Source organism: Mogibacterium kristiansenii (assembly GCF_009695905.1).
Classification (GTDB): domain Bacteria; phylum Bacillota; class Clostridia; order Peptostreptococcales; family Anaerovoracaceae; genus Mogibacterium_A; species Mogibacterium_A kristiansenii.
In genome coordinates this window covers 1-57,671 of sequence record NZ_VUNA01000009.1, presented here as the reverse complement: position 1 = coordinate 57,671, position 57,671 = coordinate 1, and the positions used below count along the sequence as shown (strand labels likewise).

General features: G+C 49.8%; 54 protein-coding genes and 1 tRNA gene (1 of these 55 running past the window's edge). 41 read left to right on the top strand and 14 right to left on the bottom strand.

Features of this window, described 5'->3' with window-relative positions; all coding sequences use genetic code 11:
- From recF to dnaA, 3 genes are all read right to left on the bottom strand, one after another.
- Nucleotides 1-530: the 5' end (the start) of a DNA replication/repair protein RecF gene (gene recF / locus FYJ65_RS05745; protein ID WP_154554398.1), read on the bottom strand. 565 nt of this gene lie to the left of the window's left edge; only the first 530 of its 1,095 coding nucleotides appear in the window; its start codon is at nucleotides 528-530; its stop codon lies off the left edge, out of view.
- Nucleotides 531-539: 9 nt separating this feature from the next.
- Complete coding sequence (gene dnaN, locus FYJ65_RS05740; protein WP_154554397.1) at nucleotides 540-1,646, bottom strand: DNA polymerase III subunit beta; 1,107 nt, start codon at nucleotides 1,644-1,646, stop codon at nucleotides 540-542.
- A 195-nt stretch (nucleotides 1,647-1,841) separates the two neighbouring features.
- Entirely contained in the window at nucleotides 1,842-3,191 is a 1,350-nt protein-coding gene (gene dnaA / locus FYJ65_RS05735; RefSeq protein ID WP_206157321.1) for a chromosomal replication initiator protein DnaA, read from the bottom strand.
- A 348-nt stretch (nucleotides 3,192-3,539) separates the two neighbouring features.
- On the opposite strand from dnaA, the gene rpmH reads away from it, so the two are divergent.
- From rpmH to FYJ65_RS05590, 29 genes are all read left to right on the top strand, one after another.
- Nucleotides 3,540-3,674, top strand: coding sequence for a 50S ribosomal protein L34 (rpmH, locus tag FYJ65_RS05730; RefSeq protein ID WP_154554395.1), 135 nt, complete (start codon nucleotides 3,540-3,542; stop codon nucleotides 3,672-3,674).
- A 37-nt stretch (nucleotides 3,675-3,711) separates the two neighbouring features.
- Complete coding sequence (rnpA, locus tag FYJ65_RS05725) at nucleotides 3,712-4,056, top strand: ribonuclease P protein component (protein ID WP_154554394.1); 345 nt, start codon at nucleotides 3,712-3,714, stop codon at nucleotides 4,054-4,056.
- An 8-nt stretch (nucleotides 4,057-4,064) separates the two neighbouring features.
- The gene (yidD, locus tag FYJ65_RS05720; protein WP_154554393.1) at nucleotides 4,065-4,295 is read left to right on the top strand and encodes a membrane protein insertion efficiency factor YidD; all 231 of its coding nucleotides are present in this window, start codon (nucleotides 4,065-4,067) and stop codon (nucleotides 4,293-4,295) included.
- A 14-nt stretch (nucleotides 4,296-4,309) separates the two neighbouring features.
- Nucleotides 4,310-5,071 (top strand): YidC/Oxa1 family membrane protein insertase, encoded by a 762-nt coding sequence (locus FYJ65_RS05715; RefSeq protein WP_154554392.1) that lies wholly within the window; start codon nucleotides 4,310-4,312, stop codon nucleotides 5,069-5,071.
- A gap of 3 nt (nucleotides 5,072-5,074) precedes the next feature.
- Nucleotides 5,075-5,962: an RNA-binding cell elongation regulator Jag/EloR gene (gene jag / locus FYJ65_RS05710; protein ID WP_154554391.1), complete on the top strand. Its 888-nt coding sequence runs from the start codon at nucleotides 5,075-5,077 to the stop codon at nucleotides 5,960-5,962.
- Nucleotides 5,963-6,019: 57 nt separating this feature from the next.
- Entirely contained in the window at nucleotides 6,020-7,387 is a 1,368-nt protein-coding gene (gene mnmE, locus FYJ65_RS05705; protein ID WP_206157320.1) for a tRNA uridine-5-carboxymethylaminomethyl(34) synthesis GTPase MnmE, read from the top strand.
- Nucleotides 7,388-7,399: 12 nt separating this feature from the next.
- Nucleotides 7,400-9,322 (top strand): tRNA uridine-5-carboxymethylaminomethyl(34) synthesis enzyme MnmG, encoded by a 1,923-nt coding sequence (gene mnmG, locus FYJ65_RS05700; RefSeq protein ID WP_235898210.1) that lies wholly within the window; start codon nucleotides 7,400-7,402, stop codon nucleotides 9,320-9,322.
- Nucleotides 9,315-10,016, top strand: a complete 702-nt coding sequence (gene rsmG, locus FYJ65_RS05695) for a 16S rRNA (guanine(527)-N(7))-methyltransferase RsmG (RefSeq protein WP_154554389.1) — start codon at nucleotides 9,315-9,317, stop codon at nucleotides 10,014-10,016. The genes mnmG and rsmG overlap by 8 nt, the downstream gene beginning before the upstream one ends.
- Nucleotides 10,017-10,229: 213 nt before the next feature.
- Nucleotides 10,230-10,595 (top strand): helix-turn-helix domain-containing protein, encoded by a 366-nt coding sequence (locus FYJ65_RS05690; RefSeq protein ID WP_154554388.1) that lies wholly within the window; start codon nucleotides 10,230-10,232, stop codon nucleotides 10,593-10,595.
- Between the two features lies 1 nt (nucleotide 10,596).
- Nucleotides 10,597-11,136: an ImmA/IrrE family metallo-endopeptidase gene (locus FYJ65_RS05685; protein WP_154554387.1), complete on the top strand. Its 540-nt coding sequence runs from the start codon at nucleotides 10,597-10,599 to the stop codon at nucleotides 11,134-11,136.
- A 199-nt stretch (nucleotides 11,137-11,335) separates the two neighbouring features.
- Complete coding sequence (locus tag FYJ65_RS05680; protein WP_154554386.1) at nucleotides 11,336-12,001, top strand: DUF4417 domain-containing protein; 666 nt, start codon at nucleotides 11,336-11,338, stop codon at nucleotides 11,999-12,001.
- On the top strand, nucleotides 12,001-12,414 hold the full coding sequence (locus tag FYJ65_RS05675; RefSeq protein WP_154554385.1) for a DUF6883 domain-containing protein: 414 nt from the start codon (nucleotides 12,001-12,003) through the stop codon (nucleotides 12,412-12,414). Before FYJ65_RS05680 ends, FYJ65_RS05675 begins: the two co-directional genes overlap by 1 nt.
- A gap of 3 nt (nucleotides 12,415-12,417) precedes the next feature.
- Nucleotides 12,418-12,603, top strand: coding sequence for a DUF4926 domain-containing protein (locus tag FYJ65_RS05670; protein ID WP_154554384.1), 186 nt, complete (start codon nucleotides 12,418-12,420; stop codon nucleotides 12,601-12,603).
- 506 nt (nucleotides 12,604-13,109) lie between these two features.
- Nucleotides 13,110-13,880: a ParA family protein gene (locus FYJ65_RS05665; protein WP_154554383.1), complete on the top strand. Its 771-nt coding sequence runs from the start codon at nucleotides 13,110-13,112 to the stop codon at nucleotides 13,878-13,880.
- 3 nt (nucleotides 13,881-13,883) lie between these two features.
- Complete coding sequence (locus tag FYJ65_RS05660) at nucleotides 13,884-14,804, top strand: ParB/RepB/Spo0J family partition protein (protein WP_154554382.1); 921 nt, start codon at nucleotides 13,884-13,886, stop codon at nucleotides 14,802-14,804.
- 44 nt (nucleotides 14,805-14,848) lie between these two features.
- Complete coding sequence (locus tag FYJ65_RS05655) at nucleotides 14,849-16,648, top strand: GGDEF domain-containing protein (RefSeq protein ID WP_154554381.1); 1,800 nt, start codon at nucleotides 14,849-14,851, stop codon at nucleotides 16,646-16,648.
- A 3-nt stretch (nucleotides 16,649-16,651) separates the two neighbouring features.
- Nucleotides 16,652-17,098: a 50S ribosomal protein L9 gene (gene rplI / locus FYJ65_RS05650; RefSeq protein WP_154554380.1), complete on the top strand. Its 447-nt coding sequence runs from the start codon at nucleotides 16,652-16,654 to the stop codon at nucleotides 17,096-17,098.
- 55 nt (nucleotides 17,099-17,153) lie between these two features.
- Nucleotides 17,154-18,518: a replicative DNA helicase gene (gene dnaB, locus FYJ65_RS05645; RefSeq protein WP_154554379.1), complete on the top strand. Its 1,365-nt coding sequence runs from the start codon at nucleotides 17,154-17,156 to the stop codon at nucleotides 18,516-18,518.
- 31 nt (nucleotides 18,519-18,549) lie between these two features.
- On the top strand, nucleotides 18,550-19,932 hold the full coding sequence (locus FYJ65_RS05640; protein ID WP_154554378.1) for a DnaD domain protein: 1,383 nt from the start codon (nucleotides 18,550-18,552) through the stop codon (nucleotides 19,930-19,932).
- A complete protein-coding gene (locus tag FYJ65_RS05635) occupies nucleotides 19,908-21,782 on the top strand; it encodes a peptidoglycan DD-metalloendopeptidase family protein (RefSeq protein WP_154554377.1) in 1,875 nt (624 codons plus the stop codon). The genes FYJ65_RS05640 and FYJ65_RS05635 overlap by 25 nt, the downstream gene beginning before the upstream one ends.
- A gap of 15 nt (nucleotides 21,783-21,797) precedes the next feature.
- Nucleotides 21,798-22,217 (top strand): FtsB family cell division protein, encoded by a 420-nt coding sequence (locus FYJ65_RS05630; RefSeq protein ID WP_154554376.1) that lies wholly within the window; start codon nucleotides 21,798-21,800, stop codon nucleotides 22,215-22,217.
- A gap of 1 nt (nucleotide 22,218) precedes the next feature.
- Nucleotides 22,219-22,776: a ribonuclease M5 gene (gene rnmV / locus FYJ65_RS05625; protein WP_154554375.1), complete on the top strand. Its 558-nt coding sequence runs from the start codon at nucleotides 22,219-22,221 to the stop codon at nucleotides 22,774-22,776.
- Nucleotides 22,769-23,632, top strand: coding sequence for a 16S rRNA (adenine(1518)-N(6)/adenine(1519)-N(6))-dimethyltransferase RsmA (gene rsmA / locus FYJ65_RS05620; protein ID WP_154554374.1), 864 nt, complete (start codon nucleotides 22,769-22,771; stop codon nucleotides 23,630-23,632). Before rnmV ends, rsmA begins: the two co-directional genes overlap by 8 nt.
- A complete protein-coding gene (locus tag FYJ65_RS05615) occupies nucleotides 23,633-25,753 on the top strand; it encodes an LTA synthase family protein (RefSeq protein WP_154554373.1) in 2,121 nt (706 codons plus the stop codon). It begins immediately after the preceding gene.
- 20 nt (nucleotides 25,754-25,773) lie between these two features.
- Nucleotides 25,774-26,991 carry a transcription termination factor Rho gene (rho, locus tag FYJ65_RS05610; protein ID WP_154554372.1) on the top strand — a complete coding sequence of 406 codons (1,218 nt, stop codon included), beginning with the start codon at nucleotides 25,774-25,776 and terminating at the stop codon, nucleotides 26,989-26,991.
- Nucleotides 26,992-27,026: 35 nt separating this feature from the next.
- Nucleotides 27,027-29,051 carry a peptide chain release factor N(5)-glutamine methyltransferase gene (gene prmC / locus FYJ65_RS05605; RefSeq protein WP_154554371.1) on the top strand — a complete coding sequence of 675 codons (2,025 nt, stop codon included), beginning with the start codon at nucleotides 27,027-27,029 and terminating at the stop codon, nucleotides 29,049-29,051.
- A complete protein-coding gene (locus FYJ65_RS05600) occupies nucleotides 29,048-30,121 on the top strand; it encodes a D-alanine--D-alanine ligase family protein (protein WP_154554370.1) in 1,074 nt (357 codons plus the stop codon). Before prmC ends, FYJ65_RS05600 begins: the two co-directional genes overlap by 4 nt.
- 96 nt (nucleotides 30,122-30,217) lie before the next feature.
- The gene (locus FYJ65_RS05595) at nucleotides 30,218-31,153 is read left to right on the top strand and encodes a PHP domain-containing protein (protein ID WP_154554369.1); all 936 of its coding nucleotides are present in this window, start codon (nucleotides 30,218-30,220) and stop codon (nucleotides 31,151-31,153) included.
- A gap of 11 nt (nucleotides 31,154-31,164) precedes the next feature.
- Nucleotides 31,165-32,211 (top strand): Fic family protein, encoded by a 1,047-nt coding sequence (locus FYJ65_RS05590; RefSeq protein ID WP_330636973.1) that lies wholly within the window; start codon nucleotides 31,165-31,167, stop codon nucleotides 32,209-32,211.
- A 95-nt stretch (nucleotides 32,212-32,306) separates the two neighbouring features.
- Here FYJ65_RS05590 and folK read toward each other — a convergent pair whose 3' ends face one another.
- From folK to FYJ65_RS05565, 5 genes are read right to left on the bottom strand one after another with little or no spacing between them, the layout of a single operon-like run.
- Nucleotides 32,307-33,113, bottom strand: a complete 807-nt coding sequence (folK, locus tag FYJ65_RS05585) for a 2-amino-4-hydroxy-6-hydroxymethyldihydropteridine diphosphokinase (protein WP_154554367.1) — start codon at nucleotides 33,111-33,113, stop codon at nucleotides 32,307-32,309.
- 1 nt (nucleotide 33,114) lies between these two features.
- A complete protein-coding gene (gene folP, locus FYJ65_RS05580) occupies nucleotides 33,115-33,924 on the bottom strand; it encodes a dihydropteroate synthase (protein ID WP_154554366.1) in 810 nt (269 codons plus the stop codon).
- Nucleotides 33,921-34,391, bottom strand: coding sequence for an HD domain-containing protein (locus tag FYJ65_RS05575; RefSeq protein ID WP_154554365.1), 471 nt, complete (start codon nucleotides 34,389-34,391; stop codon nucleotides 33,921-33,923). The genes folP and FYJ65_RS05575 overlap by 4 nt, the downstream gene beginning before the upstream one ends.
- A gap of 9 nt (nucleotides 34,392-34,400) precedes the next feature.
- Nucleotides 34,401-34,958 carry a GTP cyclohydrolase I FolE gene (folE, locus tag FYJ65_RS05570; protein ID WP_277672157.1) on the bottom strand — a complete coding sequence of 186 codons (558 nt, stop codon included), beginning with the start codon at nucleotides 34,956-34,958 and terminating at the stop codon, nucleotides 34,401-34,403.
- A gap of 42 nt (nucleotides 34,959-35,000) precedes the next feature.
- Nucleotides 35,001-36,269 carry a bifunctional folylpolyglutamate synthase/dihydrofolate synthase gene (locus FYJ65_RS05565; protein WP_154554364.1) on the bottom strand — a complete coding sequence of 423 codons (1,269 nt, stop codon included), beginning with the start codon at nucleotides 36,267-36,269 and terminating at the stop codon, nucleotides 35,001-35,003.
- Nucleotides 36,270-36,512: 243 nt separating this feature from the next.
- Between FYJ65_RS05565 and FYJ65_RS05560 the strand changes: the two genes are divergently transcribed.
- The gene (locus FYJ65_RS05560; RefSeq protein WP_154554363.1) at nucleotides 36,513-37,442 is read left to right on the top strand and encodes a DMT family transporter; all 930 of its coding nucleotides are present in this window, start codon (nucleotides 36,513-36,515) and stop codon (nucleotides 37,440-37,442) included.
- Nucleotides 37,443-37,502: 60 nt separating this feature from the next.
- On the opposite strand, the gene FYJ65_RS05555 is transcribed toward FYJ65_RS05560, so the two are convergent.
- Complete coding sequence (locus tag FYJ65_RS05555) at nucleotides 37,503-37,871, bottom strand: desulfoferrodoxin family protein (RefSeq protein ID WP_154554362.1); 369 nt, start codon at nucleotides 37,869-37,871, stop codon at nucleotides 37,503-37,505.
- 430 nt (nucleotides 37,872-38,301) lie between these two features.
- On the opposite strand from FYJ65_RS05555, the gene FYJ65_RS09680 reads away from it, so the two are divergent.
- Entirely contained in the window at nucleotides 38,302-38,445 is a 144-nt protein-coding gene (locus FYJ65_RS09680; protein WP_235898209.1) for an iron hydrogenase small subunit, read from the top strand.
- Here FYJ65_RS09680 and proC read toward each other — a convergent pair.
- The gene (gene proC / locus FYJ65_RS05545; protein WP_154554361.1) at nucleotides 38,418-39,206 is read right to left on the bottom strand and encodes a pyrroline-5-carboxylate reductase; all 789 of its coding nucleotides are present in this window, start codon (nucleotides 39,204-39,206) and stop codon (nucleotides 38,418-38,420) included. The genes FYJ65_RS09680 and proC overlap by 28 nt on opposite strands.
- A gap of 41 nt (nucleotides 39,207-39,247) precedes the next feature.
- Nucleotides 39,248-39,466, bottom strand: a complete 219-nt coding sequence (locus FYJ65_RS05540; protein ID WP_154554360.1) for a hypothetical protein — start codon at nucleotides 39,464-39,466, stop codon at nucleotides 39,248-39,250.
- Between the two features lie 250 nt (nucleotides 39,467-39,716).
- Here FYJ65_RS05540 and aroD point away from each other — a divergent pair, with 250 nt between their 5' ends.
- On the top strand, nucleotides 39,717-40,478 hold the full coding sequence (gene aroD / locus FYJ65_RS05535) for a type I 3-dehydroquinate dehydratase (RefSeq protein ID WP_154554359.1): 762 nt from the start codon (nucleotides 39,717-39,719) through the stop codon (nucleotides 40,476-40,478).
- A 204-nt stretch (nucleotides 40,479-40,682) separates the two neighbouring features.
- Nucleotides 40,683-41,897 carry an ATP-binding protein gene (locus FYJ65_RS05530; RefSeq protein WP_154554358.1) on the top strand — a complete coding sequence of 405 codons (1,215 nt, stop codon included), beginning with the start codon at nucleotides 40,683-40,685 and terminating at the stop codon, nucleotides 41,895-41,897.
- Nucleotides 41,898-41,971: 74 nt separating this feature from the next.
- On the opposite strand, the gene FYJ65_RS05525 is transcribed toward FYJ65_RS05530, so the two are convergent.
- Nucleotides 41,972-42,047: transfer RNA gene (locus FYJ65_RS05525), tRNA-Arg, on the bottom strand.
- A gap of 56 nt (nucleotides 42,048-42,103) precedes the next feature.
- Complete coding sequence (locus tag FYJ65_RS05520) at nucleotides 42,104-42,979, bottom strand: phosphoribosylaminoimidazolesuccinocarboxamide synthase (protein WP_330636975.1); 876 nt, start codon at nucleotides 42,977-42,979, stop codon at nucleotides 42,104-42,106.
- Between the two features lie 235 nt (nucleotides 42,980-43,214).
- Here FYJ65_RS05520 and FYJ65_RS05515 point away from each other — a divergent pair, with 235 nt between their 5' ends.
- The 7 genes from FYJ65_RS05515 (at nucleotide 43,215) to FYJ65_RS05485 (ending at nucleotide 55,200) form a co-directional block, all read left to right on the top strand.
- Nucleotides 43,215-46,181, top strand: a complete 2,967-nt coding sequence (locus FYJ65_RS05515) for a glycosyl hydrolase 53 family protein (protein WP_206157318.1) — start codon at nucleotides 43,215-43,217, stop codon at nucleotides 46,179-46,181.
- Between the two features lie 229 nt (nucleotides 46,182-46,410).
- The gene (locus tag FYJ65_RS05510) at nucleotides 46,411-47,688 is read left to right on the top strand and encodes an adenylosuccinate synthase (protein ID WP_154554356.1); all 1,278 of its coding nucleotides are present in this window, start codon (nucleotides 46,411-46,413) and stop codon (nucleotides 47,686-47,688) included.
- A gap of 151 nt (nucleotides 47,689-47,839) precedes the next feature.
- Nucleotides 47,840-48,385, top strand: a complete 546-nt coding sequence (locus FYJ65_RS05505; RefSeq protein WP_154554355.1) for a phosphatase PAP2 family protein — start codon at nucleotides 47,840-47,842, stop codon at nucleotides 48,383-48,385.
- Nucleotides 48,379-49,077 (top strand): uracil-DNA glycosylase, encoded by a 699-nt coding sequence (locus tag FYJ65_RS05500; RefSeq protein WP_154554354.1) that lies wholly within the window; start codon nucleotides 48,379-48,381, stop codon nucleotides 49,075-49,077. The genes FYJ65_RS05505 and FYJ65_RS05500 overlap by 7 nt, the downstream gene beginning before the upstream one ends.
- Nucleotides 49,078-49,092: 15 nt before the next feature.
- Nucleotides 49,093-49,485, top strand: a complete 393-nt coding sequence (locus FYJ65_RS05495) for a GNAT family N-acetyltransferase (RefSeq protein ID WP_154554353.1) — start codon at nucleotides 49,093-49,095, stop codon at nucleotides 49,483-49,485.
- 2 nt (nucleotides 49,486-49,487) lie between these two features.
- Nucleotides 49,488-50,834 (top strand): glutathionylspermidine synthase family protein, encoded by a 1,347-nt coding sequence (locus FYJ65_RS05490; protein ID WP_154554352.1) that lies wholly within the window; start codon nucleotides 49,488-49,490, stop codon nucleotides 50,832-50,834.
- A gap of 226 nt (nucleotides 50,835-51,060) precedes the next feature.
- Nucleotides 51,061-55,200 (top strand): S8 family serine peptidase, encoded by a 4,140-nt coding sequence (locus FYJ65_RS05485; RefSeq protein ID WP_206157317.1) that lies wholly within the window; start codon nucleotides 51,061-51,063, stop codon nucleotides 55,198-55,200.
- 323 nt (nucleotides 55,201-55,523) lie between these two features.
- Here the strand turns inward: FYJ65_RS05485 and FYJ65_RS05480 are convergent, their stop codons facing one another.
- Nucleotides 55,524-55,724 (bottom strand): DUF1858 domain-containing protein, encoded by a 201-nt coding sequence (locus FYJ65_RS05480; protein ID WP_154554350.1) that lies wholly within the window; start codon nucleotides 55,722-55,724, stop codon nucleotides 55,524-55,526.
- Between the two features lie 188 nt (nucleotides 55,725-55,912).
- Between FYJ65_RS05480 and FYJ65_RS05475 the strand changes: the two genes are divergently transcribed.
- Nucleotides 55,913-57,352, top strand: coding sequence for a hypothetical protein (locus FYJ65_RS05475; RefSeq protein ID WP_154554349.1), 1,440 nt, complete (start codon nucleotides 55,913-55,915; stop codon nucleotides 57,350-57,352).
- The last annotated feature ends 319 nt before the right edge of the window (nucleotides 57,353-57,671 follow it).

Below are 57,671 nucleotides of genomic sequence, written 5' to 3'. Positions count from 1 at the left end.
TTTTCGTCGATTTTCGAATTCTTCAGATTGTCCTTCAGCATGCTGTTCTTTTGGCGAAGGGCTTCGTTGTAAAGGCGAAGGCATTCGTAATAGCGGGGCCGAATTTGGGACAGCTCCTTATTGATGAAGTTTCTCCGCTTCTCCGGACTGTCTTTGATGATGCGAAGATCTTCCGGAGAAAAAACCATCACCACCAGATTGTTCAGCAGCTCTGCGGTTTTGCGGATGACTTTGCCGTCTTTTTTAATCATCTTTTTGCCGGTACGGTCCAGGATCACGGAAATGCTTTTATCCATATCCTCGCTCACCAGGTCCACCGTCACGCTGGCCCGCGGTCGATCCAGCATAACCATGTTGGCGGAATTCTGGGTGCGGAAAGATCGGGCGAAAGCGCAGAGATAGATGCCTTCGATGAGATTGGTTTTTCCCTGCGCATTCTCCCCAATAAAAACATTTCTAGAGCTGTCAAAAGACAGCTCTAGATTTTCGTAATTTCTGAAGTTGTGGAGTTCTACTTTTTTGACTATCATAAATTCTCACTAGTTGATTCGAATCGGCAGTGCCAGGTACAAATAACGCTCTCCCTGAAGAGGGCGGAAGATGCATGGGCTCACATTATCTCTCATGTAAAGAACCACTTCTTCATCATCGATGCTTCGGAGGATCTCCATCATGTAGCGGGAGTTGAATCCGATTTTCAGATCCTCTCCCTTCTGGATAATCTCAATCTTTTCATTCATATTGCCCTGATTGTCCAACGCCGAGATTTCAAGGAGATCGTCCTGTATATCGAACTTAATCATATTGTTGTTTTCCTTTTGAGTCAGGATGGATGCACGGTCAATGCTTCGAATCAGTTCATCTTTCTGAATTCGAACCTCGGTGGTGCTGTCTACCTTGATGATTCGTTTGTAATCGATGTATCTTCCGTTCATGGTATTCAGTGTTACCTTGGTTCCGTCAAAGAAAAATACCGCTTTTTCGTCTACCAGCTCCATGCGGATGGTTTCATCTCCGTCATCAGAAATGATTTTTGACATTTTGTTAAGCTGTTTTGCGGGAATGACCACCTTAAACGCATCGATGGAATCCTCCAGCGGTTCGTTGTAGATTGCCATTCGGAAGGCATCCACCGCAACCATGCGGAAATTGCCGTCGCCGATTTCGCAGAGGACGCCGGTAAGAATTCCATTGATTTCATCTGCGCTGGCAGAGAAGGCGGTTTTCCGAATCAGCTTTCGAACGGATTCTTTATTCAATGTGATGCTCTTCTGCGGTTCCTTCATCTGAACTTTCGGAAACTCCGTGGAATCGAAGCAGATGACTTCCGACCGGTAACGTCCGCTCTGAATCGATAGAACTTTTTTTACGGAATCGTATTCCATCATCACATCTTCTGACGGAAGTTTGCCGATGATATTCGCAAAGAGTGCGGCCGGTGCCACGAAATCCGCAATGCCGTCGCATTTTGCGGATAATTTGGATTCCACCACCATGAAGGTGTCGGTACCGGTGATGATCATTTCATCTTCTTTTGTTTCAATCAGTACGCCTTCCAGAATTTTTGAAGTGGACCGGGACGGAACCGCCTGGATGGCGTTGTTCAGAGCACGGTAAAGTTCGGATTTATTGCAATAGATTTTCATAACGATTCCTTTCGCGAGAGCATTATTATTAATATAAATAAATATAGTTATAGTAGTAGGGAGTGTCGATACTGTGGAAAACTCCCCGAATTCATAATTCTATGTGAGTAACGGGCTTTTTGGCTGAGGAAAAACCCGTACAAAAACTCTGTTATTCGAATGTGTATAACTTTTCCGCACCGCCCAAAAATGCGTTTATCGATGTTCTTTAATTTTTTTCTTCAGGGCATCGATATCCTTCCGGGTCTCCTCGTCGTTATCATACTGTGAGGTAATCTTGTTCACCGAATGAATGACGGTGGAATGGTGTTTTCCGCCGAAGAGTTCGCCGATTTCCGGCAGGGAAAGTTCGGTGTTCTCCCGGCAAAGGTACATAGCCACCTGCCGAGGGTAGGCAATTTCTTTATTTCTCTTGGTAGAATCCATATCGGAAACCTTGATTTTGTAGTATTTTGCCACGATGGACCGGATGCGTTCCGGGGCGATGCCGCCGTCGGAATCCTTGATGATGTTCCGAAGCGTTCTTTTTGCAAAAGCCACGTCGATGTGTTCGTCCAAGAGGTTAGAATAACCGGTGATGTTGTTGAAGGCGCCTTCCAGCTCTCGAATGTTGTCGGTGAATTTCTCCGCAATGAGGCAGCATACTTCGTACAGGTCGTCATCCCATTCCAGCTGCGCGTTTTCCGCCTTCTTTTTCAGAATGGCCACTCGGGTTTCGAAGTCTGCAGGCGTGATATCCGCAATCAGGTTCCACGCAAATCGAGTACGCAGCCGCTCTTCCAGGTTTACCAGTTGGTTCGGCGGACGGTCGCTGGAGATGACAATCTGTTTTTCGTCCTCGTACAGCGCGTTGAACGTATGGAAGAATTCTTCCTGGGTCTTATCCTTGTTCTCCAGGAACTGGATGTCGTCGATGAGGAGAACGTCGGCTTTTCGATACTTATTCTTGAAAGCACGCATTTTATTTTCGGAAATTGCCTTGATCAATTCGTTGGTGAAGGTTTCCGAAGATACGTACACGACGCGGGATTCCGGATCATTTTTGATAATATGGATGCCGATGGCCTGCATCAGATGGGTTTTTCCCAGGCCGGACCCTCCGTATATAAAAAGAGGATTGTATGCTTCCGCCGGGGATTCCGCTACGGCCAGGGCAGCGGCGTGGGCATACTTATTATTATTGCCCACCACAAAATTATCGAAGTTCAGTCGCGGATTGAACAGCTTGTTGGTGTCTTCGAATTTTTGAATTCTTTTCCGGGCAGCCAAAGCCGGCCGGCTCTCTTCCTGATATTCCTCCTCCAACTTTACCAGTACGCGGTAGCTCTGGCCGGTGACGTTCTCAAAACCCTGTTCAATCAGGTGCATATAACGCTTTTTGATCAGATTGACCGCAATATCGTTTTTTGTTGCAAGATAAATAATGTTCACATCTTCATCAATACGGTAGATGGAGAGGGATGTGAACCAGGTGTTGTAGCTGACCTCTGTGGTGTTTGCTTTTATGAATTGCAGGAATTGCTCCCATATCTTGTTAGTATCCAAAATGCTCTTTCTCCTTGTTGATAACATATTTTACATAAAATTTTCCACAATGACAAGTGGTCAGAAACGCCAAAAATCTAAATATTAGAGGGTACAAAAAGAATGTTATACACATGTTGTGGAAAAAATTATGCATAACTTTTTCGAAACACTAAATGTTGTGGTAATAAGCATTTTTGATACTTTTTTGAAAGAAAAAGATTTCATTTTTCGATATAATTCAGACTTTCATTGACTTTGAAGGCGGAAATCAGTATAATATTTTGATGTATGTACCCTTGGAATTTAGAAGGTACGGAATTTTATATCAACTTAGAGATATTGTAATATCGGAAGGAGAAAAGGAAGATGAAGAGAACATATCAGCCTAAGAAGAGACAGAGAATGAAGGAACACGGATTCAGAAAGAGAATGGCTACTGCTAATGGCAGAAAGATTCTGAAGAACAGAAGAGCAAGAGGCAGAAAGAAGCTGACTGCTTAATTCCCTTGAATGCTTGAAGCGGTTATTCGATAACAAAATGAAGTGCAGAAAAGAAATTCTTAGTAATCAGAGAAATTTCAACAATGTCTATCGAAAAGGTTCTTCCCGAGGAGGCCGATACGTAGTCGTTCTGTATAAGAAGAACCGACTGCCGGTTTCTCGAATTGCATTTGTTGCCAGCAAGAAGGTGGGCAACAGCGTATGCAGAAACAGAGCCAGAAGGTTGATGCGAGAATCCATCCGTACGATGGGACTGGAAATTCGGCCGGGATACGACATCATTTTCGTTGCACGAAATTCAATTAACGGAAAGAAGTGTCCGGAAGTACAGCGAACTTTAGTGAAGTCGCTGAAGTCTTGCGGATTAATTGAAGAGAAGTGATAAACGCGATGAAAGCAATCAGCAATTTTATCAAAAGTATTTTAATTTTAATGGTAAGAGGATATCAGCTGTTTATATCTCCGCTGTTCCCGCCGGCATGTCGGTTTACTCCTACCTGCAGTACTTATTTTATACAGGCGTTGGAGAAGTACGGTCCGATTAAAGGGAGCTGGCTGGGAATCAAGAGAATTCTGAGATGTCATCCGGGAAATCCCGGCGGATACGATCCTCTTCCATAGACAGGGAGAATTATATGGGAGTAATAGCGGTACCTCTTGGATACCTACTTACACTGATTTATAATTTCGTGGGAAATTATGGTATTTCACTGATTATTCTGACTGCAATCGTTAAGCTCGCGCTGTTCCCGCTGTATGTAAAGCAGATTAAATCCACTGCCAACATGCAGGAACTGCAGCCAAAGATGCAGGAGATTCAGAAGAAGTATGCACACGATCAGCAGAAGATGAACGAAGCGATGCAGGAGCTCTACGCCAAGGAGAAATTCAATCCGCTGGGTGGATGCTTGCCGATGCTCATTCAGTTTCCGATTATCATGGGTCTGTTTGCATTGCTGAGAAATCCAATGCAATACCTGAAGAGCGAAGATATGCTGTTCGCTGTACACGAATCTTTTCTTTGGATCAAGGATTTGGCTCAGCCGGATCTTTGGATTCTCCCAATTGCGGCAGCAGCAGCGACATATTTCTCGTTCACCATGACTCAGCAGCTTACCACTGCTGCAGGTGCTGAAAATGCACAGATGAAGTCCATGAACATGATGATGAAGTATGTATTTCCGCTCAGTATTCTGGTCATCGCCAGATCGTACCCGGCAGGTCTTGCAATCTACTGGGCCGGCGGTCAGACCATTCAGATTTTCCTGAACATTCGCATGAATAAGGTTCGGAAGGATTTGAAGGAGAAGGCGGATCGCGAAAAGCTTGTTGCCCGTGCGGAAAAAGAATTGAAAAGAAGACTGAATGCAACTTCTAAATTGAAAGGAAATCGTTAGAAAATGAGAGTTTCAGAAAAATGGGGAGGAGATGTTGACGCAGCGGTAGAGCTTGCGCTCAAGGAACTCAAACTCACCATCGATGAAGTCGATGTCGAAGTTCTGGAAGAATCCTCCAAAGGTTTCCTCGGCATAGGTTCCAAACTGGCAAAGGTCAGAGTTACAGCAAGGGAAGAGAAGTCGAATAAGAAGGAGAAGAGTTCCTTCGATGATATCGATAGAATCCTGGCTTCTTTACCTGAAAATCAGAAAGTAGAAGTTCCTGAGGAAATCAGAGAAGATTATGATAAGTTCGAGCAGGAAGAGATGGAAGATGCTCGAGCAAGTGCAAAAGCAAAGAAGAAAGACAGACATAGATCCAGAAACAACCGGGGTAATCGGAGAAAAGAGCATAAGGAACATCGTGCTGAAAGTTCCATGTTCGCCGATCTGAAGAACCTGGAGCCGGCAGAAGGTCATCCGGTGGAAACATTCCTTCGGGATGTAACCACAGAGATGGGCATCGATCTGGATTTCACCGTGAAAAGCGGAAATGGAATCGTCTATGTAAACATTACCGGTAAGGATACCGGAACCATCATTGGAAAAAGGGGTCAGACCCTGGATGCGATTCAGTATCTTGCCAGCATCGTTGCCAATAAGGAAAGCGATGAATACGTGAGAGTTATTCTGGACGCAGAGAATTACCGTTCCAAGCGGGAGCGTACACTGATGAACCTGGCGAACAGACTTGCCGGCAAGGTGGAGCGTTCCGGAAGAAGCATTACGCTGGAACCGATGAATCCTTATGAGCGTAAAGTAATCCACTCCACATTGCAGGATCATCCGTATGTGACGACTCGCAGTGAAGGAAAGGAACCGTATCGCCGGGTTATCATCGAGAAAAAGTAAAATGAAGGAATCTCGGTCCATCTCCGGATGACCGGGATTTTTTTTAAAGGAGAGAAAATGGGAGACACAATTGCAGCAATCGCCACGCCGCAAGGTGAAGGCGGAATCGGCATCGTCCGAATCAGCGGAGATGATTCACTGAATATCATGAAAAAAATTCTCCGTCCCTGCCCGGCGGAGGTGAAGCCTCGCTATGCTTATTACGGGAATATCGTGAATCCGGAAAACGAGAATGTCATCGATGAAGCCATCTGCTTGTACATGAAGGCCCCGCATTCTTACACTTGTGAAGATGTGGTGGAAATTCAGGCACACGGCGGCATCGTTTCCATTCGGTTGATTTTGCGGACGGTGTTGGACTGCGGTGCTCGCATGGCGGAGCCGGGCGAATTCACGAAGCTTGCATTTCTCAACGGCCGGATGGATCTCGCCCAGGCGGAGGCGGTCATCGATGTGATAAAAGCAAAGAGCGAAATGCCGTTGCAGATTGCCGAGCGTCAGCTGAAGGGGCGCCTCGGTACGGAGATTTCCGAAATTCGGGAAAGTCTGCGGGATGTGCTGGCTCAGATGGCTGTGAATATTGATTTTCCGGATGAAGATATCGAGCAGGTGGAATCCCAGCGGTTCTGTGAAGATTTGAGCAAAGTGAAGGAAAAGGTTCAAAATCTTCTGGATACATGCGATAACGGTCGAATTGCGAAAGAAGGAATCCGCGTGGCCATTGTTGGAAAGCCGAACGTGGGGAAATCCTCCTTGATGAATGCGCTGCTGGGAGAAAACAGAGCCATTGTAACGAATATTCCCGGAACCACCCGGGATACCATTGAGGAAAGCGCCACCATTCACGGTCTTCCTTTGGTACTGACGGATACTGCGGGAATTCGAGAAACGGATGACGTGATAGAGCAGATGGGAATTCAGAAATCCCACGAAGAGATGGAAGCGGCGGATCTGGTGGTTCTGGTTTTGGACGGAAGCAAAGCGTTGTCTCCGGAGGATGTGAAAATTCTGAATCAAAATAAAGGGCAGCGAGTTCTTGTCGTTCTGAATAAGAACGATCTGGGTGAAGCGGTCTCTCAGGATGAAGTGAAGGATATTCTTCCGGAAGCGGAAATTGTGCAGACGTCTCTTCTCCGTTTAAATGGTGCGGATGCGGTAACTCATCGAATTCAAGAGATGTTTCTGGAAGGCATTCAGAATATGCAGGAGAGAAACATCGTTACCAGCGAAAGACATCGGGATGCTTTGAACCGGGGAATGGAATCCATCGTGGATGGAATGAATCTCCTGGAAATGGGGGAATCTATTGAAATCTGTGAGCTTCAAGTTCATAATGCATATGAGGCACTGGGTGAAATTATCGGCGAAACGGCCGGTGATGAGATTTTGGACACGGTGTTCTCCAAATTCTGTCTGGGTAAGTAACAGGAGCGTTAAATGACATCAAAAGAGATTAATAAAGATACCATTCCGGTAATGGGAGAATATGATGTAATCGTGGTAGGTGCCGGACATGCCGGCTGCGAGGCGGGGCTGATTTCTGCGCGCATGGGAATGAACACCTTGCTGCTGTGCATCAACCTGGAATCCGTGGCCATGATGCCCTGCAATCCGTCCATCGGCGGAACGGGAAAGGGACACTTGGTGTGCGAAATCGATGCGCTTGGCGGCGAGATGGGATTGAACATCGACAAAACCTTTCTTCAGAGCAAGATGCTGAATACCTCCAAGGGTCCTGCGGTACACTCCCTTCGGGCACAGGCGGATAAAACAAAGTACCACCTGGAGATGAAGAAGACCATCGAAAAAGAACCGAACCTTCATCTGAAACAGGCGGAGGTCATCGACCTTGTCATCGAGGATGGAAGTATTCAGGGTGTCATCACCCGCACCATCACCCGCTACAATGCGAAAGCGGTGATTCTTTGCACCGGAACATTTCTGGGAGGTAAAATATTTATCGGTGATTCCGCATTCCGGAGCGGCCCGAACGGCTTGGCTGCTTCCACGGATTTGGCGGAAAAACTCTACGAATACGGATTTCCGATGCGGCGGTTCAAAACCGGCACGCCGGCCAGAATGCTGGGAAAAACCCTGCATTACGATCGCATGAAGGAACAGTCGGGAGATGAAGAAATCGTGCCGTTTTCTTTTATGAATGAAGGTAAGGATATCGGAACGAATCAAATTTCTTGCTGGCTATCCTATACGAACGAGGAGACGCACCGGATAATTCTGGACAATCTGGACAAGTCGGCTATGTATTCCGGCAACATCGTGGGGGTGGGGCCGCGGTACTGCCCGTCCATTGAGGATAAAGTGTCTCGTTTCCGGGATCGGGAGCGGCATCAGCTTTTCGTGGAGCCGGAGGGGTTGGATACCGATGAGATGTACATTCAGGGAATGTCGTCCAGTTTGCCGGAGGATATTCAGCGGGAGTTCTACCATTCCATCCCGGGGCTGGAGGACGGCGAAATCGTTCGGCCGGCCTATGCCATCGAATACGACTGCATCGATCCTCAGAGTTTGAAGCCGTCTTTGGAGAGCAAGGTGGTGAAGAATTTGTTCTGTGCCGGACAGTTTAACGGCAGTTCCGGTTACGAGGAAGCGGCGGCCCAGGGGCTGATGGCCGGAATCAATGCGGTTCGGAAGCTTCAAGAGAAGGAACCGCTGGTACTTGGACGGGATCAGGCGTACATCGGCGTGCTGATTGATGATCTGGTGACCAAGGGAACCAACGAGCCGTACCGTATTATGACTTCCCGGGCGGAATACCGTCTGCTACTGCGTCAGGACAATGCGGACCGGCGTCTTACGGCGCTGGGTTATGAATACGGTTCCGTCAGCGAGGAGCGTTATCAGAAATTCTTGAAAAAAAAGGCGAACGTAGATGCGGAGCTTGCACGCATCGAGAAAAAAACAGTTTCGAATAGGATTCAAAATGAATTTCTTTCCAGGCACGGAAGTGCCGAATGCGACCGAGGGCTCTCCTTCGGTGAAATGATGCGCCGTCCGGAAATTCATTATGCGGATACAGCAGAGATTGATGACGAGACCAGACCGGAGCTGACTCGAAACGAGCGGTATGAAGTAGAAGTAAGAATTAAGTACGATGGATATATTCAGAAGCAGATTGCTCAAGTAGAAAAGATGAAGAAGCTGGAAAGCAAACGGTTGGATGATTCCATCGATTACAACAGCATTGGCGGTTTGAGATTGGAAGCGCGCCAGAAGCTGACGGAGATTCGTCCGATTAATCTGGGGCAGGCCAGCCGAATTTCCGGCGTGTCTCCGGCGGACATCAATGTTCTTCTGGTATATCTGGAGAAAGAGAACAGAAAGAGGTCGACAAATGAGTAAAGCCTATGAGCGGCTGGAGCAGCAGGTAGGGGAAGAAAAAGCGGAATTGATGATTCACTATATGGATGAGATTTTGCGGATGAACGAGCATATCAACCTTACCGCCGTTCGGGATCCGGAAGAATTTATCGTAAAACATCTGCTGGATTCTCTGGGGTGTGTGGGGTCTCCGGAATGGGAAAAGGCCGATACGATTGCAGACGTGGGGACCGGTGCCGGGTTCCCCGGAGTTCCGTTGGCCGTCATGGCACCGGAGAAAAAGATTTTCCTTATCGATTCCCTTCAGAAAAGACTGCGTGTAATTGATGACATTACCCGGTCTCTGGATATTCAGAATACCACGACATTCCATCTTCGTGCCGAAGAGGCGGGACAGAGCAAGGAACATCGGGAGCGGTACGATCTATGCGTATCTCGAGCGGTTGCTTCCATGAATGTTCTGGTGGAATGGTGCCTGCCCCTTGTTAAAGTAGGGGGGACCTTTGTGGCGTACAAGGGCGAAAAGGCAGAAGAAGAAATTAAGGAGGCGGAAAAAGCAATTCGACTTCTTGGCGGAAAGATTGACCGAATCGAAACGGTGAATCTGGAAGATGAATCTGCGGAGAACCACGCGTTGGTGTATATAAAGAAAGTTAAAAAGACGCCGGCGAAGTTCCCGAGAAAATCCGGAACGGCTCGAAAAGAACCGCTGTAGCAAAGCTGTAGAAAAATGAGGGGGTGTGTTTCATGTGAAACATGCTCCCTCTTTTTTTGCACTTTTGCTCGTGAATTGCCGACGTATTTGTTGTTGGATAGAAAAAAATAAAGGATTGATTATTATTAGATAAAAATTAACCCAAATAGGTTGACAAAGAGATGAAGGTGGTATACAATACAGTTAACCTAATTTGGTTGAGGAGGATGGACAATGAAAACAACACTTGGAGCTTTTTTGAGAAAATTGAGACTACAGCGTGGGGAGAAACTCAAAGAAATGGCCGAAAATTTAAATGTTTCCTCAGCATTTTTATCAGCTGTTGAAAATGGTAAGAAGAAAATGCCTGCCTCTTGGTACGAGAAATTAGCAAACTTATACAATCTTTCAGCTAAACAACAAGAGGAATTGGAAAATGCCGTTATTGAATCCGGAGAAACTGTTGAATTAAAAATTAAAGATATTCCTTCAGGTAACCGTGAACTCGCAGTATGCTTTGCCAGACATTTTGACAGTTTAGACGAAGAAGCCAGTAAAGAAATATTCGCTATTTTAAAGAGAAAAGAAGAGGAGAAATAGTTTGGCAGAATACATTGTTGAGCCCAAATCCAGACAAGATATCAGAGATTTAACTTTAATGTTAAGAAAGTTTTTGGGTCTAGAAAATGAAAAGTATTTTCCCATTACGGAACTATTGGATGTTCTTGCTGAAATATTTGATAACTTCAGTTATGAAATCGTAGAGAATAACGAGTTACCTTTTGGAACTCACGCTGACACCAATACTCTTACCGGTCATATCCGCATAAGGGAAAGCGTGTATGAAGGTGCTTGCAATGGAAATGGCAGAGATAGAATGACTATTGCACATGAAATTGGGCACTATTTCACCATTTGCTTTTGCGGATTTAAGTTAGAAAGAAATTTTACCAACAAAAAAATTAAAGCATATCGTGACCCGGAGTGGCAAGCGAAATGCTTTGCCGGAGAACTTTTGGTTCCAGCACATTTAATGAAAGGTTGTTCCGTAGGAGAAATTATTGAAGAATGTGGTGTCTCTTATGATGCTGCCAAAATTCAATATAAAAAGATTAATAGTGAAAGGAGTGATGCCTCTTGAATGTTCTTAATGTTAAAAAAATCAATATAACTTGTTAAGACAAGATATATTGATTTCATCTCCGAATATTGCTATTCGTATCAAAGCAGAAGTATTATAGCAATTTTCGGAGAGATATTCAATAGAAAACGGTAAATTAATATTCTAAACAAGGGGGTTCTATGCCGTTTTCTCACTAATCCCCGGAAAGTTTTATAATATGTCTAGAACTAACTATAGCAGAAAAGGCTGTAAGGATGTCTTTCGTTCATTTCTTGTAAGGAATGCGACTTATGATGGCTCTTTAGAAATGCCTTGTATCAAATCCGTTGATGTAATCCCACACAAGTTAACTGTGTTTTCAAAATCAATACGAAGCAAAGACTTCAATAGTTTCGTACATTTCTTCGAGGATGATGTACAATTTGAGAGAATCTGGAACGCACCAAACAGGTATCTTCCGATTTTAAAGAATTTTGATGGAGTCATTACTCCTGACTTCAGTCTATATCGTGATATGCCTCTTGTTATGCAAGAGTGGAACACTTACAGAAACCGAGCTATCGGATACTGGTTACAGGAGAACGGCATTACCGTTATTCCAAATATCAGATTTTCTGATGAACGTTCGTATGCGTTTTGCTGTGACGGTGTTGCCAAAAATGGAACCATTGCAGTTGGGTCGCATGGATGTGTCAAAGTCAACATTGAGCGAATATACTTTGAAAGAGGTTTAAGAGAAACTGTGAAAAAGTTGGAACCGAAGAGAATTTTAGTCTATGGAGTAGCTCCGGATTGTATATTCAAGGACTACATAAAAGCAGGTATTGAAATCATTCAGTATGACAGTGATTGCTCAAGCTCCCGAAAGGTGGTGAGGGCTTAATGGGTACAGGTTATCACGGCGAATTTGGTAATAGCCACGGTACAAAAGAGCAGGCAAAGATTCCAATAAAATCACTCGGAGATGTCCGTTATAGCAAAAAGAAAACCGAGGGATATTTACTTAATATAAATCATCCAAAAGGTGGATCAAAAGCAAAATTTATGAAAGATGTTTTAGGATATTCTTCAACTGATTCTAAGTTGTTTCATAAAAACATCGTAAAATCAATTATAGGAAAAATACCTGATAAAACTGAAGTAACCCCATTTGGAACAAAGCACACCTATAAAACAAAGTTAATCGGGAAAGCAGGTGAATCAGTAAGTGCCAACGTAGTGGTTGTCATACAAAAGGATAATAACAGAAGTACTTACAAAATTGTCACGGTTTACCCGGATAAGAAAGGAAAGTAAATTATGAAAGAGTTAGATGTAGTAAAATTGAACAAAGAATTCAAAGGATTAAAAGCCGGAACAGAGGGAACTATTGTACTGGAGTACGATGGCAATTATTTTGAAGTGGAATTTTTTGATGATAACAATGATACAATAGGTGTTTTTACAACTCCGATTGAATTATTGGAAACTGTAAATGAAATGTAATCTTTAACTGTGGACAAGTAAAAATAAAAACCGCCCAGTCTCTCTGAAATGTTGCGTTAAGGAAAAGATTTGGGCGATTTTTAATTCTTCGTACAATGAACTAGAGTCGACGTTCCCTTTTATTTTGCCACTACAAACAGGTTTTTCCAATGCTTTTCATCTTGATTCGGTCATAAAAAACATCTTCGAGAGACATGCTCTTCGAAGCTTATAGTCGAACTGTTGTTGACTGGTGCAGAATTATTCTTTTGTGAAAATTTCTGAAGGAAAAAAGATATTTTTTGTAGGAAATATTATATATGTTTCACGTGAAACACAATACAACATTTCTTAACTTGTGTCAGCGAAAAGAAAAAATACAATATATTGTTTCACGTGAAACAAAGAAAGAAAAAAGCGTGAAGATTCGGTGATATATGGCAATAGCGGGGGCTGAAAACTGGAAATGAAAGTGCTTTTATTATATAATAAACAGATGATTTTAATTACAGAAGGAAGGAAAATGAATGGGAAAATCATACGCAATCTTTAATCAAAAGGGCGGTGTCGGGAAGACAACAACGAATATCAATCTGGGGGCCTGCCTGGCACGCAAAGGAAAGCGTGTGTTACTGGTGGACATCGATCCCCAGGGAAATACAACCAGCGGCTTGGGGCTGGTGAAGAGAGAGCTTCGCGATACGCTTTATGAGGCGCTGACCATGGAAGAGTACGACGTTCACAAGGCGGTGTACCATACCGAAACGAAGAACCTGGACATCATCCCGGCAAGCGTGGATCTGTCCGGTGCGGAAGTGGAACTGATTCAGATTTTCGGCAGAGAAATTTTACTTCGAAATGTATTGGCGCAAGTGAAAGACGAATACGATTTTATTTTTATCGACTGTCCGCCATCTCTGGGACTGCTCACCGTAAATGCGTTAGTCGCAGCGGATGGAGTAATCATTCCGATTCAGTGCGAATTCTACGCTTTGGAGGGCGTGAGTCAGCTGATGAAAACCGTGGAATTGGTTCGCCGAGAGATGAACAGAAATCTTCAGATAACCGGGGTCATCCTCAGCATGTTCGATGGTCGGACGAATCTGGGACTGCAGGTAGTGCAGGAGGTAAAAAGATTCTTTGGCAATAAGGTGTTCAAGACCGTGATTCCGAAGAATGTCCGTCTGGCGGAGGCTCCGAGTTACGGACTTTCTATTGTGGATTATGACCCTTCGTCGAAGGGGGCCAAGGCATATAAGAAACTGGCCGATGAATTTGTACAGCGAGAAGGGAGATAATGAATGGCATCAAAGAAAAGAGGACTGGGAAGAGGACTGGATGCACTTTTTGCAGATGCGGCACCGGTATTGGAAGAAGAGAATACCGCGGTTATAGATAAAGTGTTCGAGAAGGAAGAAGAAGCGGATTCGGGAGACCGGGTGCATTACATCGATATCGATGATATTAAACCGAACCCAAATCAGCCGAGAAAAAAATTCAATGTGAAGAGACTGGAGGAACTGTCTCAATCCATTCAGGACAATGGCGTAATTCAGCCGCTGGTGGTACAGCGCAAGGGTTCCGGATACGAGCTGGTAGCCGGCGAACGGAGATGGAGAGCGTCCAGACTGGCAGGACTGAAGAAAGTTCCTTGCTTGATTCGGGAGTTCGACGAGAAGCAGAATCTGATTGTAACCATCATCGAGAATATGCAGCGAGAGGATTTGGATCCGATTGAAGAGGCGAACGGACTGCAGCAGATGATTCACAAATTCGGCTTTACACAGGAACAGGTATCCGAATCGCTGGGCAAGAGTAGGGCATATATCGCAAACTCCGTACGTCTTTTGAAGCTTCCGGAAGATGTTCAGAAAAAGGTGAGTGAAGGAAAGATTTCCGCGGCTCACGGAAGAACACTTCTGTCGTTGGAAGATCCGAGAAAACAGCGAATGCTGGCGGAGCGAATTGAAAAAGAAGAGCTTTCGGTGCGTACGGTGGAGGAAATCGTAAAAAAACTGAAAGAGGGCGGAAAAAAGGAAACGAAGAAGCCGGAAAAGAAGAAGTCTTCTGAAATAATAACGGTGGAAAACGACCTGAGAGACCTGATCGGTACAAAGGTATCCATCGTTCAGGGTAAGAAAAAGGGAAAAATCGAGCTGGAATACTACAGCATTGATGAATTAAACCGACTGATTGATCTTCTGAGAACAGTTGGGAAATAATTTAAAGAAAAATTAAGGATAGGACAATAGACTGCGAGAATACTATGGAACAGATACAAGTAACAGAAAATTCAAGCGTAAACGAATACTTAGCGGACATCCCGCTCCCCGCCTGCATACTGGCACCGGATGGATGTATCAAAGCGGCAAACGCACTGATGAAGGATGTATTTGCTTACGAAGGCATTGCGGAGCAGAATTTCTTTGCCCTGACCGGTGTGAAGAGGAAAGCGCTCGTAGCCGCTGCTCGGGATGAAGAAGCTGAAGAGATTGAAATCGAACGAAATTCTCAGTCCTTTGTCCTTCGGACGAATAACGACCCGAAGGATGATGAAGATATTTTCGTGTACTTTATTAATGTGACGGAAAGGGATACCCTGAGGGAAGAGAGAAAGCAGGAACAGGTGTGCATCCTGTACATCAGCATCGACAATTACGATGAGATGATGTCCAGCACGACGGAAGACAGCCGGCTGGCAGTTCCGACGGAAGTGGATCGAATCGTTCGGAAATGGGCATCTCAGTATGATGCCTCCATCGATTCCATCGAAGCGGATTCCTACATGATGACCGTGTACCGGAGAGATGCGGATCGAATTATCGAAAGTCGTTTCTCCGTACTGGACGACGTGAGAAAAATCGATACGAAGGTAGACTTTCCGGTCAGCTTGAGCATCGGCATGGCTTTGGGAATGAAGTCCTTGAAGAGTGCAAAAGAATTGGCAGAGGCCGCACTGGAGTTGGCGCTGGGTCGTGGGGGCGACCAAGCGGTTGTAAAGAATGGGGATCGCACCCACTACTACGGTGGAAAGCTGCAGTCTTTGGAAAAAAATAACAAGGGAAAATCCAGAATTATCGCTCATGCGTTAAAACAGCTGATTCTGGAGAGCTCGAAAATCGTTATCATGGGGCATCGCTGGCCGGATATGGACTGTTTCGGCTCGGCCATCGGCGCATATAAAATTTGCCGGTATTACGAACGGGATGCCTATATCGTGATCGATAATTACAATGAAGCCCTTCAAACCGTATACACCCAGGCGGTGGAAACGGAAAACTACAATATCATAAACAGCGATAAGGCGAAGGAAATTCTGGATGAGAAGACTCTGATCATCGTTGTGGACGCCAATCGCCCGAGCATGGTGGAGTGCAGCGATATTTTGGAGAAAAACCTTCGGGTGGTTGTGGTGGATCACCACCGTCTGTCCGATGATTCCATTGCCAATCCGACGCTGGCGTACATCGAGTCCTACGCTTCTTCCGCCAGCGAATTGATGACGGAAATCATTCAGTATACGGCAACCCGCCGAATCGTGAACAAGTTCGAAGCGGAGACGCTGCTGGCCGGAATTACCGTGGACACCAACAGTTTTTCCAGCAAAACCGGCGTGCGGACCTTCGAAGCTGCTGCGTGGCTGCGGCGAGCAGGTGCGGACACATCGGAAGTAAAGCGGTTCTTCCAGAGCGAAGCGACCACCTTCCAGTCCAAAGCGGATGCCATCGCCAATGCGGAGTACTTGGATAACGGTGTGGTAATCGCCACATCCCAGGGCTATTCCACAGAAGCTCAGATTATCAACGCGCAGGTTGCGGATTCGCTGCTTTCCGTAAAGGGGGTGCGTGCTGCAATCGCACTGGGCAAAAACGATATGAACAAGACCGTCATCAGCGCCCGTTCGCTGGGAGATGTGAACGTACAGATGCTGATGGAGCGTTTTGGCGGGGGAGGACATCACACGTCCGCCGGCGCACAGGTGGAGGAAAATCCGGAAGAAGTCATTGAACAGATCAAAGAGATTTTACCGGAATTTACAGATGAGGATAATACAGAGGAGGAATAAGACATGTTAGTAATTCTTAAGAAAAACGTAAAGGGTACCGGAAAGGCCGGAGATATTGTAAAAGTAAGTGACGGTTTTGCCAACAACCGGTTGATTCCGGCAGGTCTGGCAGTTCCGGCAACCAATCAGAACGTAAAGAGTGCGGAGAAGCAGAAGGCCTTCATTGAGAAGAAGAATGCGGAAGAGAAGGCTGCGGCAGAAGCAACGGCAAAGAAGCTGGAATCCAAGACGGTAACCATTAAAACCCGCGTAGGAGATAACGGAAAGCTGTTCGGATCCATCACTTCCATGGACATCGCCGACGCAATTCAGAAGCAGGTTGGAAATAAGATTGACAAGAAAAAAATCGTTCTTTCCAAGCCGATTAAGGAAATTGGCGAGCACACCGTAGAGGTGAAGCTGTATCCGGAAGTATCCGCAACCGTTAAGGTCGTTATTTCCGAAGAATAAGAAATTGCGGAACTGTAATCGCGGAACTGTATATAAAGGATAGAAGAGACGAGAAATGGCAGAAGAAAGGGAGATAACCACCAGTCTGGAACCGCCCCAGGATATAGAGGCGGAAAAAGCCGTCCTGGGATCCATGCTTCAATCGGAAGATGCGGTGATGGACGTGACAGATCGGCTTCGCGCCGAGGATTTCTACCTTCGGGAACATCAGGAAATCTACAAGGCGTTCCAGGATTTGTGTCGAAAAAATGTTAATATCGATTTAAACACCACGTACTCCCAGCTGCGAAGCCGGCACACGGCGGACTTCGTGGGAGGAATGGTGTATCTGAGCCGTCTGTCGGATAACGCAATCGTCCCGGGAAATGCAAAGTACTATGCGGAAACCGTATTGGCAAAGTCCAACATGCGACAGCTGATAAAAGAAGCAGACGAGATGCGGGCGCAGGCATATGACGGGCAGAACTCTGCAGATATTATTTTGGATCATGCAGAGCAGCGAATTTTCGAAATCGCCCACAAAACCCAGAAGAGAAATTACACGGACATCAATGAGGTGCTGGTAGAAAATATCAAGCAGATTCAAGAGTTGGAACGAAATAAGGGACAGCTCCCGGGAATCACTACCGGTTTCACGGATTTGGATAAGTTGCTGGGCGGTCTCCACAAGACGGACCTGATCATTCTGGCAGCCCGTCCGGGTATGGGAAAGACGGCGTTTGCGCTGAACCTGGCCGGAAATGCGGCAGCGGATGGTGCATCCGTCATTATATTTAGCATGGAAATGTCTAAGGAACAGCTGGGTGAGCGTATGTTCGCAACAGCCGCTTCTGTAGAGATGGAGCACCTGAAGAGAGGAAACCTGACCCAGGACGAATGGATGAGCCTCAGCGAAGCTCAGGACAGCTTCGAAAATTGTAAGATCGTTATCGACGATACCTCAGATATTTCGGTATTGGAAATTAAGAATAAATGCCGCCGACGGAAGGCGGAAGCGGGACTGGACCTGATTGTCATCGACTACCTGCAGCTTATGAGCCAGCAGGGATTCAAGTCCGGCGACCGTGTGAACGAAATCAGTGCAATCACCCGTCAGATTAAGATTCTGGCGAAGGAACTGGATTGCGCGGTGATTCTGCTGTCTCAGTTATCTCGAGACATTGAAAAAAGACCGAATCACAAACCGCAGCTTTCCGACTTGAGAGAATCCGGATCCATCGAGCAGGATGCGGATATCGTCATTTTCCTAAAGCGTGAGGATTACTATGCGGAGGACGACGATGAAGTGGATCTGAGCCGGCAGAGCAATACCTGCGAAGTTCACGTGGCAAAACACAGAAGCGGATCCACGGGCGTCGTGGAGCTGGCATGGATTGGAAAGTATACCAAGTTCGGAAATTTAGAAAGAAGCATACTGTAGGATTACAATATCAACACATAACAGGAGTACAATGGCGAAGATAAGATTCAAAAAAATTAACACTCGAAATCCGCTGCTGTTCAGCACCAGCGTGGAGAACTTGTTCATCAGCGAACTGCTTCCGGCAGCTCCGGGAGAATACGTGAAGGTATACCTCTTTGGACTGATGAATGCGGGCTTTGGCGGTGCGGAAGATATAAAAGTAACTTCCAACGTGCTGAATATGCCGGTGGAGGATATCGAAAAGGCGTGGGCGTACTGGGAAGATAAAGGCGCAGTGCAGCAGGTATACGACCCGGAAACCCGGTCCTATCGAATTGATTTTATCAGCCAAATTGAAGAGATATTCGGAACGCCGATGGAAGAGGCGAAGCCGGCAAAGACGGCATCGGTATCTCCGGAAGCAGCGCCACAGGACGCACCGGAAGCATCGGTCAGCAAGACGCCGGAACAACTCATGGCGGAAGAGGTAGCGCGGCTGGAAGACCTGGAAATCCGGGCATTGTACACCAATCTGGAGGAGGCGAAAGGAACGCCGATTTCCACGCAGGAAGCGAACAAAATCCGGGATACCATCAATATTTACGGGGTGACACCGGATGTCTATTCCTATGCGATTCAATACTGCAGCGAGCTGGATAAGTACAGCGTGGACTATATTTCTAAGGTGGCAATCCGCTGGACGGAAGAGGGATGTCACGATATCGCTCAAGTAAAGGCTCTGCTGGACAGCGAGAGTAAAAGAACTTCCGAATACCACCGAATTTTCCGAGAGGTAGGCTTCAAGCGAACCCCGAGTCCGGCCGATCGGGAGATGATGGATACCTGGCTGGATAGCTGGGGCTTTAAGATGAGCGAAATTCTGGATGCTTGTCGGACCACTGCAGGAATGCGGGAACCATCCCTGCGCTATGTGAATCGCGTTTTGGAAAACAAGATGAAGGAAGCGGGGGGAATCGACACAAAGAAATCCTCAAGGGCTTCCGCAAACAACAGCGAAAAAGGGGACAGCTATCAGAAGACGGTCAGTCGGAGAGTCCTGGGCGCCTATTACGATTATATTCGAAACCAATCCGAGCTGGAGTATCAGGAGCATCTGGATGAAGCCCGGAAAATTCCGCAGATGGCCGATATTTTGAAACTGGAAAGCGAGCTGAATAAGGCCATGATGACCTTTGAGTTCGGATCAAATATAAAAGAAAAGAAAAAGATTCAGATGGAGAAACGGAATAAACTGGAAAAGAAGAAGCGGGAATTGCTTCTTCAAAGCGGATATCCGGAAGACTATCTGGAGAAGAAGTATCGGTGCGAGAAGTGCAGGGATACCGGGATTACCGATGACGGACAGTTTTGCTCCTGCAAGAGACAGCGGATTGAAGAGGCATATGAATGGAATTTGAAAAAAAACCGATAGACAACATGAATGAGAATAACCGAATGCCGGAAACGGTGAATCCGGAGGAGAATATGGAGGAAGAAAAATCCTCAAAGGAAAAGAAGAAAGAAGAAAAGAACGCGAAGAAAGAAGTGGCTGCCAGAAAAAAGGCGGAAGCGAAAGCGAAGAAAGCGGCGGAAGCGGAGGCAAAGGCTGCGGAGAAGAGAAAGAAAAAGGCGGCAAAGAAAGCAGCAAAAGAAGGAAAAATCACTCTGGGAAAAATCATCGTGGATGAAGCCGCGGATGTGATTTCTACCCATGACCGCATTCAGGCTTCCGTGGATCGTTTTTTCGCCGCCATGAAGTACAGCTTGGTTTATGAGATGAATGACGCCCGGATCCGCTATAAACACAACGCGACCGGAATGCTTACCGCATTCTTCGGCACTATCGTCATCATTTGCTTTATGCTTCTTGTTTTTGACCATGAAACATCCTATCAATATTCCTATAACGGAAGAATTCTTGGATACGTCGATGACCAGGAGCAGGTGTACAATATTTTGAATATCGCCGGGGAGAAACTGTCCAAGGTAAACGATGCAAAGATTCGTTTCAAGGTGGGACAGAATATTACCTTTAAGAAGGTGTCCAGCTCCAAGAAGGATATCGATACCGCCGACCAGGCGCTGAACAAGCTCACCTATATGACGGAAATTGACGTGGTGGGTTATGGAATCTATGAAAAAGACCGCCTGCTGGCTGTGGTGGAATCCAAGAGCGTTGCCGACAAGGTGCTGGATGACGTGGTAAATTACTACCGGACGCCGGATAAAGGAATGCAGCTTCAGAAAATCGGATTTAAGCATCACGTAGAGGTGAAGCCGGTGAACGTCATGCTCACCAGCGTGATGACTCGAAATGAAGCGGAGGACATTCTGGAAAACGGCGGAAAGATGTCCTTGCAGCATATCGTGATGGAAGACGAGGATACCGCGAAGCTGCAGGAAATCTACAGTGCAGACAGTCAAGAAATTCGGGTCATCGGTCAGAGCGATTCCAACCGAGAAGAGGAAGAAGCGGACACGACGGAAAAGGGTGATAAGAACGTCAGCAAGGGAAAAAAAATAGATGTGGCCACCGCACTGTCTGCCGTTACGGCCACTATTCGAACACCGGAATCGGGAGATAAAATCGAAATCGACCGAAAGGTGGAACCGATTACCGTAGAGATGACGGAAGACGGCACCATGTCAGAGGTCATCAAATACAAGACCATCGAAAAGAAGACGAAAGAAATGTACCGGGGAGACCGAGAAGTCACTCAGAAGGGTGTGAACGGAAGACAGATTATCACCGGTACCGTGGTATATCAGAACGGTAAGGAAGTAAAGAGAGATATTCGAGATAAGGAAGTACTCAAGAAATCCGTGGACAGGGTGGTTCTGGTGGGTACCAACGACAAGCCGAAGTGGTATCCGACCGGGCATTATATTATTCCGGTGAAGAATGAGGTCATTACTTCCTACTTCGGATCCAGATGGGGAAGAATCCACGGCGGACTGGACTTCGGTATGCCGATCGGAACGCCAATCTACGCTTCCGATGGAGGAACCGTCACCCGGGCAAGCTACTTTGCGGGCTACGGATTGTGCGTAGAGGTGACTCACAATAATGGCACCTTCACCCGATACGGACACTGCAGTGCCGTGAAGTGTAAAGTGGGCGATAAGGTTGCCCAAGGTCAGAAGATTGCACTGGTAGGAAATACCGGAAACAGTACCGGACCGCACCTGCACTTCGAGATCCATCCACACGGCGGTGGATACGTGGATCCATACCCGTATCTGTACGGCAGCAATAAGGGAAATCAGCTGAATAACGAGTAGAAAGGTGTTTTCTGAATGGAAAGAAATCCATACGAGGAGTTCCTCGACCCTTCCGTGGAAGAATTGAATCGGACGCGAAAGGATCGGGTGGCTGCCCGAAAGAAACAGAAGAAAGCGCAGAAGCGAGCCAATCGTCGTAAAGCGATGGCCTCCGGAAAGAAGCGGCGACGGAAACCGAACAAAGTGGTTTTGGTTCTGGTGATTGTTATTGCAATCGGCCTGTTTGCTTCTGTACGGAACATCACTAGGCTTCAGTCCGAGAATAAGCGATTAAAGGAACAGAACTTGAAGCTTTCGGAAAAGCGGGATGACTTAAAAAAAGAATTGAAAAATGTGAATAGCCGGGAATATATTGAGAAGAGAGCCCGGGAACAGCTTCGGCTGGTGAATCCCGGTGAGATTATTTTTACCTTCCCGGATGAAGATAAGGAATAGAATGAAGAAGATAGCGATAGACGAAGCCATAGTAGTAGAAGGAAGAGACGATGAGATTGCTCTGCTGAAAGCAGTGGATGCATTGATTATAAAAACCCATGGGTTCGGGATTCGGCAAGAAACCTGGACGCTGATGGAGAAGGCGTATCGGGAGAAGGGGATTATCGTATTTACGGATCCGGATTTCTCCGGCGAGGAGATTCGGCGGAAGATTACCGCCCGTTTTCCGGAAGCGAAGCAGGCTTATCTGCCACTGGAGGAAGCAACTCGAGACGGTGACATCGGGGTGGAAAACGCCTCCCCGGAAGCCATCATCCGGGCCCTGCTGAAGGTGCATTCCGGAACGGCGAAGGGACCCGCGGATCCGATTACCATGGAGGAATTGGAGCAGCTGGGTTTATCGGGTTGTGAAGGTTCCGCCGCTCGCCGGGAGAAGGCGGCAGCGGTTCTCGGAATCGGCTATGGAAACAGCAAGACATTTCTAAAGAAGGTCAATGCTTTCGGTATTGACCGAGCTGCGCTGTTGGAAGCGCTGAATAAAGAGGGCAGAGTTGAGTAAGAGTAAGAAGAAAAGTACAGGATTTCAGCATTCCAAGAAGCTGGGACAGAATTTTCTGACGGACCACGGAGTGGTAGAGGACATCGCCATTGGAAGTCTGGCAGATGAGGATACCCTGGTTATTGAAATCGGACCGGGCCAAGGCGTGCTGACCGACGAATTGATGAATTATGCCGGCGCGCTGATTGCAGTAGAACTGGATGACCGATTGATTCCGTATTTGAGAACCCGATTTGCATTGAACGACCGGGTGGAAATCGTTCACGGGGACATTCTGGAAATCGACCTGGAGGAACTGGTTCGGAGCGGAAAGGAGAAGTTCAATGTCTCCAAGGTACAGGTGGTGGGAAACCTGCCTTACTACATTACCACTCCGATTATCATGAAGCTGCTGGAATCCGGAATTTCATTTGAGAACATCACCATCATGATGCAGAAGGAAGTGGCGGATCGATTGATTGCAGAACCGGGAACCAAGAACACCGGTGCCATCACCTATGGCGTTCAATATCGGTGTACCGTAGATAAAATTTGTGACGCCGATCGGAACTGTTTCGACCCGGCACCGAAAGTGGATTCCGCCGTTCTGCGCTTGAACTTTCGGAAGGAACCGCCGGTCACTCCGGTCAGCGAAAAATTCTTTTTTCAGTGCATCAAAGCAGGTTTCATGATGCGCCGAAAAACACTGTTAAATTCTTTGGCGGCATTGAATTCGTTGGATGCATCCTATCATTTTGGGAAGGACAAAATTCAGCAGGCACTGAAGGAATGCGGAATTGATTCAAAGCGCCGGGCGGAGAGTCTGACCATGGAGGAATTTTCCGAATTATCCGATGCAATTTGGAGGCAGAGATAGTTGATTAAGAAAAAATTGTTCAAGAAAAATCGTAAAGAAAAAAAGAATCCGGGAAAGATTCTTTCCAAGCTGATTTCGGTGAAGGAAAAGATTCAGAAAAAGTTCCGGGAGAAATTTCCGAAGAAAAAGCCGAGATTCCACGATGCGAATCTCCATGAGAAGCGCTACATCCTTCGGTTGGCGGCGATGTCCTTTCTGATGTACCTGTACATCGAGACTTTCGCCAGAGCCACCGACGGAATTTTCAACGGCGTGATGATGCTTTGGAAGCAGCCAGTGGTGTTCCTGTACAACTGGTTGATTATTTTTGCCACGCTGACGCTGACGCTTCTGTTCCGGAAGCGTGGGTTCGTCACGCTCCTCATCATGATTGTATGGGGCACCTTGGGAACAGTGAACGGATGCATTCTGATTAAACGAATGACTCCTTTTACCCTGTACGACTTGCAGAATCTGGGCGATGGACTGACACTGCTCACTACCTACTATTCGAAATTGCAGATTGTTCTCGGTGCCGCGGCGCTGATCATCGGCGGTGCTATTATCGTATTGTATTACATTAGCAGCTACCGGTGGGACAATGTGAACTACAAAAGAAGTTTCGCGGTGGTTCTGATTTCCGTGGCCGCTGCGATGGGAAGTACCGTTGGCCTAATCCGGCTGGGCACGCTGTCCACCTTCTTCGGTAACTTGAACTATGCGTACACTGACTACGGATTCCCGTATTGCTTTATCAACACGTCCATCAACAAAGGCATTTCCAAGCCGGCGGATTATTCCAAGAGTTCCATTCAGAAGATTTTGAAAAAGACGAAGAACGGAACGGATACCACGCCGACGAAGAAGGAGACGGATAACACCAAGCCGAACATCATCGTGCTTCAGATGGAGTCCTTCGCCTATGCCCAGGATTTCCACAATATTAAGGTGTCCAACGATCCGACACCGAATTTCACAAAATTAATGAAAGACTACACTTCCGGTTGGTTTGAAGTGCCGGCTTGCGGTGCAGGTACCGCAAATACGGAGTTCGAGGTGCTGACGGGAATCAGTGCGAAGTTCTTTGGTCCGGGAGAGTATCCGTACAAGGGAAAGCTTCGAGAGAAAACCCTGGAAAGCATGGCCTACGTGTTGAAGAACAGTGGATACTCCACTTATGCGATGCACGATCATCGGGCGCTGTTCTACAACCGAAACGAAGTATATGCGAACCTGGGTTTTGACAGCTTTACCTCGGCGGAATACATGAACAATATCGAGCTGACGCCGACCGGATGGGCACAGGATAAAACCATGACCGGTGACATCATGGACATCCTGACCAATACGAAAAATCCTTCTTTTATGCACATCATTTCCGTGCAGGGACACGGCAGTTACCCGACGGAGCAGGTATTTAAGGATCCCTATACCACGGTAACGGCGGACAACGAAGAAACCAAATGGAAGTACGAATATTACGTAAACGAAACGCATCAGATGGATACTTTTATCGGAGATCTTCTGAGCAAAATCCGGAAAAGCGGCGAACCGACCATTGTACTGATCTACGGCGACCACATTCCGGCACTGGATGTGAAGAGCGCGGATTATGCAGACGGCAACCTGTACCAGACCCGGTATGTAATCTGGGATAACATCGGTCTGTCGGAGAATGATCGAAAGCTCTACTCGTACCAGGCCGGGGCCCAGCTCCTTAAAGATGCGGGTCTGTCTCACCGTGGTGTGATCTTCGATTATCAGCAGAGCAATTCTCAGAAGTCGTCCAGCTATCTGAGCGATCAGAAAACGCTGGCGTACGACATGCTGTATGGAAAGGATTACGTCTTCGGCGGGAAGAATCCGTACAAGCAGACCAAGATGCGCATGGGATACAAGGATATCGAGATCGATAAGATTGTAAAAATCGGCGACGATTATTACATCAAAGGAAAGAACTTCACGGAGCGAAGCAAGATCAGCATGGATGGCGAGACGTTGAGCACCATCTATTTGAGCTCGACCTTGCTGGGTCTTCAGGAGAAGATCGATCCGGAAGATGTGGATAAGCTGGAAGTGAGCCAGACAGACAAGAAGGACGACACCATTCTGTCCACCATCACCTCCCAGGAAGAGTTATAGTTTTTAATAAAAGGATTATCATGAAAGAAAACAATACGGAAGAAAAAGAAATTATGCAGAAGACATCCGCAGAGAAAAGCGAAAGTCATGATGCGGGAGAGAAAACCTACAGTCCGGAAGAACGGCCGGAGATGGAGGGAATTCTGGAAATTGCAGAAGGAGGCTTCGGCTTCCTTCGGTTCAACAATTTCCTGTCCTCGGAAAAGGACATCTACGTGTCTCCTACCCAAATTCGGCGTTTCGGCCTTCGGACCGGAGATAAGATTCGGGGAATTACCCGCCTGCCGAACGAAGGGGAGAGAAACGGCGCCCTGCTGTACGTGCTGACGGTAAACGGAAATCGTCCGGTGAACACCAGACGGCGTCCGCACTTCGATCAGCTGACACCGATATTCCCGAACGAGCGAATTTCGCTTGAGGATTCCAGTATTGAGATTTCCACCCGGATTATCGATCTGGTGGCACCGATCGGAAAAGGGCAGAGAGCACTGATTGTAGCCCAGCCAAAGGCGGGAAAAACCGTGCTCCTGAAGAAGATTGCCCAGACCATCGAAAAGAAATATCCGAAGTTGGAGCAAATTGTGCTTCTGGTGGATGAACGACCGGAGGAAGTAACGGATATGAAGGAATCTCTGGAGCGTTCCGAGGTTATCTATTCCACCTTCGATGAGCTGCCGGCCCATCACATCAAGGTGGCGGAGATGGTCATCCAGAGAGCGAAACGCTTGGCGGAGGAAGGTCAGGATGTGGTGATTCTGTTGGACAGCATCACTCGGTTGGCAAGAGCTTATAACATGGAAGTACCGTCCTCCGGAAGGACACTTTCCGGAGGACTGGATCCGGGAGCGCTGCATCCGCCGAAGAAATTTTTCGGTGCGGCTCGAAACATCAAAGAGGGCGGAAGCATCACCATCCTAGCGACCGCACTGGTGGAAACGGGAAGCCGAATGGACGATGTTATCTACGAGGAGTTCAAGGGCACCGGCAACATGGAACTTCACCTGGATCGAAAGCTGAGTGAACGAAGAATTTTCCCGGCCATCGACCTGTATAAATCCGGAACACGGCGAGAGGATCTGCTGCTGACACCGGAAGAATTCACCGCCATGTATATGATTCGCCGAGAGATGTCCAACGGCAGTGTGGCGGAGATTACGGAAGATATCATCGACGATATGACCCACACGAAGAACAATCACGACTTTGTGGAGCTGATTACCCGTAAACTGTACCGCTAATTTTTTTCAAGAAAAAGGAAAGAGAAGCATAACAATTGGACTACAAGAAGATATTCATTAAAGAAGCCTGCCCCACATCCATCGGAGGGCAGGCGATTATGGAAGGCGTTATGATGCGGGGGGCAGATCGCACGGCGATTGCCATGCGGCTTCCCGGAGATGAAATCTATCTGCGGACAAAGAAGCTGAAACCGGCGGGAAAGCTTCGGAAAATTCCGATTCTCCGAGGCATAATTTCCTTCGCGGATTCCCTGTTTACGGGAATGGGTACCTTGATGGAATCGGCGGATATTCTGGAAGAGAACTTCCCGGACGAGGATTGGGGAGAACCTTCGGCGCTGGAACAGAAGATCAACAGCCGATTCGGCGAGAAGGCGGCATGGAATGCGATGCTGTTCCTTTCGGTGCTTTTTGCACTGGTACTCTCCATCGGCATTTTCGTCATCTTTCCCACCATTGCCATTAACTGGCTGGGGAAGTGGATTTCCAACAGCATAGTGCTGAACCTGTGCGAGGGAATTTTCCGAATCGTATTGTTCGTTCTGTACATCTATTTAATATCGCGGATGAAGGACATCCAGACCTTGTTTCAATACCACGGGGCGGAACACAAAACCATCCACTGCTTCGAGAACGGCCTGGAACTGACGCCGGCCAACGCTCAGAAGTTCTACACACTGCATCCTCGCTGCGGAACCAGTTTTCTGATTTTCGTCATGATTATCAGTCTGCTGTTGTTCTCGTTCTTGGGGTGGCCCAATGTGTGGATGCGCATCACGTCCCGAATACTGTTGATTCCGGTCATTGCGGGACTGAGCTACGAGGTGCTGCGACTGGCGGGAAAGAACGACAACGTTATAGTTCGGGTACTGAGCTACCCGGGTTTGATGATGCAGAAGCTCACCACGAAGGATCCGACGGACCACCAGCTGGAAATCGCTATCGTTGCGCTTAAGGCGGTATTGGTGGATTCCGATGCGCCGGTAATCGACGGTGTGGTGGATACGGATGCCAAACTGATTGTGAAGGAAAACAAGGAACCGGAAGAATCGAAAGGGTCAGATGAGCCGGAAACGGCGGCCGAGACGGATGCTGATTTTATGGAAAGTAAAACTGTTTCCTCCGAAACCGACGAAATTCCGAAAAAAGAAGAAGACAACGAGACCTACGTTCCCGGAATCCGGTATGATTCGAACGACGCCACGCTGGGGAACCTGCTGCACTGGGGCAAGAGCTGTCTCTCTATGGTGGAGAACGGGGCCAACGAGGCGCAGGAGATTTTGCAGTACATTCTGGGATATACCCGGACGGATCTGATTCTGCGGAACAAAGAGGTGCTGCAAGAGGATGACCGGAAGGAGTACGAGCGGCGCATCGAGATGCGGCTCAGCGGAACCCCGCTGCAGTATATCACCGGCGTGCAGGAATTTATGGGGCTGATGTTCCGTGTGAATCCGAATGTACTGATTCCGAGACTGGATACCGAGGTGCTGGTGGATCAGGCCATCGGAATTCTGAAGGCGAAGGAATGGGAGAATCCTTTTATTCTGGATATGTGCACCGGAAGCGGTGCCATCGGCGTGACCATGGCTCACGAATTTCCGGATGCGGAAGTGACGATGACGGATGTGAGCCCGAAGGCGCTGAGTACGGCAATGGGAAATGCGCAGATTAACGACGTGTTCTCTCGGTGTATTTTCCTGCAGGGAGATATGTTTGAAGCGATTCCGGAGCAGAAGCGCTTCGATATGATTCTCAGCAATCCGCCGTACATTGAAAGCGATGTCATCGAGACTTTGTCCACGGAAGTGAAGGATCACGAACCGAGACTGGCGCTGGACGGCGGAGCGGACGGATTAACGTTCTACCGCATCCTGGCGGAAAATGCGGAGAAGCATCTGGCGGACGGCGGATACCTGATGATGGAAATCGGCTGCGATCAAGGCGAGGCGGTTCGTCAATTATTGGAAGAAAATGAAAATTACAGCACGGCAGTGGTGCTGCAGGATCTGAATCATTTGGATCGAATTGTAATAGCGGAAAGGAAGGGACGAGAATGAATCTAGCAGTTATCTTTGGGGGAAAATCCGATGAGCATGAAGTGTCCAGAAACTCGGCGGTCAATGTGCTGACCGCTTTGGAGGAGAACGGCCACGATGTACTTGTGGTGGGAATTACCAAGGCGGGACGCTGGTATGCAACCAAGGCCTCCCATGAAGAAATCGCTAATGGGGACTGGGAAAAAAGAGCGGATAACCGTCAGGCGGTCATTCCGGCGGACCCGGTAGCCCATGGTTTCCTGATTTTCGACGAGGCCGATCACGCAGATCTTCATCGAATCGACTGCATCATCCCGGTGCTTCACGGCGACCACGGCGAGGACGGAGATATTCAGGGCCTGTTCGAACTGGCGGAGATTCCGTACTGCGGACCGGGAGTTCGCGCTTCGGCCAATGCCATGGATAAATCCGTGACCAAGAAGCTGGCGGCGGTGACCGGTGTAGATATGGCCAAGTATTGTGTTCTTAAGAAATACGAATACGACAAAAACCCAGAGGAACAGATTGCTCGGGCTCTGGCGGTGGACGACGGAAACTTCCCGCTTTTCGTGAAACCTTCTTCTGCCGGATCTTCTGTGGGTGCCCACAAGGTGAAGAAGGCGGAAGACCTTCGTCCGGCCATCGAAGATGCGTTCCTCTATGACGACAAGGTTCTGGTGGAAGAAATGATTGCCGGCCGAGAAATCGAGGTGGCCCTTCTGGGGAACGAGGAACCGCAGGCTTCCTGCGTGGGAGAGATCCTGTCCGCCGACGAATTCTACGATTACGATGCGAAGTACAACAATCCGGAATCCCGGACACGGGTCATCGATGACCTTCCGGAGGAAACCCTGAATCAGGTTCGAAACTATGCGGTGGAAATTTTCAAAGCTTTGGACTGCAGAGGGCTGTCCCGCTGCGATTTCTTCTACAGCAACGACGGAAGAATCGTGTTCAACGAGATCAACACCCTTCCGGGGTTCACCAATATCAGCATGTATCCGCAGCTCTGGGCAGCCATGGGCAAACCGGCACCGCAGCTGCTGGAGGAATTGATTCAGCTGGCTTTGGAAGAACATCAGTGGAACTAATAAAAAAAGAGCACGCAAACCCGCAGTTGTCCGACGCGGCGCTGCGTGCTTTTACATAGGTATATTATTTGCATGGAATAGAGTGGGGGATGGAAGATGGGAATAAATAGAAGATTTGTGGATTTGCACATGCATTCCACGGCTTCCGACGGAACGACGCCGCCGGAAAAGCTGATTGAGGTTGCCCGGGCGGAAACGGTCCTGGCCCTGGCAGAGGGGTGGATTTCGGAAGAACCACAAGAATACATTATGGCCCTGACGGATCACGACACGCTGGCGGGTATTCCGGCATTAGAAAAGGCAGCACGGCTATTCGAAAACGTCCGAATTATTCCCGGTGTGGAGATTTCATCGGATTACCAAGGACATGAGATTCACATCCTGGGCTACAATGTGGATTCGGAGAACAGCGACTTACAGTCGGGACTGGAATATTACCGAGGCGAGCGGCAGCGCCGGAACCGGCGAATTCTGGGAAAATTCCGAGACATGGGAATTTCAATCCCGGAAGAGGAACTGAGCACGCGGGAAAACGAGGCGGTGGGCAGGCCTCACATTGCTCGGTGGTTGGTTCGGCACCGGTATGCCAAATCCATCCGGGATGCTTTCGACCGTTTTCTGAATCCGGGAGAACCCTGCTACGTCAATCGGGAAAAGGCGCCGGCGAAGGAGTGCATACAGTTGATTCGGAATGCCGGCGGCATTCCGGTGCTGGCCCACCCGGTGCGGTATCGTTTCCTGAACCATACGGAATTGGAGAAAATGATTCGCCGGTTCGCAGAGGATGGCCTGCAGGGGGTAGAGACTTACTACACGGAAAATCGACCGGCGGATACTCGGTACCTGGAAGCGCTGTCTGAAAAGTACCGTTTGATTCGCACCGGCGGTTCGGATTACCACGGCAAGAATAAGCCGAATCACCATATGGGCTATGGCCATGGAAACCTGGGGGAGACCATGGATCGGATTCAGGTCAACTTGTTGAAATCTCCATCATTTGAGGATAAAATGATGGAGATAAAGCTGAAATGAAGGAGATTCCTATGAGAGATTTTGATTATATTGCAAGTCCTGCGAAGTTGCTGACACCTGAAATTGTTCAGATGATTAGCAGCATTCACGAACATAAAGGCAAACAGGAATTATTTCTCGAAGCCAATGTAGATGAACTGAAAACGCTCTTAGAGGTTGCGTTGATTCAGAGTACGGGAGCATCTAACCGAATCGAAGGTATTTTTACAAGTGATAAGCGTTTGGAAGAATTGGTAAGCCAAAAGACAGAACCTCGCAACCGATCCGAGCAGGAAATTGCCGGTTATCGTGAAGTGCTTTCCACAATTCACGAAGGCTATGAATATATCAATCCAAGACCGAATATTATTTTGCAGTTACATCGAGATTTGTACTCCTATTCACAGGGGACTGCCGGTGGAAGTTATAAGAACTCCGATAATATAATTGCAGAAACAGATGCCGATGGCCATCAGAAAGTACGTTTTATTCCGGTTCCCGCATTTCAGACTGCTGAAGCGATGGAAGAACTTTGCAATCGCTTCCTTAAAGCGTGGGAAGCTGACCGCATTGATAAACTGGTCCTGATTCCCATGTTTATTCTGGACTTTTTGTGCATCCATCCTTTCAATGACGGAAATGGTAGAATGAGCCGGCTGCTCACTTTGCTGCTTTTCTACAAGGCGGGATACATCGTTGGGAAATATGTCAGTATGGAAATGCTGATTGAAAAGACTAAAGAAACATATTATGAAGCCCTTCAAGCAAGTTCTAACGGCTGGCATGAGGGTGAAAACAACTATGAGCCTTTTGTTAAGTACTATCTGGGCATCATGCTGAAAGCATACAATGAATTTGAAAGCCGTGTAGAGCATTTAAAGAATCGCAGTATTTCTAAGCCTGATAGAATTAAAGCAGTTATTGATAACAAGGTTGGCAAGATTACAAAGAAAGAAATCATGGAGCTTTGTCCTGATATAAGCAAAGTTACCGTGGAAAGGACTTTGACTAACCTGGTTAAGAGTGGTTATATCGCAAAAGTTGGTGCAGGTCCATCTACCGGCTATGTTCGCATTTAATAAAATATCTCCATCATTTATGAATAAAATGATGGAGATATTTTTATATTGATGGAGATTCAGGAACGGAAAAAGTGAAGAATCCCAAATTCCGGTTACAGCTCCACCATCCGCTTCTTCAGCACCGGATGCATCTTGTACGGAGCCAGCTCCTTCATGGGTTCGATGACAAAGGAGCGGTTGTGCATGTCCACGTGGGGGATGCACAGATCGTCGTCGGACATCACCAGGTCATCGTAGAAGATGATATCCAGATCCAGAGTTCTCGGGCCCCAATGAATGATTCGCTCCCGACCGGCTTCCGCCTCGATGCGGTGAAGCTCATCCAGAAGTTCGTGTGGGGTGAGCAGGGTGGTGATTCGAGCGGCGCCGTTCAGGAAGGACGGCTGGTCCGTTACGCCGTACGGTTCCGTCTCAATCAAGGTAGAAATCGCTTCCACCTGAATGCCGGCCGTGGCATCCATTTTGGCCACCGCCTCTTCGATCAGCGCCCGGGAGTCGCCCAGGTTGGAACCCAGTGCGACGAACACCTCGTGGCGTCTGCGTTCGCAGCTTACCGCAACGGTGCGGAGGGGCAGACCCACCGGTGCCCAGGGTTTGCTGATTTCAATCCACACGCCGCGGATGCGTTCGTCCATCTCCAGCACGGCTTTGGCAACGTGCTCGGCGCAGGCTTCAATCAGGTTAAAAGTATTCTCGGTCATGACCTGCTTAATCCGCTGGGAGACTTCCGCGTAGTTGACGGAATCCTCAATGCGGTCGGAAAGACCGGCCGGCCGGATATCCACCTCCATCTCGCAGGACACGAGGAACTTCTGTCCCAGCACGTTCTCCTCCGGGAGCACCCCGTGATTTGCGAAAATTTCCAGTCCTTCAATTCGAATAGTATCTTGTCTGTGCATTTTATCTTACCCCGTTAATCGCTTCCATCATCTTGATGGCTCTGACATTCTTCTCCACATCGTGTACCCGGACGAAACCGCAGTGAGCCTGTGCGGCGAGAACCGTGGTCACCAGCGTTCCTTCCTCCCGCTGATCCTTCGGCAGATCCAGCGTCAGACCGATCACGGATTTTCTGGAGGTTCCCAGCAGGATCGGATACTCCAGCCGGGTGAACTCATCCAGATGTTTCAGGATGGTGAGGTTCTCTTCATAGCTCTTGGCAAAACCCACGCCCGGATCCAGAATGATGGCATCCTTCCGAACGCCGGCCTGCAGTGCAATCTGAGCACTCTTGGTCAGGTCGCCGATCACATCCGGAACCAGATTCTCGTATACCGGAACCTCGCGGTTGTGGGAGAGGCAGCAAGCCGCATCGTATTTCGCGGTCACCGCAGCAATCTTTTCGTCGTACAGGAAACCCCAGATATCGTTTACCAGGTCGGCACCGGCGGAAAGAGCCGCATCTGCCACGGTGCTTTTGTAGGTATCGATAGAAATCGGAAGGTCAATTTCCTTTTTCAGGGCCTCAATCACCGGAACCACTCGTTCGATTTCCTCTTCATCGCTGATCTGAGTGTATCCCGGTCGGGTAGACTCGCCGCCTACATCGATGATGGCGGCACCTTCCTCTTTCATTTTTTCCGCATGGGCGAGGGCCCTGTCTAAATTATTCCAGCAGCCGCCGTCGGAGAAGGAATCCGGTGTCACGTTGAGGATTCCCATCACATAAGTTCTGTTCGTAAGATCAAATTCTTTGTTGCCGATAATCATTTTTCTATCCCTTCGTTCTTAACTTTCCATTTGCACGTATCTGCGGCCTTGCATCGAAAACACATTCGGGAGGCTTTGTCCGAACGATGGAGCAGGGCAGCCAGTCCCGAGCCCCTTTCTTCTCCGTGTCCCCGAATGGCCTCCTGAATCATCTGAATTTCCGATTCCGCATATCCGCAGTCTCGAAGAATTCCTTCCGCAATCACCGCACCGGCCTCATCGTGGGATCCGGCGTCTCGATACTCGGCGGCTCTTCCGATATCGTGGAGGAGCGCGGCGGCATAGAGGATGTTTTTGTCATAATCCAGTCCGTCTTCCAACACCTGAATGTAGGAAATCCGCGCTACATCCAGCAGGTGCTCCAGCCCGTGCCGGCAGTAAATGCGGTCCGCCTCCAGCGCCTCAATCTCGTCCAGCAGCCGATTGAATTCTTCGTTTCGCACAATTCGGTTATATCTTTCGTCCATATCTTCGTCCTAGCGGATGCTCAGCAAGTTGAAAAAACTGTTCTGCAGGCTGTCGTTTCCGGAGAACACGCCGCGAGTGACCACGTTCACCGTCTTCGTGCCCGGCTTCTTCACGCCCCGCATGGTCATGCACAGGTGCTCCGCCTCGCACACCACCATCACGCCCGCCGGATTCAGACAATCCATAATCGCATCCGCAATCTGCGCCGTCATGCGCTCCTGCAGCTGCAGCCTTCTGGCATAGACCTCCACGGTTCTGGCCAGTTTGGACAGCCCCACAACCTCGCCCTTCGGAATGTAGGCGATGTGCACCTTTCCGAAGAAGGGCAGCATGTGATGCTCGCACATGGAATAGAAATGAATATCTCTCTCCACCACCATCTCATCGCTGTCAACTGTGAAAACCTTCGACAGATGCTCCTTGGCATCCACCGTCATTCCGCCGCAAATCTCCTCGTACATCTTCGCAATTCGATCCGGCGTCTCCAACAGCCCCTCCCGATCGGGGTCCTCCCCGATTCCTTCGAGTAGCATAACAACCGCTTTTTTAATTTTTTCTGTATCCACTTCCGTGCTCCTCTCTTTATTCACAGTTTTCGCAATAATTATCTAAAAATAAAATTTCTCAATCCCATCCTTGGCCGACCGAAGCAGGGAGAGCGAGCCGGTCACCAGTACCGCGTCGCCTGTCGCTTCTTTTATGGCAGTCTCGATGGAATCCGATACGTCCGATTTCACACCGACCTTCTCGTACACTGCGGCCAGTTCCTCCTTCGGAAGGCTGCGGCCGCCATCCGGCAAATCGATGCAAATCGCATGGTGCAGCACGCCGCTGAGAATTGCGGCGATTTTCGAATACTCCTTATCCTTAAAAACACCGGTAACGGCGGTGAACTTCGTGTCCGGCCAGCATTCCCGGAGCGTTTCCACCAGGCATTCCGCCGCCGCTGCGTTGTGAGCCCCGTCCAGAATCCAGATTTTGGAATCTTTTCGAATGATCTCCAGACGTCCCGGCCAGCGGGTTTCCGCAAGACCGTTTCGAATGTTCTCTTCCGTAACGGCTGCGCCGGTTCGCTGAAGGGCAGAAACAACCTCAATGGCTACCGCCGCATTCCGGAGCTGATGCCGGCCCAAGAGCTGAATGAAATATTCTCTTCCTTTATATAAGAAGATTTGACCCTCCGGCGTATGTTCCTTCCGGATGCAGTCCTCGGTATGGGTGATACGGCAGTCCATGTTTTCGGCCGCCTCTTCCAGAACCTCCATGGCCTCCGGATCCTGAGGTCCGGTCACCACGGCAGCGCCCGGCTTGATGATGCCGCTCTTACAGGTGGCGATTTCCCGAAGGGTGCTTCCCAGGATGCCGATGTGATCCATGCTGATGGACGCAAAGGCACACACCAGCGGGCTCTTAATGACGTTGGTGGAATCCAGGTCACCGCCCATGCCGGTTTCCAGCATCACGTAGTCGCAGTTTCGTTCCTTGAAATATTCAAAGGCGATGGCGGTCTCCAGTTCGAAAACGGTAGGATGGTTCAGGCCTTTGGCCGTCATTCGGTCCGCCGCATCCTTTACCTTCTGCACAAGTTCCGGAAATTCCGATTCAGCCATCCATTCGCCGTCAATCTGAAAGCGTTCCAGATAGCCGAAGACGGAAGGGGAGCTGTAGCAGCCCACTCGGTATCTCGCATCCATGAGGATGTTCTTTGTGTAGGAAAGGATGGAGCCCTTTCCGTTGGTGCCCGCAATGTGGACAATTCGAAGATCGTCCTGCGGGTTATCCAGCTCTTCCATGAGCGCTCGTATGGAGTCCAGGCCCAGGATAATCCCGGACGCGGACACGTTATCCAGGTATTCCCTGGCTTCGGTGTAATTCACTTTTCCACTCCTCGCTGTGTATATCTGTCTTTTTGAAAGCCCTAAATGCTTTAAAAAAAGGGCTCATTTCAAAAACCATAACCTTTAAAATAATATCATAGAACCATTGGAATTTAAACATAAACGAGGAAACAAATGAGAAAATGTGATGGTTTGAAAACCGATGAAAAAATATCCTTGCAAAGCGAAAACGCCCTTGGTAGACTTCAAAGGAAGAAACAAAAAGAGAGGACATTATAGGTAATGATTGGTTTTATTCTAGGCATCGTGGTGGGCTGCGCCCAGCCCATCATGACAAGTCTGAACACGAAGCTCAGCCAGCGGTTGCGGTCGACGCTTCTGCCAAGCTGTACGACATTTATTTTGGCGATGATTCTCACCGGCTGCGTACTGTTGGTGCTTCAGGGTAATCTGTACATTCCGCTGGGGACCATTGCCAAAGAGCCGTGGTGGATCTGGACGGGCGGAATCTGCGGAGACATCATCGTCATCTTCAGCATTCTGTGCCTGCCAAAGCTGGGAAGCGTGGAAACCGTGGTTTTTCTTGTGCTGGGACAGATTGTGTCCGGACTGTACATCGACCATTTCGGCGTGTTTGAATCCGCGGTAATCCCCATGACCCTCCTGAGAGCGGTGGGGGCGGTACTTGTTTTTGCCAGCGTGGTGGCGGTTTCCGGAAACATCAAATCGGACGCACCGGAGAAAGCCAAGGGCATCAACTTCTACCGATTCCTGGATTTTATCGCGGGCGTCGCTTGCTCGGTGCAGATTGCGGTGAACGGACGATTGGGTATTGTGGCCGGACTCAGCTTTCGGGCCACCATCATCTCCATGATTATGGGATTGCTGGGGGCACTGGCAGTGATTCTTTTCCTCCGACTGACCAAAGGACCGGGCAGCATCATCGACCCGACCCTCCCGAAAATCAAGGGCCATTGGTGGATGTGGACCGGCGGACTGTGTTCTTTTACCATTGTGGGCGGAAACGTCATCCTGCAGCTGCTCATGGGTACCGGATTGGCGACGATTCTCAATATTCTGGGACAGACATTGGCCGGCGTGGTGATTGACGCCACCGGATTCCTGGGAATTCCCAAGAAGCCGGTGACCCCGCGCAAAATCATCGGACTGGCGGTCATGATCGTGGGCACGGCATTGATCAGTTATTTTTAGATCGGATAACAATGAAAGAGCCCCGGGCGATTTGCCCAGGGCTCTTTCATTATCTTTGCATTATGCTTTCCAAAGTCCGTGCAGGTTGCAGTACGCGTATACCGCAACAACGGAATCATCCTCCGTCAGCGCGAATTCCAGCGCCGGCTTGTCACCCGGTTGAAGGGTCTTCCGCTGAGCCCCTTTCTCCGTCTCCACGGCAATCCATTCAATATAGTGATTTTCCACCATTGGATGTTCCACCGATCCGACGGTTACCTTTACCTTGTTTCCATCAACCACATAGGAAGGCACGTGCTTTTCCGCTGCACCGTCCGAAGTTCCGGGAACCAGTTCCGTCATCTTCTGTCCGCAGCATACCATCGGAACGCCGCTGTCTCGAATCATGCCGATCAAATTGCCGCAGTGTTCACATACTAAGAATTTCATTTGCTTTACCTCCTTTGATTAATTTCTCATCGTTACCGATGCATTTGCAGAACCATGTGCCAGTAGGGCATATGGTTCTTATATAATACCACTTTGTACAAAAAAATGTTCTATATTTAATTATATATTTTAAATATACATATAAAATATAATAAAAGGTAAAGCTGCGTGGTATAATGTCATAATAATAACATGTAATCAAACATAAAATCTGTGCAAAACAACAAAGGAGGAAAGGGTATGTTAGACGCACAATATTATGAGAAGACAGATGAAATCATCGCCAAGCATACAAGAGAATCGTATCGGTTTCCATCATGCCGTGCGCCGCAAAGAAAGAGGGAATCAAAGAAGTGGAGTTCGATTACAACGGACGCACCATCCGCGCAGCGGTTGTAAGCGGACTGGGCAATGCGGACAACCGGTACCGGTGGATCCGGAGAGTCGGATTGCGAGAAGCAAGGGCATCTATGATACGGACATCAACACGCAGATTAAGAAGTCCAATGAAAACCCATTGGTTCAGTCGCTGTACGATGGCCTGCTCTATTTCATAATATCCACAATCGCTTGAATCAGCGCGCCGCGAAGGCCGCTCGTCTCCAGCGTGGCAACGCCCTTTATGGTGGCACCGCCTGGGGAGCAGACCCCGTCCTTCAGTGCGGCCGGATGGGAGCCGGTCTCCATGGCATAGGCCGCAGAGCCTTCCATCATCTTCTCTACCAGACGGTAAGCGGTGGCCCGTGGCATTCCGTGGAGAACCGCCGCATCGGCCAAAGACTCGATGACGATGTCCATAAATGCCGGCGTGCTTCCCGCCACGATGCCGCCCAGGTCCAGAAGTTCCGGCGGCAGCAGTTCAATCAGGGCAATACTGCCGAACAGTTCGTTGAAAATCTCCAGCTGCTCTTCCGTCAGAGAATGATCGTTGGAACATACCAGCACGCCCTTGCCTACCTCAATCGGCGTGTTCGGCACCACGCAGATTACGTGGCAGCCCTCCGGAAGAAGTTCCATATAGCGCTGATGGGAAACCCCGTAGGCGATGGAAACGATGATTTTGCCCGGGAGCAGATCCCGCACTTCCCGGAGAACGTTCTCCACCTGCGTCGGAATGACGCCCACGATAACGATGTCGGAATTCTCCGCCACCTCAGCGGTAGTCCCCGGGTGAATGCCCAAAGCCTTGCAGTTGTTCTCCAGTCTCGCCCGGTTCCGTGCGCTGGCAGTAATCCGGGTTGCATCGATTCCGCCATGGGTAATAAAACCCCTTACAATGGCAGAGGACATGCTGCCAAGACCGATGATACCGATTCTTGTGTTTTCTGCATTCATAACGATAATTCCTTTCCATAAAAACAGTTTCGAGGAAGTCTTCACTGTCCGACTTCCTCGTCGTCTTTGGCGGGAAGCAGTCCATCCACCTCAAAACAAGTGAGCCAGGGATGCTCTTCGTACCGCACCGTAATCTCCCCATCGATGATGACTCCCTCCGCCGGATAATATACATTTCCCAGCTCACTGGGTTCCCAGGTGTACCCCTGTGCCAGCAGGGACTCCTTCTCCTCATCGGTAAACCTTACCGATATCTCCAATCGTGGAGGCGCACATCAGCTGGTGATGGTTTCCACCGAAAGGAGAACGTGGCGAAAGCCCCGCTTGTTCATATATGCAATTGCATTTTCATTTAAATGTGCCATGATATACCTCCGTGTATGAAGGGATTGTAACACAAAGGAAAAATGCGGTGCAAGGGGGTGGCTTAAGAATCGGACTGAGGTATAATTAGTCCAATGGGGATTTCATAAATCCGCATAATCAGGCGGAATGGAAAGGATAAGAGAGATGAATACTGTTAAGGTTAGAAATACGGTAATCGGCGAGGGTATGCCGAAGATCTGCGTGCCGATTGTGGGGGTTACAAAAGAAGCCATTCTGGAGGAGGCGAAAGCCATCACCCGGCTTCCGGCAGACGTAGTGGAATGGCGAATCGACTGGTTCGAGAACGTGTTCGACTTCGCAGCGCTGGAAGATGTGATGAAGGATCTTCGTCAGGTGCTGGGTGACCTGCCGCTGCTGATGACCTTCCGGACCTTCAAAGAAGGCGGTGAGAAAACCATCGAGGATGAAGTCTATGCGGACATCAACATCAAAGCGGCTCAGACCGGTTATGTGGATATGGTCGATGTGGAAATTTTCACGGGGGATGAAATCGTCCGGAGAATCATCGAGGGCGCTCATGCCGCCGGGGTAAAGGTGGTGGCGTCCAACCACGATTTCTTCAAAACGCCGGAGAAGGATGACATCGTCCGCCGTCTCTGCAAAATGCAGGAGATGGGTGCGGACATTCCGAAGATTGCCGTGATGCCGCAGAACAAGAAGGACGTGCTGACCCTCCTGGCGGCCACGGAGGAGATGGCATCGATTCACGCAGACCGTCCGATCATCACCATGTCGATGGCGGGCACCGGCGTCATCAGCCGTCTGTGCGGTGAAGTATTCGGATCCGCCCTGACATTCGGCGCAGCCGCAAAGGCATCCGCTCCGGGTCAGATGGGTGTGGAAGATCTGAAGCAGGTCCTCACACTCCTTCACGGAGCCCTGTAAAGATAATTCCGATACAGCTAAAGCCTTCCATTCCATCAAGGATTTCATCGTGTAAGTTCCTCTGGAATTTTTCGTTCGTAACTGTCGGTTTTATAGAAGTGTAGATTTTATCAGTTATATCTTATAGCTTTCGGAATATACCATTGAGCTTCAGCCGTAAATGTGTTACACTGTGTTCAGCCACAGGCAAGGAGGCTTATGCTTATGATTAAACGTGAAATGTATATGAAGCGCATCCGTCCGTTTATCGGAACGGAGCTGATAAAGGTCATGACCGGCATTCGCCGGTGCGGTAAATCGGTTATGCTGGAGCTTATAAAAGAGGAACTTGTGGAGTCCGGTATCAGCTCTGCTCAGTTCATCTCTATCAACTTTGAGGATTTGAACTTCTCTCATCTGCAAACCGCAAAGTCACTGCATGATGAGATTACCAAGAGAGCCGCAGAGATCAACGACAAAGTCTATCTGTTTTTTGATGAGATTCAGGAGGTAAAAGACTGGGAGAAGTGTATCAATTCCCTCCGGGTATCCCTTGACTGCGACATCTATATCACTGGCTCAAACGCAAAACTTTTGTCCGGTGAGCTTTCCACCTATCTCGGCGGACGCTTTGTGGAGTTCGTTATTTACCCCTTCTCTTTCGCGGAATTTCTAGAACTGTACCGTCCCATCGCACCGGATGAGCCGATTCAGAAATGCTTTCAGAAGTATCTATTATCCGGCGGTATGCCGTACCTTGCCAACATCCGCTACGAGGATGCTCCTTCCAAACTCTACCTTCATGACCAGTTCAACTCTGTCCAGCTAAAGGATATTGTGACGCGGAACAAGATCCGTGACATTGACTTGCTGGAACGCATCATCGCTTATGTGATTGCGAATGTGGGTACGACCTTCTCCGCAACTTCTCTAGCGAAGTTCTTCAAAAACGAGAAACGAACCGTTGCACCGGAGACCATCCTGAACTACATTAAATACTGCTGCGACGCGTATTTGTTCTATCAGGTCAAGCGTGAGGACTTGCAGGGAAAGCAGATTCTCGCCTCCAATGAGAAGTATTACATTGCCGACCACGGCATCCGGGAGGCTGTTTTCGGCGGCAATATGCGTGATATCAACCTCATTTTGGAGAACATCGTGTATCTGGAGTTGTTGCGCCGGGACTACAAAGTGACAGTCGGCAGAACCGGAGACAAGGAAATCGACTTTGTATGTGACAAGAGTGGAGAAAAACTATATGTTCAGGTTGCCTATCTGCTGGCATCCGATGAGACCGTCCGGCGTGAGTTCGGCGCGTATGACAATATCCGCGACAACTACCCGAAATATGTTGTCTCTTTGGATGAGTTCGACATGAGCAGAAACGGAATCAAGCACCGCAATATCCGCGATTTCCTGTTGGCAGAGGAATGGAATTAGAAATCAATGCATTGTAACATTGCGAAAGAAAAGCCGAAAGCCCTCGGAAATAAAGGACTTTCGGCTTTGTTTTATGGTGTCCCAGAGAGGATTCGAACCTCCGACACCCGCTTTAGGAGAGCGGTGCTCTGTCCCCTGAGCTACTGAGACAAACAAGGGCGACACCAACGATGAATCGGTATCGCCCGAACAGTATGCATTTGTTTTTACAGTTCCTTGCCGGTCAGGAGCGTGTAAGCTTCCTTGTACTTCGCAATGGTCTTGTCGATGACATCCTGCGGCAGCTTGTAGTCGCTGTCCGGGTTTGCCTTGAGCCAGTCACGAACGAACTGCTTGTCGTAAGACGGCTGGGACTTGCCCACTTCGTAGCCTTCCAGCGGCCAGAAACGGGAGCTGTCCGGTGTCAGCACTTCGTCTGCCAGAACAATCTCTCCGTTCTCGTCCAGTCCGAACTCGAACTTGGTATCGGCGATGATGATGCCGTGTTCCCGTGCGTAGTCCGCACACTTCTTGTATACGGCGATGGTGAGATCCCGAACTTTGGCAGCGTACTCTTCGCCGTGTCCCGGATAATCTCTCTCCAGAACTTCGATGCTCTTCTCATAGGAGATGTTCTCATCGTGATCGCCGATTTCAGCCTTGGTGCTCGGAGTGAAGATTGGCTCCGGCAGCTGCTGGGACTCCTGCAGTCCTTCCGGCAGCTTGATTCCGCAGACCTCGCCGGTTTCCTGATAGCTTGCCCAACCGCTTCCGGTGATGTATCCGCGAACGATGCATTCCAGCGGGAGCATCTCCAGCTTGCGGCACATCATGCTGCGACCTTCGAACTTCTCGTTCCGGAAGAATTCCGGCATATCATTCACATCTGTTGAAATCATGTGATTCGGAACCACGTCGCTGGTGAAATCAAACCAGAACTTGGACATCTGGGTCAGAACCACGCCCTTGTCTACGATATCGTTCTGCAGAATATGGTCAAACGCAGAAATGCGGTCGGTAGCAACCATGATCAGGCTGTCATCCGCATCGTAGAGCTCACGAACTTTACCTTCTTTAACCGGGGTATATTCTTTCATTTTCATAACTCCATTCTTTGCTGTACATAATAAGACTTTACTCAATAAATATACCACCTGTCGGAGAATTGTTCAAGAAATACACCCACAAAAATAAGATTCTTTCGGCTGAGGCGGCCGGGAAATTTTTCAGTGAATTTAGCAGGAAATAAACCGCTGGTTTATTTTCCGAGGATGTTATATATAGTAAAATTAAACAGGGTTATTGAAAAAATCGATAATGAGAAAAGGGGGAAAAGAAATGTTAAATCGATTGTGCAGAAAACGATTCGCTGTGGCGGTGATTTTGTGCCTGACCATGGTTTTTTCCGTGCAATCGGGAGCTGTGTTTGCAGACACTGCGGGGGATTCGGCACAGAACTCGGCATGGAATCAGTTTTCGAAGATTGAGAACATCAGCGACGGGACCATTCGCGGAGTGGATTTCTCCATGTATCAGAAGAATGTGGAGTGGAAAAAGGAATTTAAGGATTATCAGCAGAGACCGATTGAGAATCTGATGGAATTCCTCAAGCAGCAGGGCGTGAATACGGTGACCGTTAAGGTGGCGGTAAATCCTAGCGCCGGTGACTTGGGACAGAAGAACCTCTGCACCTTGGAGGATGGAATTAAAACTCTGAAGGCCGCCAAAGCGGCAGACCTGAAGACCAACATGGTGCTCCTGTTCTGCGATTGGATGACGGACAAAAATGACCAGACACCATCGAAAACCTGGGATGGAAAGGATGCAGACGCTGCGGCAAAGGCGTACACTAAAGACACCGTTCTGGCCGGATTCACGAAAGCCGGTTTTACTCCGGACATGATTACCATCGGGAATAACGTGAATTACAATTTCCTGGGATATAGCGGCAACGATTCTGATAAGGGCTGGAAGGCTATGGGGGATATCTCCGGCATCATCAAGGATTCCAACAAGGATATTCAGGTTGGAATCGGAATTGCGGCACCGGGAGATGCGAAAGATTCCTCTAAGGCAGAGGATGTTAAGGGGGTTCTTCAGGAGCTGAACAAAGAAAGGAACGGAGTTCAGTACGACGCGGTAGGCGTGACGCTGTACGGAAGCTATTACAGCACGGAGTACATTGCGGCGTTGAGAGATGCCTTCCAAAAATATGAAGGAGAGGCGAAAGCAGCCGGAAAGAATCTGTACGTTGCGGGTATTTCTTTCCCGACGAAAGACGACAAGGACACCTCGGCGACGAGAGATCGGCAGGCATCTCAGATCTACGATGTTCTGAAAGCCACCGTAAGCGGAAGCAATGAGGGCGGCTTGATTTACGATAATGCTCTCTTGGGTTGGGAGTCCTCAGCGTTGGTGGACAATTACGGTCACCTGAAGAAATCCATCGCTGCTTTCGCATATGGAAACGGCACAAAAGCAGATGTGACGGAGTGGTACAATCCGTACGAATACGGCGGAGAACCGGGACTGAAAGCCCAGAAGGTGAAGATTAAAAAGATTGATGGTATGACCAAGGATATGATCCGAGGCGTGGATGTGGGATCTTACAAAGCACTGCAGGATGCCGGCGTGAAGTTTTATAACGAGGAAGGAAAGGAAGAACCGCTGCTGAAGATTCTCAGCGATCACGGCGTGAACTCCGTTCGAATCCGCGTATGGAACGATCCGTGGAAACACAATACGGACGGCACCAAGACCACTTATGGCGGCGGCGGAATGGATCCGGACCGTGCTCTGGAGCTTGGAAAAGAAGCTAAGAAGTATGGAATGAGCGTTACGCTGGATCTGTTCTTCTCCGATTTCTGGGCCGATCCAACCCAGCAGATTCTGCCGAAAGCCTGGAAAAAGGATGCTGACGATACCGAACAGCTTCGAAGAGATTATTACGATTACACGAAAGAGATTTTCACGAAATTCAAAGACGCCAATGTTCCGGTAACGATGGTTCAGCTGGGCAACGAGATTACCAACGGAATTCCGGGCGCATTTGACTTTGACCAAAGCTACACGGACGCATGGGGCAGCAAGAGCAAGGTGAAGAACCGTCCGAGAACTGCCTGCATGTTCTTGAATTCTGCGGCATCCGCTGTACGGAAGGTATCACCGGATACCAAGATTGCCCTTCAGCTGGAGACGCCGAATCGCAATAAATACAAGACCGTAATGGATGCGTGGGAGAAGTATCACGTAGATTACGATGTACTGGGGTCTTCCTACTATCCTTTCTGGGCCGGTAGAAACGGAAACAAACTTTCGGATTTGAAGGACGTACAGAATCTGGCGAAGGAATACGGAAAAGAATTTGTGGTAATGGAAACTTCCTGGCTCAGCAGTTCGGAAGACTCCGACGGAACCAACAACCAGGTGGGCAAACCGAGCAGCTACGTGAACTACAAGGTGGGTCCGCAGGGACAGGTGGATTCACTTACGGATATGTACAAAGTGCTGGGCGCAAGCTACAATGGCCTGGGTGCGTATTACTGGGAGCCGGCATGGATTCCAACCGTTCCGGGACAGCACAATTGGGATAAAAATAAAGAAATTTCGGAGAAATACGGCAACGGATGGGCTGCAAGAGCGGCCGAAGGATATTCTCCGGATTTCAAAATGTTCTATGAAGAAAAGCCGACGGCGGGCGCCAGCGCATGGGACAATATGGGCCTGTTCGACTTTAACGGCTACATGCTGCAGAGCTTGAACTTCTATAAAGAAGCTATCGGCGGCACGAAGGCTGTGATGACGGTGAAGAAGCCGACTCTCACGTACAACGGAAAGACCCAGAAGCCGACCGTTTCCGTGACGATTCGAGGCGGAAAAGTACCGGCAAAGTATTACAAACTTTCCGGATCCACTGCCAAGAAAAACGTGGGCACCTACACCGTAAAGGCGACATTTAAGCAGGAATACAAAGGCGTCAAGGGAACCGTATCCGTGAAATACCGGATTGTTCCGAAGAAACCGGCAATGAAGTCGCTGAAGAAGGGACGGAAATCCATCAAGGTTTATTGGAAAAAACAGAGAGCGCAGGTAACCGGTTTCCAGGTTCAACGGAGCACCTCCAAGACCTTTAAGAAATCGGCGACAAAGCAGTACACGGTGAAGTCCGCGAAGGCCACCACGAAGAAGCTGACAAAGCTGAAAGCAAAGAAGCGGTATTACGTACGGGTTCGGACTTATAAGAAGGTCGGAAAGACGACCTACTATTCCGCTTGGTCCGCATCGAAGAATACGAAGACGAAATAGCGCGTAAGTGCGGTTGAATCCCCGAAAGCCTTGCATTGCACAGGAAATTGTTATACAATGGCCTGTGTGTGTGGCTCGGGGATTCTCCTTTTTGCAAGGAAAAACCGGAAGCCCATGCGATTTAAAAAAAGCTATTTTTACAACGGTAATTGGGCGATGCAGAAGGTCATTCATTGGACGAGGTCACAAAGCCTTTATGAGAGCAGAGTGCTGCATTAAAGGAGGAAATATGATTACAGCAGTTGTAGGAGCAAATTGGGGCGATGAAGGTAAGGGAAAAATTACCGATCGCCTGGCACAGGACGCAGATTATGTGGTTCGTTTTCAGGGAGGCAGCAATGCCGGCCACACCATCAAGAACGAGTGGGGCAAATTCGCACTGCACCTTCTGCCATCGGGCATTTTCAGCAAGGACGCGGTCAGCGTAATCGGCAACGGCGTAGCGGTAAATGCGAAGATTCTGGCAGAGGAGCTGAAGACGCTGGAAGATGCCGGCGTAGAGCACAGCAAGCTGATCGTTTCGGACCGGGCGCAAGTGGTAATGTCCTATCACATGCTTTTGGATGCGTATGAAGAGGAGAGACTGGCGGGCAAATCCTTCGGTTCCACCAAGGCCGGAATGGCGCCATGCTACTCGGATAAATACGCAAAGATTGGGTTCCAGGTGGGCGAACTGTATGCGGACAGAGAGACCCTGATGCCGAGAATCGAGAACGTATGCCGGATTAAGAACACGCTGATGGAGCATCTATACCACAAGCCGCTGTTGGATCCGGAAGAAATTTACAAAGAAATCAAAGAAAATGCGGAAATTCTGAGACCGTACGTGGCACATACATCCGCCGTGCTGCACCAGGCGCTGAAGGACGACAAGAAGATTCTTCTGGAAGGTCAGCTGGGTGCGCTGAAGGATACGGACCACGGTATCTATCCGATGGTCACCTCTTCCTCCACACTGGCAGGATTCGGTGCAATCGGTGCGGGCGTTCCGCCGTATGCAATTCAGAAGATTATCTGTGTGGTAAAAGCATATTCGTCTGCCGTAGGTGCCGGCGCATTCGTATCCGAACTGTTCGGGGAGGAAGCGGATGAGCTGAGAAGACGCGGCGGTGACGGCGGAGAGTTCGGTGCTACCACCGGTCGTCCGAGAAGAGTGGGCAACTTCGATGCCGTGGCAACACGGTACGGTTGCATGATGCAGGGTGCAACCGAAGTGGCACTCACCGTTGTAGATGTACTGGGATACCTGGACGAGCTGAAGATCTGCGTGGGCTACGATGTGGATGGAGAGATCATCACTGACTTCCCGAACACCATTCAGCTGGAGAAGGCAAAGCCGGTATACGAAACCATGCCGGGCTGGAAGTGCGACATCACCGGAATTACGAAGTACGAAGATCTGCCGAAGGAATGCAGAGACTATGTGGAGCGCATCGAAGAGCTGATTGGCGTTCCGGTTACCATGGTTTCCAACGGTCCGGCAAGAGACGAGCTGATTTTCCGGTAAAAAATACAGAACATTCATATAAAGACTCCATTCATCGTATATAATATGGAATAGAGCGGAGAGCCTGCGGCCTGGCCGCAGGCTTTTATAGTTAAGAAAAGGTTTTTACAGGAAGGACGGCCGCCCGGAGCGGCTTGGAAACGGAGGAAGAATGGGCAGCACAATTACCCAATGGGATGGAAATCTGCTGATGGAAATTCAGCATTTTGTCATACACGAAGGACTGACACCTTTGGTGAAATTCATCACCCACCTGGGGGACGCCGGAAGTATTTGGATTGCCCTGATTCTGCTGATGCTGTGTTTCAAGAAGACCCGGAGAGTTGGAGTCATTGCGGCGACGGCGCTGATTCTCTCCTTTGTGGTGAACAACCTGATGCTGAAGAACCTGGTGGGTCGAATCCGGCCGTACGAGATGTTCACCGGAGTTCAGCGGCTGGTGGAAAAACCCTCGGACTGGTCCTTCCCCTCCGGTCACTCGGCGGCTTCTTTTGTGACGGCGGTGGTGATGTTCCGGGAACTTCCCCGGAAGTACGGCGTGCCGGCGCTGACCCTGGCATTCCTCATCGCTCTGTCCAGACTGTATGTGGGCGTGCACTATCCGCTGGATGTGCTCTGCGGAGCTCTCAGCGGAACCGTTATTGCGCTGCTGGTATGCCGATTCTATGAACGAAAGGATGTGCTTTCAAAATGGTAAATATTGGAAATGATTGGGACGACGTACTTCGGGAGGAATTCAGCAAGGGCTACTATCTGAACCTGCGGCAGTTCTTGAAGAAGGAATATTCTCAGGGGACGGTATATCCGCCGATGAACGATATCTTCAACGCTTTTCGGTACACACCATATCAGGATGTAAAGGTGGTCATCCTGGGACAGGACCCGTATCACGAACCGGGACAGGCCCACGGGCTGGCTTTCTCCGTTCAGCCGGGTGTTCCGGAACCCCCGTCCCTCCAGAATATCTTCAAGGAGCTTCACGAAGATGTCGGGTTTGAAATTCCGCCAAAGGGGAACGGCTGCCTGATTCCTTGGGCCAAGTCCGGCGTGCTGCTTCTGAATACGGCGCTGACGGTGCGGGCGCATCAGGCCAACTCCCATCGGGGGAAGGGCTGGGAGCAGCTGACGGACCGGGTGATTGAGCTGCTGAATGAGCGGGAAAAGCCTATTGTATTCATCCTTTGGGGCAGCAACGCCAAATCCAAGGTGCCACTGATTACCGGGAAGCAGCATCTCATCATCACATCGGTACATCCCAGTCCGCTGTCCGCCTATCGGGGCTTCTTCGGGGGAAAATACTTCTCCCGGGCCAATGAGTTCCTGGAGGAACACGGCGAAGCACCGGTGGAGTGGAGCCTGTCGGGAAGAAACGAGTCGTTGGAAGGATAAGGAAAGGGTTGTAAAATGAAATATCGTTATAACGAAACGCTTCCGGCGGATTTTGCGGCATTGGCGCAGAAGTGCGGCGCGAGAATCCCTCTGAAGTCGGCCTATGAAGCGATACGAAACAGTCTTTTTACCGTGGGAATCTTTGAAGAGGAGCAGCTGGTGGCGTTTGGCCGCATCTGCGGAGACGGGGTGCTGTACTATCTGGTGTGCGACGTCATGGTGGCGGAAGAGTTCCGGGAACGGCACTTGGAGGAGAACCTCCTTCGGGAACTGGGCGACTACCTGCGGGAGCATCGGCGGCGAGAGAGCCGGGTGATGATTCGGACGGACCGGGCGTACGCGGAGGTTTGCCGGAAGCACGGCTTCAAATACGTGGATGAGGATTACGAAGTCATCATGAAGGGGTAGCAATGAATTTACGGGAACAGATATATGCGGATTACATCCGCGAGCTGAAGGAACATTACGAAGAGAATCGGGCGGCGGCAGAGGAGATGAAAGAGGAACTGCAGCATACTCCGCTGATTTCCCGGGGACGGCTGATTGACAAGCCGCTGGCGATGCAGAAGGTGTATACCCGGGAGGACGATTGGCGGTTTCGGGAAATCGTGGAGATGACCCACCGAATCTGCTGCAAGGTGATCGATCGCTATGTGGCGGATCCGGAATATCGGAAGGGCTTCGGCTTTTCCGAGAAACTGGAGGAGCTGATTCTGGCGGATCCGGGATATCCGGACGAACTGCCGATGGCCCGCTTCGATATTTTCTATCACGAGGATACCGGGGATTTCAAGTTCTGCGAGATCAACACGGACGGAACCAGCGCCATGAACGAGGATTTCCATCTGGACAAGCTGAACCTGCGAAACCCGGCTCACCAGGCCATCTGCCGGAAGTATCGGCTCCGGAGCTACGAGCTATTCGACAGCTGGGTGGAGACCTTCCTGGAGCTGTACACCCACTACCGGAAAAAACATCCGGAGATGCCGCTGGTGCCGACGGTGGCCATCGTGGATTTTCTGGATAAGGGGAACGTGCCGGAGTTCTACGAGTTCGCCGCGCGGTTTCGGCAAAAAGAAATTTACGCCCAGGTCATCGACATCCGGTCGCTCCGCTACGAGGACGGCCGGCTGCTGGCACCGGAGGGCTATGAGATTCACGGAATCTACCGCCGGGCGGTGACGGCGGATGTGATGGAGGAGTACGATTCGGTCACGGCGCTGCTGGATGCCTATCGAGAGGGAAATGTTTTCTTGTGCGGCTCTTTCCGAACCCAGGTGGCCCATGCCAAAACCTTCTTCAGCATGCTGCACCGGGAGGAGACCCGGGCAATTCTCACGGCAGAGGAGAACCGGTTCGTGCGAGAGCATGTGCCGTACACCTGCGACTTCGGGGAGGAGGGCATTAAGCTGGAGGAAGTGATTCGAAACAAAGACAAATACATCCTCAAACCCAACGATTCCTACGGATCCGACAGTGTGGCGGACGGCCGGGGCCGGTCGCCGGAGGAATGGCGGGAGGTGTGCGAGGCATACTACAACAAAGGATTTATCTGCCAGGAATACGCGGAGCAGTATGCGACTCCCAATGTGGACTTCATGTTCGGAGACGGAAGGACGTGGGATTACATCAATATGAACGGATTGTATTCCTATAACGGAAGTTTTGCCGGGGTGTTCACCCGGCAGGCGAGGGGGACGATTATCGCCTCCCACGGAAGCGAACGAAACGTGGCCAGCTACCTGGTGACGGAGTAAGACGGTGCGCCGGAAGGGCGCGATAAAGAAAAAAACGGTGAAATCTTAAGGAATCTTAAGATTTCACCGCTTTTTCCTATGGTACAATATTTATAAATTGCGGATGCCGGAGCTGCCGGCGGGTGTTCATCTTCCCCCGATTCGAGCGCTCGGCAAACCGGTAGGGACGGATTCGCAATTTATTTTTACCGAACAGAACACATCAACACAGACAGGGGTAAGAGCAATGAAGAAAAAGACTCACCGAATGAAGACCACAGGGAAGAAGCTGACGGTGTTGGCGCTGGCCTGCGGAATGACCATCAGCATGATGCCATTCCAAGCTGCAGCGACGACGGAATCGGAACTGCCGAACCTGGCCGCCTCCGCCAAGGGGAGCCGCCTCACCGGAGCTGTCAATTCCGGGAAGAAATATCCGGAATGCGTACCGAACCAGGTGGTAGTACAGTATAAGGAAGGCGCCGTTACCACGGATGCGCCGACGACCAAGGAGAAGAAGATGGCGCGCCGGGCCGCTACGGCAGAATCCTTCGGCAGTGCCATGAAGGAAAAGTCCGGCGAACGGCAGAAGAAAGCGGAGAACACTTTGGGACAGCAGGCGGAAATCCTGGAGAAATCCTTGGACAAGTACGAGATTCAAGATACGATTGCCCTGACCCCGACGAAATCTTCGGAAGATGAGACGGTCATCAGTGTCGTTTCCTCGAAGGACGGAAGCGCCAAGACCTTGGCAAAGGAATTGGAGAAGAACCCGGAAATCAAGAACGCGGAGCCGAACTATATTTTTGAGGCGAAGGATACGGGAAACCGGACGGGATGGAACGATGAGTACCTCCGCACCGCATGGCATCTGGACGGCATCCACGCCCCCGCCGGCTGGGAGGCCTATGACAAGACCGCAGAGAAATCCGCAAAAGACGTGGTAGTTGCGGTAATGGATACGGGAATCGATTACGAGCACGAGGAATTGAAGAGCCACATGTGGAAGGCCCCGAAGGGCTTCAAGCTCACCGGCACCTACGGTCACGATTTTGTAGAGGAGGAGGCGGATTTCTGGGACATTCTCCTGGGTGGCAATGCTTCCGACGATCCGGACGGCATCGACCCGATGGACCAGAACGGCCACGGCACCCACTGTGCCGGCATCATCGCGGCTCAGGCCAACAACGGCACCGGAACCGCCGGCGTATTCGGCAGCGACAAATCCGGCGACAGCAGCGGCATCCGGCTGATGGGCATCCGGGTGCTGGACAGCGACGGCAGCGGCACCCTGAGCGGAATCCTCAAAGGTTTCTACTATACTATTCGGGCCAAGCAGCTGGGCGTGAACCTGAAAGCCATCAACTGCTCCTTTGGCGCGGATGTGGATTCCGACATTTACGACTCCGTCATCGACGAAGCGGGCAAAGCGGGCATTCTCACCATTTGTGCCGCAGGAAACGAGACGTCGGACAACGACCTGATTGCCAATGCTCCGGCCAACACCGGCTCCGATTACGGCGTTTCGGTGGCGGCTTCCGCCGAGGACGGCACCCTGGCATCCTACTCCAACTACGGAAAGCGGAACGTGGATGTGATGGCGCCGGGCACCAACATCCTCTCCTCGGTGAGCTATCCGAACTACACCCCGTGGCTGTACTCCGCCGATAAGGTGAAGCAGCTTTCGGAGTATTACGGGGAATTCAATAAAGATTCCATAAAAGAAAACGGCATCACCCCGGTAACCGGAACAGACGCTTCCGGCAAGTCCATCGACGGCATGAAGGAATTCGGCGCCGCGGTGACCGGAAAGAAGCTGAGCAAGGGCAGCAAGGGAAAAGCGGAGCTGACCATCGACGAATCCGAAGACGCTAATTTCCGCGCCTCCGGCGACAAAATCGCGTTGAAGTGGAAGATTACCGGAGCGAAGAACGGTGACATGTTCCTGCTGTACTTCCCATACGAGAAGAGCGGAGAATCGGATGGATCCAATACCTACTGCAACATCGCCTACCGGACTATCACCCAGGGCGGGGGTTCCGGATTCTTCATCGCGGGAGACATTGCGGCGGACGTATCGGATCAGGGGACCATCCAGTCCCTGAACGTGGCTTCCGAGGATATTAACCAGACGGATTCCAGCATGAACGATGTGTGGAGAGCCGAAGGAAATACAGATTTGCTCTCTGCATCCGGTGCGAAAGGGGAAAACTTCGGTCTGGGATTCATCTACCAGGTGGGAGATGAAGGCGATGCCACCATCGAAATCAGCTCCCTGGGAATTTCCAAAGCCGGTGCGGATGCGGATCAATTCGGCAAATACGCCCTGTTCTCCGGAACTTCCATGGCCACTCCGGTGGTCACCGGTTCCGTGGCCCTGATTGCGGCGATGAATCCGACTGCGGATGCGAAGCAGCTGAAATCCATCCTGTATCAGACCACCAACGATCGATATAAGAACGAAGTATCCACCGGCGGCGGAATCGATTTCGACGAATACACCGCCAACAGCGTTTCCGCCAAACCGGCCGTCCGGTCGGCCAAGGTGGACCCGAAGAAAAATCAGGTGATTCTGGAGGGTGCCGGATTCGGAACCAATCCGGAAATCACGGTGACCAATACGGTTCAGGACACCAAGCGAGACATCGCTTCCAAGGATGTGTCCTCCGACGGCAGCAAAATCACCATCTCCAATGCATCCTCGTACAACCTGGCGGGAAGCAGTATTGCTTTTAGCTTAAAAAACGGAGAGAAGACGGGCAGAGGCATCTTCTATCTGGTAAAAGGAAATGCCGAATACAAGAAGGAGTTCGTCCTGTCGGATGAAGAGGAAGAACGCAGCGACGCGGCGGCCCGCAACAAGAGTTCCTCATCCAAGGACCTGCTCGACGACGAGGAGGATGCAAGCTCCGATGGCGATAACGTCCAGTGGATTCCGAACGATATCCGGAAACTGGGATACGATGCGGGAAGCGGAAATCTGTATACCGTGGACAAGAACGACTACGACCGGGTGGGTCAGAGCCTGGATGACGCAGTGACGAAGTATGCGAAGAGTCAGGAGAAGAAGCACTTCCTCTGGAAGCTCAAGAAGGGGGAACGCCCGGAAATTACGTTGGTGACCAATGCGACATATATGAGGGGCAACGTCTATGAGGTAATCTGCTGCGATCTGGGCGACCGGAAGTCTTACATGCTGGTGGGCATGGATCTGACCGGTAGCAAGAAGAACTGGACGGTATATTCCGACACGCTGATTGACAAGGGCAGCATGCCGAGCACCATCGATGAAGAGAGCGCCGGCTGCACCGCTTTGGCAGGAATGAACGGGAACCTGTATCTGACGGGCGGCGCAAAGAAGGAAGGCAAGAAGATTATGCCGTCCGCTGAGACCTGGAGCTGCCCGGTAAAATCCGGCGCAATGTGGAAGAAGAAGGCGAACCTGCCGGAAGGTCTGTACGACGGCAAGGCCTTCGCTCAGAACGGAAAGCTGTACTACGTTCTGGGCCGGAACAGCAATGGACTCAATTACGATGTGATGGCCTTTGACGGCAGAAAGTGGCAGAAGGCGGGTACCCTGCCAAAGGTACTGAACACAACCCTTACGCAGGATGTTTTTGAACAGAATCTGGTAAGCTGCGCCGTGGGCCTGGATGCCAAGGGCATCGTGTTCGGCGGCGCCTCCTCCGACGGCAAGGGAGATACCTACCGGTTCAACACCTCCACCGACAAAACCGAGGCCCTGAGCTATACCCTCTGGGGAAAAGGACAGGAGACGGCAGCTTACGGTTCGTCAGCCGGAAACCGGTTCTATGCGGAATACGTGTCTTACGATGACGATATCACCTATGAGACGTTCAAGAGCATCCCGGTTGAAAGTGCATACCGCACCTTCAAAGTGAAGAAGAGCGGCAAGGGCTCCGGCACGGTCACCGGCACCGCCGGCGTTCTGAACGGGGAGACCATTACGCTGAAAATCACTCCGAAGAAGGGATCCTACGTCTATTCCTACAGCATCAGCCGTTACGGCAAAAAGAAGAGCTTCAAGAAGCCGACGTCGGCCGCAAAGAAAGGCCAAAGCATCAAGCTGAAGGCCACGAAGGATGCCACGATTACGGTGCATTTCGGAAAAATCTGCACCAAGGTGAAGATGAACCGAAAATCCGTGAGCCTGAAGCGGGGAAAGAGCATAAAGCTGAAGGCTTCCGCCAACGGCACCAACCGCAGCGTCACCTGGACGGTGTCCAACCGGAAGTATGCCAAGGTGACCAAATCCGGAAAGGTGACCATCCGGAGAAGCGCCCGCCGCAGCGCCAAAATCCGGGTCACCGCCCGCTCCAAGGAAAACCGGAAGCTGAAAGCTGTGTGTGTGGTGAAGGTCCGGTAGCCTCCGGCGAGGAAAAAGTGAAGAACCGAAAAATGCAACGAAAAAGACAAGGCGATGGGGGGTGCCTTGTCTTTTCCTTCGTGTTAACTTATGTTTGAGATTGGGTGGTGATAGAATTCTGTAAACAGCATCTCTTCTGTTTACAGTTACTATTATATGCAAAAACCTTAAACCAACTTAAAGGATTGGTTTTTACATCTCCAATAATCGGTCGATTCCGGCTGCGCCGGAATCTTCCCATCTTCATGTTTGGTCGGCTTCGCCGACCCCTGATATGCGCTCCGCCGATCGAGCTCGCCGAGCCGGTCGCCTAGAGCCGCGGACTATTCTGCTTTTAGTGCGTCGTTCAGAGCGTTTACCAGTGCGTCCGCGTCGAGGCCGTGAACCTGGGATGCCTGCTCGATGGACTCACCCTGAGAAGCCGGGCAGCCGATGCACATCATTCCGTTCTGGAAGAATGTCTCGATCAGTTCCGGATGTGCGGTGATAACTTCGCCGATGACGTTGTCCTTCGTAATTGCCATTTATATAACTCCCTTCATATTCCTTAGGAAAAATTTTCTACGAAAGTTACAATACCATTGATTTCAAGGAAATGCAACACCTTTCACAAATCTTTCATGAAAATTCCTATCAAATCACTCTGAATTTCCTTGCGATGAGATTTTTGTCGTGATAAAATCGTTTCCATATTGTGGGTAGGAGTAAAAATATGAAACGACTGGATAAAAATATTTTGGTAGCACGAATGGGGCTGGAAAAAGAAAGTCTTCGTGTAGACCGACGCGGCCGGCTGGCTCAGACGGCCCACCCGTTCCAGGAGGATGTGGAATTGGATGTGGATTTCAGTGGGAATCAATTGGAATTTGTCACGGATGTGTGCGATTCCGCGGATGAGGTCTGGGAGGCATTGCGGCGGCTGCACCGGAAGGCGGCCCGAGTGCTGGAAAAACGGGAGACCGGGCCGGAGTACCTGTGGCCTTTCAGCAACCCGCCCTATGTTCAGGCGGAAGGGGAGAATCCGCCCATGGAGTTTTACGGGGAGAAGGCATGGAAGACGGCCTACCGGAACCATTTGAGAGACCGGTACGGCACGCAGTTGATGCTGTATTCCGGGATTCACTTTAACCTGTCTTTTCCGGAGAAATTCTGGGAAGCAATTTCGGCAGTAGGGGATGCCGGCGTTGGAACCGGCTGTGCCGGCGAAAAGCGCCGGAGTGCGGATGCCGCCTATTTGAATTTGGCGGCGTGGACCACCCGGTACGCATGGCTGATTGTGTATCTTTTTGCGGCGAGTCCGGTACTGGATGAAAGCTATTTTTGTCCGGGGAAAAAAGACGGCACGCCTTGCCTGAAGTATGCCAGTCCGCGGAGCAGTGAAATCGGCTATTGGAACGATTTCGAGCCGGTGCTGGATTACCGCAGCCTGGAGGGGTACGTGGATTCCATCCTAAAATACACGGAGGACGGGACTTTGATGTCCCCGGCGGAGCTGTACTACCCGGTGCGGCTGAAGTCAGCGGGACTGTATGATTTGGAACGCCTGCGGCGGGAAGGGGTGAGCCATATCGAGATTCGGATTATCGATGAAAACCCGTACTCGGAAATCGGGATCTTCCGGGAGGATGTGCGGTTTCTACATCTCCTGATGGTGTACCTGGCGAGTCGGGCGCCGAAACCGTTCCCGGAGGGCGAGCAGCTTCGGGCGCTTCGTGACATGAAGCGCGCCGCGCTGTTCGATAATTCCACTTGCCTTTCCAACGGCCTCAGCATCCGGGAGAACGCGGTGCAAGCTTTGCAGGAAATGGAAGAATTCTTTGAGAGGGGCGGCGGCTCCACCCCTGAGGGTGGCGTTGCCCCTGTTGCCGGTTCCGCCCCCGAGGGGATTGCAGCGCCTGTGACAGGCTCCGCGATTGGTGGAGGCTCCGCCAACGGTGACAGCCCCACATCCGTTGGGATTGCAGCACCGGTGACGGGCTCCGCCTCCGCCGAGTGGGCATATATCCGGGAAGCACTGGATTTTCAGTGGCGCAAACTGGAACCGGGCGGCCGCCCCGCAGAAATCATCCGGGAGGAATTCCGGAAAGAGTATAACCGGAAAGGATTGGAATTGGCAAAAGCCCACAGTCGAAAACTGTGTCAGGAAGGCTAGCATACAAAGGCGACTGGGCACACCGCCCCGAGTCTAATTCGGGCCGTTTGCGAGATATCTTCGAAAATTGACGACGAAACGCTCGGAACCGAGGTTTCGTCGTCAACTTCCTTGTGGCCGTCGTGTGAATTAGAGCTGAATGCCCGGAGAAGAGGGAAGGATGAGGCCCCGGAAGAAGAAAATCCGGGCTAACCTGAATTGAAAAAGTAAGTTCTGCTTTTGTTATGGCAGCACTGGATTTTAAATTTGCAAATCCAGACAAGAAGTTACTTTTGCAAAACAGTTGCGCTGTCTTTTTCATTTGATGGAAGTGGATAGT

Bases quoted from the DNA above. Each gene is read 5' to 3' on its own strand.
- folK (WP_154554367.1), bottom strand. From the start codon at position 33,113: ATGCACAGACAAGATACTATTCGAATTGAAGGACTGGAAATTTTCGCA.
- FYJ65_RS05715 (WP_154554392.1), top strand. From the start codon at position 4,310: ATGGGAGTAATAGCGGTACCTCTTGGATACCTACTTACACTGATTTAT.
- FYJ65_RS05635 (WP_154554377.1), top strand. From the start codon at position 19,908: ATGGAATTTGAAAAAAAACCGATAGACAACATGAATGAGAATAACCGA.
- rpmH (WP_154554395.1), top strand. From the start codon at position 3,540: ATGAAGAGAACATATCAGCCTAAGAAGAGACAGAGAATGAAGGAACAC.
- FYJ65_RS05640 (WP_154554378.1), top strand. From the start codon at position 18,550: ATGGCGAAGATAAGATTCAAAAAAATTAACACTCGAAATCCGCTGCTG.
- FYJ65_RS05515 (WP_206157318.1), top strand. From the start codon at position 43,215: ATGTTAAATCGATTGTGCAGAAAACGATTCGCTGTGGCGGTGATTTTG.
- rplI (WP_154554380.1), top strand. From the start codon at position 16,652: ATGTTAGTAATTCTTAAGAAAAACGTAAAGGGTACCGGAAAGGCCGGA.
- FYJ65_RS05480 (WP_154554350.1), bottom strand. From the start codon at position 55,724: ATGGCAATTACGAAGGACAACGTCATCGGCGAAGTTATCACCGCACAT.
- FYJ65_RS05575 (WP_154554365.1), bottom strand. From the start codon at position 34,391: ATGGACGAAAGATATAACCGAATTGTGCGAAACGAAGAATTCAATCGG.
- aroD (WP_154554359.1), top strand. From the start codon at position 39,717: ATGAATACTGTTAAGGTTAGAAATACGGTAATCGGCGAGGGTATGCCG.
- FYJ65_RS05680 (WP_154554386.1), top strand. From the start codon at position 11,336: ATGTCTAGAACTAACTATAGCAGAAAAGGCTGTAAGGATGTCTTTCGT.
- dnaN (WP_154554397.1), bottom strand. From the start codon at position 1,646: ATGAAAATCTATTGCAATAAATCCGAACTTTACCGTGCTCTGAACAAC.
- FYJ65_RS05660 (WP_154554382.1), top strand. From the start codon at position 13,884: ATGGCATCAAAGAAAAGAGGACTGGGAAGAGGACTGGATGCACTTTTT.
- FYJ65_RS05670 (WP_154554384.1), top strand. From the start codon at position 12,418: ATGAAAGAGTTAGATGTAGTAAAATTGAACAAAGAATTCAAAGGATTA.
- rnpA (WP_154554394.1), top strand. From the start codon at position 3,712: ATGAAGTGCAGAAAAGAAATTCTTAGTAATCAGAGAAATTTCAACAAT.
- yidD (WP_154554393.1), top strand. From the start codon at position 4,065: ATGAAAGCAATCAGCAATTTTATCAAAAGTATTTTAATTTTAATGGTA.
- jag (WP_154554391.1), top strand. From the start codon at position 5,075: ATGAGAGTTTCAGAAAAATGGGGAGGAGATGTTGACGCAGCGGTAGAG.
- FYJ65_RS05665 (WP_154554383.1), top strand. From the start codon at position 13,110: ATGGGAAAATCATACGCAATCTTTAATCAAAAGGGCGGTGTCGGGAAG.
- proC (WP_154554361.1), bottom strand. From the start codon at position 39,206: ATGAATGCAGAAAACACAAGAATCGGTATCATCGGTCTTGGCAGCATG.
- mnmG (WP_235898210.1), top strand. From the start codon at position 7,400: ATGACATCAAAAGAGATTAATAAAGATACCATTCCGGTAATGGGAGAA.
- FYJ65_RS05485 (WP_206157317.1), top strand. From the start codon at position 51,061: ATGAAGAAAAAGACTCACCGAATGAAGACCACAGGGAAGAAGCTGACG.
- FYJ65_RS05495 (WP_154554353.1), top strand. From the start codon at position 49,093: ATGAAATATCGTTATAACGAAACGCTTCCGGCGGATTTTGCGGCATTG.
- folP (WP_154554366.1), bottom strand. From the start codon at position 33,924: ATGATTATCGGCAACAAAGAATTTGATCTTACGAACAGAACTTATGTG.
- FYJ65_RS05475 (WP_154554349.1), top strand. From the start codon at position 55,913: ATGAAACGACTGGATAAAAATATTTTGGTAGCACGAATGGGGCTGGAA.
- FYJ65_RS05595 (WP_154554369.1), top strand. From the start codon at position 30,218: ATGGGAATAAATAGAAGATTTGTGGATTTGCACATGCATTCCACGGCT.
- FYJ65_RS05560 (WP_154554363.1), top strand. From the start codon at position 36,513: ATGATTGGTTTTATTCTAGGCATCGTGGTGGGCTGCGCCCAGCCCATC.
- FYJ65_RS05590 (WP_330636973.1), top strand. From the start codon at position 31,165: ATGAGAGATTTTGATTATATTGCAAGTCCTGCGAAGTTGCTGACACCT.
- FYJ65_RS05555 (WP_154554362.1), bottom strand. From the start codon at position 37,871: ATGAAATTCTTAGTATGTGAACACTGCGGCAATTTGATCGGCATGATT.
- FYJ65_RS05655 (WP_154554381.1), top strand. From the start codon at position 14,849: ATGGAACAGATACAAGTAACAGAAAATTCAAGCGTAAACGAATACTTA.
- FYJ65_RS05630 (WP_154554376.1), top strand. From the start codon at position 21,798: ATGGAAAGAAATCCATACGAGGAGTTCCTCGACCCTTCCGTGGAAGAA.
- rho (WP_154554372.1), top strand. From the start codon at position 25,774: ATGAAAGAAAACAATACGGAAGAAAAAGAAATTATGCAGAAGACATCC.
- FYJ65_RS05500 (WP_154554354.1), top strand. From the start codon at position 48,379: ATGGTAAATATTGGAAATGATTGGGACGACGTACTTCGGGAGGAATTC.
- FYJ65_RS05600 (WP_154554370.1), top strand. From the start codon at position 29,048: ATGAATCTAGCAGTTATCTTTGGGGGAAAATCCGATGAGCATGAAGTG.
- rsmG (WP_154554389.1), top strand. From the start codon at position 9,315: ATGAGTAAAGCCTATGAGCGGCTGGAGCAGCAGGTAGGGGAAGAAAAA.
- FYJ65_RS05510 (WP_154554356.1), top strand. From the start codon at position 46,411: ATGATTACAGCAGTTGTAGGAGCAAATTGGGGCGATGAAGGTAAGGGA.
- FYJ65_RS05530 (WP_154554358.1), top strand. From the start codon at position 40,683: ATGATTAAACGTGAAATGTATATGAAGCGCATCCGTCCGTTTATCGGA.
- mnmE (WP_206157320.1), top strand. From the start codon at position 6,020: ATGGGAGACACAATTGCAGCAATCGCCACGCCGCAAGGTGAAGGCGGA.
- FYJ65_RS05520 (WP_330636975.1), bottom strand. From the start codon at position 42,979: ATGAAAATGAAAGAATATACCCCGGTTAAAGAAGGTAAAGTTCGTGAG.
- dnaB (WP_154554379.1), top strand. From the start codon at position 17,154: ATGGCAGAAGAAAGGGAGATAACCACCAGTCTGGAACCGCCCCAGGAT.
- FYJ65_RS05675 (WP_154554385.1), top strand. From the start codon at position 12,001: ATGGGTACAGGTTATCACGGCGAATTTGGTAATAGCCACGGTACAAAA.
- FYJ65_RS05505 (WP_154554355.1), top strand. From the start codon at position 47,840: ATGGGCAGCACAATTACCCAATGGGATGGAAATCTGCTGATGGAAATT.
- rnmV (WP_154554375.1), top strand. From the start codon at position 22,219: ATGAAGAAGATAGCGATAGACGAAGCCATAGTAGTAGAAGGAAGAGAC.
- FYJ65_RS05490 (WP_154554352.1), top strand. From the start codon at position 49,488: ATGAATTTACGGGAACAGATATATGCGGATTACATCCGCGAGCTGAAG.
- FYJ65_RS05690 (WP_154554388.1), top strand. From the start codon at position 10,230: ATGAAAACAACACTTGGAGCTTTTTTGAGAAAATTGAGACTACAGCGT.